The sequence below is a fragment of the Mesorhizobium sp. M1143 genome, from assembly GCF_040318435.1.
Lineage (GTDB): Bacteria > Pseudomonadota > Alphaproteobacteria > Rhizobiales > Rhizobiaceae > Mesorhizobium.
On record NZ_JAMYMJ010000029.1, the window covers coordinates 1 to 56,717 of the forward strand.

53 protein-coding genes and 1 pseudogene (1 of these 54 running past the window's edge) are annotated in these 56,717 nt (G+C 62.4%); 39 read left to right on the forward strand and 15 right to left on the reverse strand.

Going from position 1 to position 56,717, the window contains the following annotated elements:
* The 3 genes from NKH35_RS19405 to NKH35_RS19415 all read left to right on the forward strand — a co-directional run.
* A partial coding sequence (locus tag NKH35_RS19405) for a DMT family transporter (RefSeq protein WP_352915867.1) occupies positions 1–811 on the forward strand: 811 nt, incomplete at its 5' end.
* Positions 812–822: 11 nt separating this feature from the next.
* Positions 823–1,614 (forward strand): ATP12 family chaperone protein, encoded by a 792-nt coding sequence (locus NKH35_RS19410; protein ID WP_352915869.1) that lies wholly within the window; start codon positions 823–825, stop codon positions 1,612–1,614.
* A gap of 181 nt (positions 1,615–1,795) precedes the next feature.
* The gene (locus NKH35_RS19415) at positions 1,796–3,682 is read left to right on the forward strand and encodes an MFS transporter (protein ID WP_023682590.1); all 1,887 of its coding nucleotides are present in this window, start codon (positions 1,796–1,798) and stop codon (positions 3,680–3,682) included.
* Between the two features lie 93 nt (positions 3,683–3,775).
* On the opposite strand, the gene NKH35_RS19420 is transcribed toward NKH35_RS19415, so the two are convergent.
* Positions 3,776–3,973 (reverse strand): DUF2735 domain-containing protein, encoded by a 198-nt coding sequence (locus tag NKH35_RS19420; protein WP_023688422.1) that lies wholly within the window; start codon positions 3,971–3,973, stop codon positions 3,776–3,778.
* 316 nt (positions 3,974–4,289) lie between these two features.
* Between NKH35_RS19420 and NKH35_RS19425 the strand changes: the two genes are divergently transcribed.
* Positions 4,290–5,330, forward strand: a complete 1,041-nt coding sequence (locus NKH35_RS19425; RefSeq protein WP_352915872.1) for a glutamine synthetase beta-grasp domain-containing protein — start codon at positions 4,290–4,292, stop codon at positions 5,328–5,330.
* Between the two features lie 137 nt (positions 5,331–5,467).
* On the opposite strand, the gene glnA is transcribed toward NKH35_RS19425, so the two are convergent.
* Complete coding sequence (gene glnA / locus NKH35_RS19430) at positions 5,468–6,877, reverse strand: type I glutamate--ammonia ligase (RefSeq protein ID WP_023672775.1); 1,410 nt, start codon at positions 6,875–6,877, stop codon at positions 5,468–5,470.
* A 58-nt stretch (positions 6,878–6,935) separates the two neighbouring features.
* On the reverse strand, positions 6,936–7,274 hold the full coding sequence (locus tag NKH35_RS19435) for a P-II family nitrogen regulator (RefSeq protein WP_006205430.1): 339 nt from the start codon (positions 7,272–7,274) through the stop codon (positions 6,936–6,938).
* Between the two features lie 384 nt (positions 7,275–7,658).
* Between NKH35_RS19435 and NKH35_RS19440 the strand changes: the two genes are divergently transcribed.
* Positions 7,659–9,212 carry an NAD(P)H-hydrate dehydratase gene (locus tag NKH35_RS19440; protein ID WP_352651843.1) on the forward strand — a complete coding sequence of 518 codons (1,554 nt, stop codon included), beginning with the start codon at positions 7,659–7,661 and terminating at the stop codon, positions 9,210–9,212.
* Positions 9,209–11,209 (forward strand): hypothetical protein, encoded by a 2,001-nt coding sequence (locus NKH35_RS19445; protein ID WP_023710551.1) that lies wholly within the window; start codon positions 9,209–9,211, stop codon positions 11,207–11,209. Before NKH35_RS19440 ends, NKH35_RS19445 begins: the two co-directional genes overlap by 4 nt.
* Before the next feature lie 25 nt (positions 11,210–11,234).
* Here the strand turns inward: NKH35_RS19445 and NKH35_RS19450 are convergent, their stop codons facing one another.
* Complete coding sequence (locus NKH35_RS19450; RefSeq protein ID WP_352915875.1) at positions 11,235–12,212, reverse strand: M48 family metallopeptidase; 978 nt, start codon at positions 12,210–12,212, stop codon at positions 11,235–11,237.
* Positions 12,213–12,311: 99 nt separating this feature from the next.
* Positions 12,312–13,844: an acyl-CoA carboxylase subunit beta gene (locus NKH35_RS19455; RefSeq protein WP_023743038.1), complete on the reverse strand. Its 1,533-nt coding sequence runs from the start codon at positions 13,842–13,844 to the stop codon at positions 12,312–12,314.
* A 406-nt stretch (positions 13,845–14,250) separates the two neighbouring features.
* On the opposite strand from NKH35_RS19455, the gene NKH35_RS19460 reads away from it, so the two are divergent.
* Positions 14,251–15,687 (forward strand): DEAD/DEAH box helicase, encoded by a 1,437-nt coding sequence (locus NKH35_RS19460; RefSeq protein WP_031246530.1) that lies wholly within the window; start codon positions 14,251–14,253, stop codon positions 15,685–15,687.
* Between the two features lie 93 nt (positions 15,688–15,780).
* Here NKH35_RS19460 and NKH35_RS19465 read toward each other — a convergent pair whose 3' ends face one another.
* Positions 15,781–16,761 (reverse strand): alpha/beta hydrolase, encoded by a 981-nt coding sequence (locus NKH35_RS19465; protein WP_023748684.1) that lies wholly within the window; start codon positions 16,759–16,761, stop codon positions 15,781–15,783.
* A 70-nt stretch (positions 16,762–16,831) separates the two neighbouring features.
* Entirely contained in the window at positions 16,832–17,653 is an 822-nt protein-coding gene (locus tag NKH35_RS19470) for an SDR family oxidoreductase (RefSeq protein WP_023734048.1), read from the reverse strand.
* 214 nt (positions 17,654–17,867) lie between these two features.
* Here NKH35_RS19470 and NKH35_RS19475 point away from each other — a divergent pair, with 214 nt between their 5' ends.
* From NKH35_RS19475 to NKH35_RS19500, 6 genes and pseudogenes are all read left to right on the forward strand, one after another.
* Positions 17,868–18,902, forward strand: a complete 1,035-nt coding sequence (locus NKH35_RS19475; RefSeq protein WP_352546036.1) for a cysteine synthase A — start codon at positions 17,868–17,870, stop codon at positions 18,900–18,902.
* Positions 18,902–19,645, forward strand: a complete 744-nt coding sequence (locus tag NKH35_RS19480; protein ID WP_352915878.1) for an alanyl-tRNA editing protein — start codon at positions 18,902–18,904, stop codon at positions 19,643–19,645. The genes NKH35_RS19475 and NKH35_RS19480 overlap by 1 nt, the downstream gene beginning before the upstream one ends.
* A gap of 95 nt (positions 19,646–19,740) precedes the next feature.
* A complete protein-coding gene (gene sseA, locus NKH35_RS19485; protein ID WP_352915880.1) occupies positions 19,741–20,592 on the forward strand; it encodes a 3-mercaptopyruvate sulfurtransferase in 852 nt (283 codons plus the stop codon).
* A 5-nt stretch (positions 20,593–20,597) separates the two neighbouring features.
* Complete coding sequence (locus NKH35_RS19490; RefSeq protein WP_023682574.1) at positions 20,598–21,161, forward strand: GNAT family N-acetyltransferase; 564 nt, start codon at positions 20,598–20,600, stop codon at positions 21,159–21,161.
* Positions 21,162–21,180: 19 nt separating this feature from the next.
* Positions 21,181–21,285: pseudogene (locus NKH35_RS19495) on the forward strand (OmpA family protein); the annotation flags it as partial.
* Between the two features lie 134 nt (positions 21,286–21,419).
* A complete protein-coding gene (locus NKH35_RS19500) occupies positions 21,420–21,887 on the forward strand; it encodes a DUF1203 domain-containing protein (protein WP_352915882.1) in 468 nt (155 codons plus the stop codon).
* A gap of 383 nt (positions 21,888–22,270) precedes the next feature.
* Here the strand turns inward: NKH35_RS19500 and NKH35_RS19505 are convergent, their stop codons facing one another.
* Together NKH35_RS19505 and ald are read right to left on the reverse strand one after the other, a co-directional pair.
* A complete protein-coding gene (locus tag NKH35_RS19505; protein ID WP_352915884.1) occupies positions 22,271–23,548 on the reverse strand; it encodes an outer membrane protein in 1,278 nt (425 codons plus the stop codon).
* Between the two features lie 229 nt (positions 23,549–23,777).
* Positions 23,778–24,893, reverse strand: a complete 1,116-nt coding sequence (ald, locus tag NKH35_RS19510; protein ID WP_352915885.1) for an alanine dehydrogenase — start codon at positions 24,891–24,893, stop codon at positions 23,778–23,780.
* Between the two features lie 155 nt (positions 24,894–25,048).
* Between ald and NKH35_RS19515 the strand changes: the two genes are divergently transcribed.
* A complete protein-coding gene (locus NKH35_RS19515; protein ID WP_023668897.1) occupies positions 25,049–25,522 on the forward strand; it encodes an Lrp/AsnC family transcriptional regulator in 474 nt (157 codons plus the stop codon).
* Here NKH35_RS19515 and NKH35_RS19520 read toward each other — a convergent pair.
* Positions 25,519–26,184 (reverse strand): 5-formyltetrahydrofolate cyclo-ligase, encoded by a 666-nt coding sequence (locus tag NKH35_RS19520; RefSeq protein WP_352915886.1) that lies wholly within the window; start codon positions 26,182–26,184, stop codon positions 25,519–25,521. The two genes, NKH35_RS19515 and NKH35_RS19520, sit on opposite strands and share 4 nt — an antisense overlap.
* A gap of 181 nt (positions 26,185–26,365) precedes the next feature.
* Here NKH35_RS19520 and NKH35_RS19525 point away from each other — a divergent pair, with 181 nt between their 5' ends.
* On the forward strand, positions 26,366–27,631 hold the full coding sequence (locus tag NKH35_RS19525; RefSeq protein WP_352915889.1) for an NAD(P)/FAD-dependent oxidoreductase: 1,266 nt from the start codon (positions 26,366–26,368) through the stop codon (positions 27,629–27,631).
* Between the two features lie 141 nt (positions 27,632–27,772).
* On the forward strand, positions 27,773–29,752 hold the full coding sequence (locus NKH35_RS19530; RefSeq protein ID WP_352915892.1) for a bifunctional 2',3'-cyclic-nucleotide 2'-phosphodiesterase/3'-nucleotidase: 1,980 nt from the start codon (positions 27,773–27,775) through the stop codon (positions 29,750–29,752).
* A 61-nt stretch (positions 29,753–29,813) separates the two neighbouring features.
* Here the strand turns inward: NKH35_RS19530 and NKH35_RS19535 are convergent, their stop codons facing one another.
* The gene (locus tag NKH35_RS19535; RefSeq protein WP_352543606.1) at positions 29,814–31,064 is read right to left on the reverse strand and encodes a class I SAM-dependent methyltransferase; all 1,251 of its coding nucleotides are present in this window, start codon (positions 31,062–31,064) and stop codon (positions 29,814–29,816) included.
* A 259-nt stretch (positions 31,065–31,323) separates the two neighbouring features.
* On the opposite strand from NKH35_RS19535, the gene NKH35_RS19540 reads away from it, so the two are divergent.
* From NKH35_RS19540 to NKH35_RS19565, 6 genes are all read left to right on the forward strand, one after another.
* Positions 31,324–31,458 carry a hypothetical protein gene (locus tag NKH35_RS19540; RefSeq protein WP_023688440.1) on the forward strand — a complete coding sequence of 45 codons (135 nt, stop codon included), beginning with the start codon at positions 31,324–31,326 and terminating at the stop codon, positions 31,456–31,458.
* 114 nt (positions 31,459–31,572) lie between these two features.
* A complete protein-coding gene (locus NKH35_RS19545) occupies positions 31,573–31,863 on the forward strand; it encodes a Dabb family protein (RefSeq protein WP_023691273.1) in 291 nt (96 codons plus the stop codon).
* Positions 31,864–31,918: 55 nt separating this feature from the next.
* Entirely contained in the window at positions 31,919–32,791 is an 873-nt protein-coding gene (locus NKH35_RS19550) for a VOC family protein (RefSeq protein WP_352915895.1), read from the forward strand.
* Complete coding sequence (kdsA, locus tag NKH35_RS19555; protein ID WP_023706540.1) at positions 32,788–33,666, forward strand: 3-deoxy-8-phosphooctulonate synthase; 879 nt, start codon at positions 32,788–32,790, stop codon at positions 33,664–33,666. The genes NKH35_RS19550 and kdsA overlap by 4 nt, the downstream gene beginning before the upstream one ends.
* Positions 33,667–33,763: 97 nt before the next feature.
* Entirely contained in the window at positions 33,764–33,967 is a 204-nt protein-coding gene (locus NKH35_RS19560; RefSeq protein WP_023668908.1) for a dodecin family protein, read from the forward strand.
* Positions 33,968–34,051: 84 nt separating this feature from the next.
* Positions 34,052–34,417 (forward strand): PRC-barrel domain-containing protein, encoded by a 366-nt coding sequence (locus tag NKH35_RS19565; protein ID WP_023668909.1) that lies wholly within the window; start codon positions 34,052–34,054, stop codon positions 34,415–34,417.
* A gap of 82 nt (positions 34,418–34,499) precedes the next feature.
* Here NKH35_RS19565 and NKH35_RS19570 read toward each other — a convergent pair whose 3' ends face one another.
* Together NKH35_RS19570 and NKH35_RS19575 are read right to left on the reverse strand one after the other, a co-directional pair.
* Positions 34,500–34,622, reverse strand: coding sequence for a hypothetical protein (locus NKH35_RS19570; RefSeq protein WP_023734039.1), 123 nt, complete (start codon positions 34,620–34,622; stop codon positions 34,500–34,502).
* Positions 34,623–34,731: 109 nt separating this feature from the next.
* Positions 34,732–36,312, reverse strand: a complete 1,581-nt coding sequence (locus NKH35_RS19575) for a glycoside hydrolase family 19 protein (protein WP_198029707.1) — start codon at positions 36,310–36,312, stop codon at positions 34,732–34,734.
* A 103-nt stretch (positions 36,313–36,415) separates the two neighbouring features.
* Here NKH35_RS19575 and eno point away from each other — a divergent pair, with 103 nt between their 5' ends.
* The 11 genes from eno (at position 36,416) to NKH35_RS19630 (ending at position 46,820) form a co-directional block, all read left to right on the forward strand.
* A complete protein-coding gene (gene eno / locus NKH35_RS19580) occupies positions 36,416–37,690 on the forward strand; it encodes a phosphopyruvate hydratase (protein WP_023682561.1) in 1,275 nt (424 codons plus the stop codon).
* Positions 37,691–37,828: 138 nt separating this feature from the next.
* A complete protein-coding gene (locus NKH35_RS19585) occupies positions 37,829–38,152 on the forward strand; it encodes an FtsB family cell division protein (protein WP_023682560.1) in 324 nt (107 codons plus the stop codon).
* A 195-nt stretch (positions 38,153–38,347) separates the two neighbouring features.
* The gene (gene pdhA / locus NKH35_RS19590) at positions 38,348–39,394 is read left to right on the forward strand and encodes a pyruvate dehydrogenase (acetyl-transferring) E1 component subunit alpha (RefSeq protein ID WP_023734037.1); all 1,047 of its coding nucleotides are present in this window, start codon (positions 38,348–38,350) and stop codon (positions 39,392–39,394) included.
* Between the two features lie 15 nt (positions 39,395–39,409).
* Positions 39,410–40,831, forward strand: coding sequence for a pyruvate dehydrogenase complex E1 component subunit beta (locus tag NKH35_RS19595; RefSeq protein ID WP_023734036.1), 1,422 nt, complete (start codon positions 39,410–39,412; stop codon positions 40,829–40,831).
* A gap of 18 nt (positions 40,832–40,849) precedes the next feature.
* Positions 40,850–42,271, forward strand: a complete 1,422-nt coding sequence (locus NKH35_RS19600) for a pyruvate dehydrogenase complex dihydrolipoamide acetyltransferase (RefSeq protein WP_023668916.1) — start codon at positions 40,850–40,852, stop codon at positions 42,269–42,271.
* A gap of 14 nt (positions 42,272–42,285) precedes the next feature.
* Positions 42,286–42,705 (forward strand): hypothetical protein, encoded by a 420-nt coding sequence (locus NKH35_RS19605; protein ID WP_023668917.1) that lies wholly within the window; start codon positions 42,286–42,288, stop codon positions 42,703–42,705.
* Positions 42,702–43,343 carry an SGNH/GDSL hydrolase family protein gene (locus tag NKH35_RS19610; RefSeq protein ID WP_023682555.1) on the forward strand — a complete coding sequence of 214 codons (642 nt, stop codon included), beginning with the start codon at positions 42,702–42,704 and terminating at the stop codon, positions 43,341–43,343. The genes NKH35_RS19605 and NKH35_RS19610 overlap by 4 nt, the downstream gene beginning before the upstream one ends.
* A 21-nt stretch (positions 43,344–43,364) precedes the next feature.
* Positions 43,365–44,813 carry a dihydrolipoyl dehydrogenase gene (lpdA, locus tag NKH35_RS19615; RefSeq protein ID WP_352915899.1) on the forward strand — a complete coding sequence of 483 codons (1,449 nt, stop codon included), beginning with the start codon at positions 43,365–43,367 and terminating at the stop codon, positions 44,811–44,813.
* A 102-nt stretch (positions 44,814–44,915) separates the two neighbouring features.
* Entirely contained in the window at positions 44,916–45,173 is a 258-nt protein-coding gene (locus tag NKH35_RS19620; RefSeq protein WP_023668920.1) for a GlsB/YeaQ/YmgE family stress response membrane protein, read from the forward strand.
* A gap of 208 nt (positions 45,174–45,381) precedes the next feature.
* Complete coding sequence (gene lipA, locus NKH35_RS19625; RefSeq protein WP_023688453.1) at positions 45,382–46,347, forward strand: lipoyl synthase; 966 nt, start codon at positions 45,382–45,384, stop codon at positions 46,345–46,347.
* A gap of 11 nt (positions 46,348–46,358) precedes the next feature.
* A complete protein-coding gene (locus NKH35_RS19630; RefSeq protein ID WP_023688454.1) occupies positions 46,359–46,820 on the forward strand; it encodes a type II toxin-antitoxin system RatA family toxin in 462 nt (153 codons plus the stop codon).
* Here NKH35_RS19630 and NKH35_RS19635 read toward each other — a convergent pair.
* Entirely contained in the window at positions 46,796–47,305 is a 510-nt protein-coding gene (locus tag NKH35_RS19635) for a CinA family protein (protein WP_352444341.1), read from the reverse strand. The two genes, NKH35_RS19630 and NKH35_RS19635, sit on opposite strands and share 25 nt — an antisense overlap.
* Positions 47,302–48,525 (reverse strand): bifunctional 2-C-methyl-D-erythritol 4-phosphate cytidylyltransferase/2-C-methyl-D-erythritol 2,4-cyclodiphosphate synthase, encoded by a 1,224-nt coding sequence (locus NKH35_RS19640; protein WP_352915901.1) that lies wholly within the window; start codon positions 48,523–48,525, stop codon positions 47,302–47,304. Before NKH35_RS19640 ends, NKH35_RS19635 begins: the two co-directional genes overlap by 4 nt.
* 139 nt (positions 48,526–48,664) lie before the next feature.
* Between NKH35_RS19640 and dusB the strand changes: the two genes are divergently transcribed.
* The 6 genes from dusB to NKH35_RS19670 form a co-directional block, all read left to right on the forward strand.
* Positions 48,665–49,666, forward strand: a complete 1,002-nt coding sequence (dusB, locus tag NKH35_RS19645) for a tRNA dihydrouridine synthase DusB (RefSeq protein ID WP_352915903.1) — start codon at positions 48,665–48,667, stop codon at positions 49,664–49,666.
* Positions 49,663–50,808, forward strand: a complete 1,146-nt coding sequence (locus NKH35_RS19650) for a two-component system sensor histidine kinase NtrB (protein ID WP_023668926.1) — start codon at positions 49,663–49,665, stop codon at positions 50,806–50,808. Before dusB ends, NKH35_RS19650 begins: the two co-directional genes overlap by 4 nt.
* Positions 50,805–52,262 carry a nitrogen regulation protein NR(I) gene (ntrC, locus tag NKH35_RS19655; protein ID WP_023710528.1) on the forward strand — a complete coding sequence of 486 codons (1,458 nt, stop codon included), beginning with the start codon at positions 50,805–50,807 and terminating at the stop codon, positions 52,260–52,262. The genes NKH35_RS19650 and ntrC overlap by 4 nt, the downstream gene beginning before the upstream one ends.
* 144 nt (positions 52,263–52,406) lie before the next feature.
* Complete coding sequence (locus tag NKH35_RS19660) at positions 52,407–54,695, forward strand: sensor histidine kinase NtrY-like (RefSeq protein WP_023688460.1); 2,289 nt, start codon at positions 52,407–52,409, stop codon at positions 54,693–54,695.
* On the forward strand, positions 54,685–56,046 hold the full coding sequence (gene ntrX / locus NKH35_RS19665; protein ID WP_023668929.1) for a nitrogen assimilation response regulator NtrX: 1,362 nt from the start codon (positions 54,685–54,687) through the stop codon (positions 56,044–56,046). The genes NKH35_RS19660 and ntrX overlap by 11 nt, the downstream gene beginning before the upstream one ends.
* 102 nt (positions 56,047–56,148) lie before the next feature.
* A protein-coding gene (locus tag NKH35_RS19670; protein WP_023734029.1) for a D-amino-acid transaminase crosses the window boundary here: on the forward strand, positions 56,149–56,717 show its 5' portion. It continues 292 nt past the right edge of the window; 569 of the gene's 861 nt are visible here — the first part of the coding sequence; it begins with the start codon at positions 56,149–56,151; its stop codon lies beyond the right edge, outside the window.

A 56,717-nucleotide genomic window follows, 5' to 3' on the forward strand; every position in this document is an offset into this window, starting at 1 on the left:
GATCTCCTATGCCGGCTTCGATCCGGTTTTCGTCTCGATCGCACGTTCGATCATCGGCGGGCTCTGTGTGCTCGGCTGGTGCTGGCTGCGCGGCATCAGGCTGTTTAAGGCCGACGGGTCGCTTGTCGCCGGCATCATCGTCGGCGTGCTGTTCGGCGTCGAGTTCCTGTGCCTCTATATCGGGCTGGAATACACGACCGTTGCCCGCAACACACTGCTGGTCAACACCATGCCGTTCTGGGTCCTGATCGGCGGCCATTTCCTGCTCGGTGAGCGTATCAACGCGCGCAAGCTTGGCGGGCTCGTGCTTGCCTTCTGTGGCCTTGTGGCGGTGTTTTCCGACGGGATTGCCGGCGGCACCGACGTGACCTTGATGGGCGATCTGCTCAGCCTCGGCTCGGGCATCCTGTGGGCGGCGACCAGCATCGTCATCAAGCGTTCGAAACTGGTCGAGACCAGTGCCGAGAAATTGCTGCTTTATCAGCTGGCCGGTGCGGCCATTGTCGGTGTCCTGGTTCTGCCTTTCGCCGGCCCGCCGATCCGCGCGGTCAGTGCCTTGCCGACATTGGCGCTGCTGTTCCAGTCGCTCTATATAGTTGCCTTCACCTATGTGCTGTGGTTCTGGCTGCTCAGGCGCTATCCGGCATCGGGCCTGTCGAGCTTCGCCTTCCTGTCGCCGGTGTTCGGCGTCCTCTGCGGCGCTATCATTCTTGGCGAGGCGCCAACGACCAGGATCTTTGTGGCGCTTGGGCTGATCGCAGTCGGCCTGATCATCGTCAACCGGCCGGCGCGCAAGCAGGTACCTGGATAGAAAGTTCGACCATGCGTGACATCCTCAACGACCTCGAAGCGGGAAAGCATCTGTCCGATCCGGATCCGGTCCGCCGCGCCCAGATCCAGATGAAGACGCACCTGCCGAAGCGCTTCTACAAGGACGTGTCGGTCGTAGCTGTGGAGGACGGTTTTGTCGTCCACCTCGATGGCAAGCCGGTGCGCACGCCGGGCAAGGCGCTGCTGGCGCTGCCGACCGAAAAGGCCGCCGCCCTGGTCGCCAATGAGTTCGCTGCACAGGGCGAGACCATCGACCCGGTCACGATGCCGGTGCTGCGTCTGGTCAACACCGCCATCGACGGCGTCGCCAGCGACCCGCAGGCGGTGCTGGAGGACGTCTTGCGCTTCGCCTCGTCCGATCTGACCTGCTACCGCGCCGACGCGCCGCAGGGGCTGGTCGAGCGGCAGAACCAGCATTGGGATCCGGTGATCGACTGGGCGAGGGCGACATTAGGGGCTCGGTTCAACCTCGCCGAGGGCATCATCCATGTCGAGCAGCCGCGCGAAAGCCTCGCCGTCCTCGGCGCCCATCTTGCCCAGCGTGCCGAGCCGCTGCGGCTGTCTGCAATCCATGTCATGACTTCGCTGACCGGGTCGGCGCTGCTGGCGCTGGCGGTCGATTACGGCGCGCTCGACGGCGACGCGGCCTGGGCCGCCGGCCATGTCGACGAGGACTGGCAGGTCGAGCACTGGGGCCAGGACGCCGAGGCTGTCGCACGCCGCTCGGCCCGCAAACGCGACATGATGGCGGCCGTCGGCCTGCTCGACGCGCTGAAGACCTGATCCTCGGCCTTTTGCCGCACTGCACCTAATACCAAAGTCATAAATCCAAGGTCTGTCTGCCTCCGGCGGTCGCTTTCTGTCATTTTTTACGCCGATGGCTGGTTCGAGTCGCGTTCAGAGGGAACGCCGACGATGACGCCCAGCCTCGAGGACAGACGGGATTTCACGGGAGGACAGTTCAATGGCATTGGCATCGACCGCCGGCGGAGCCAGCCGCGGCATGACACGAGAGGAGAAGAAGGTCATCTTCGCCTCCTCGCTGGGCGCGGTTTTCGAATGGTATGATTTCTATCTCTACGGAGCGTTGGCCGGCGCGATCGGCTTGACCTTCTTCAACTCGTTTCCCGAAAGCACCCGCTACATCTTCACGCTGCTGGTCTTCGCCGCCGGCTTCATCGTGCGCCCGTTCGGCGCGCTGGTGTTCGGCCGCATCGGCGATCTCGTCGGCCGCAAATACACATTCCTTGTCACCATCATGATCATGGGTCTGTCGACTTTCCTTGTCGGCCTGCTTCCGGGCTCAGAGACACTGGGCATTCTGGCGCCGATCCTGTTGATCGCGCTGCGCATGCTGCAGGGCCTGGCGCTTGGCGGTGAGTACGGCGGCGCCGCGACCTATGTCGCGGAACATGCGCCGGATGACCGTCGCGGCTTCTACACGTCATGGATCCAGACGACGGCGACGCTCGGCCTGTTCCTGTCGCTGATTGTCATCCTGCTGGTGCAGAATTCTGTAAGCAAGGACGCCTTCAACGCCTGGGGATGGCGCATTCCTTTCCTGGTCTCGGCCATCCTGCTCGGCATTTCGGTCTGGATCCGGCTGTCGCTTTCGGAATCGCCGACCTTCCTGCGCATGAAGGAAGAGGGCAAGAGTTCCAAGGCGCCGCTGTCGGAAGCCTTCGGCCAGTGGAAAAACGCCAAGATCGCCATCCTGGCGCTGTTCGGCCTCACCGCCGGTCAGGCCGTGGTCTGGTACAATGGTCAGTTCTACGCACTGTTCTTCCTGGCCAATGTGCTCAAGGTCGATGCGCAGTCGGTGAACATCATGATTGCCATTGCGCTGGCACTCGGTACGGGCTTCTTCGTCTTCTTCGGCTGGCTGTCCGACAAGATCGGCCGCAAGCCGATCATCATGGCCGGCCTTGCGCTGGCGGTCGTCACCACCTTCCCGCTGTTCAAGGCGTTGACCTGGGCCGCCAATCCGGCGCTCGCCACCGCACAGCAGAACACGCGCGCCACGGTGACGGCGGCTCCGGGAGACTGCAACTTCCAGTTCAATCCGACCGGCACGCGCGTACCGGTCAGTTCGTGCGATATCGCGACCGATTTCCTTGCCAAGAACTCGGTGCCTTACGACATCGTCTCGACGGCGGCGGCGGGGACCCCGGCGAGTGTCATGATCGGCAGCGAAACCGTGGCGTCTTATGATGCCAAGGCCGCGGGCGACAAGAAGGCTGCCAGCGACGCTGCCTTCAAGAAGGGTATCAATCTCGCGCTTCAGGGGGGCGGTTATCCGCTGAAGCGTGCTGCCGCCAAGGTTGCCGACCAGAAGCTCGACGCCTTTGTCGCGGCCAATCCTGAACTGAAGCTCGACGCGGCAGCCATCCGCGCCGGCGAAAAGACCGCGGTCCCGACCGAACAGGCGATCAAGGACAAGGTGCTGACCAAGGACGAAGCCGCGGGCGCCACCGAGGTGACCGTCTACAGCGTTCCGGCAGCGGGCGCGTTCGCGATGTTTGCCGACCCCGCACAGGTCAACTGGGCCAAGGTCATTGGCATCCTGTTCATCCTGGTCCTCTACGTGACCATGGTCTACGGGCCGATCGCGGCAATCCTGGTCGAGATGTTCCCGACCCGCATCCGCTACAGCGGCATGTCACTGCCCTATCACATCGGCAATGGCTGGTTCGGCGGCCTGCTGCCCGCGATCGTGTTCGCGTTCAGCGCCTACAAGGGCGATATCTATTACGGCCTTTGGTATCCGGTGGTGATCGCGGCGGTGACGCTGATCATCGGCATGATCTTCGTCAGGGATACGCTCGGCACCGACCTGCATACCAAGCAGTAGCCGACGGCTCTGTATCAAACACAAACCCGGCGCGAGCGATCGCGCCGGGTTTTTGATTTGTGGGCCTGTTCGATCTATCAGCGCGGAAGACGCCTAGCTCTTGCGAGGCTGTTCGGCCTCCGCAATGGCGGCCTCATGATACCAGGCCTCGCCATGGGCAAGCGGGTGATCGCGCAGCGAAGCAAGCTCTGCCGCAAACTTGGCCTTTACGCCTAAATTTGAGGCAGTTACACGCGATGCCGCCGGGAATATCAGGATTTTGGCCGACGGACGGGCTGAGGTGATTTCCATGGTCGGTCTCCTTTCTTCTGGAGAGGCTCTTCGATTCATCTTTCCATCAAGGTAGGTCCTGCAATCCTTTTAGGCAAGATGCCTAAAGAAAGATCTGCATTTGCCTGTTATTTAAGCAAATTCTGCCTTTGATTGATCCGGGCGCATTGCTTAGGCGGCTTGCCATCACCGGCGGGATGAAAGGGCATTTTTGCCGCACCCTGACCAACTGAAGTGGCACACGATTTGCATTTTATCGACCGGCAGCTGGGCTGCTGGATGGCTCGGCGCGCCGGCGTCATCCAGGTTCGGTGATCAAGCAACGAGAGGCTCTAGAATGACGAAATACAAGCTCGAGTATATCTGGCTCGATGGTTACACCCCGGTCCCCAATCTTCGCGGCAAGACCCAGGTCAAGGAGTTCGCCGAGTTCCCGACGCTCGAGCAGCTGCCGCTGTGGGGCTTCGACGGTTCTTCCACGCAGCAGGCCGAAGGCCACAGCTCCGACTGCGTGCTGAAGCCGGTCGCCGTGTTCCCGGATCCGGCCCGCACCAATGGCGTGCTGGTGATGTGCGAAGTGATGATGCCAGATGGCGTAACGCCGCATGTGTCCAACAAGCGCGCCACCATCCTCGACGACGAGGGCGCCTGGTTCGGCTTCGAGCAGGAGTATTTCTTCTACAAGGACGGCCGTCCGCTCGGCTTCCCCGAGAGCGGCTATCCGGCGCCGCAGGGCCCGTACTACACCGGCGTCGGCTATTCGAATGTCGGCCCGATCGCGCGCCAGATCGTCGAGGAGCATCTCGACCTTTGCCTCGCAGCAGGCATCAACCATGAAGGCATCAACGCCGAAGTGGCCAAGGGCCAGTGGGAATTCCAGATTTTCGGCAAGGGCTCCAAGAAGGCCGCCGACCAGATGTGGATGGCCCGTTATCTCTTGCAGCGCCTGACCGAAAAATACGAGATCGACATCGAGTATCACTGCAAGCCGCTTGGCGACACCGACTGGAACGGCTCGGGCATGCACGCCAACTTCTCGACCGCCTATATGCGCGAAGTCGGCGGCAAGGCCTATTTCGAAGCGCTGATGGCTCAATTCGACAAGAACCTGATGGACCACATCGCCGTCTACGGCCCGGACAATGACAAGCGCCTGACCGGCAAGCATGAGACCGCGCCGTGGAACCGCTTCAGCTACGGCATCGCCGACCGCGGCGCCTCGATCCGCGTGCCGCATTCCTTCGTCAACAATGACTACAAGGGTTACCTGGAAGACCGCCGTCCGAACTCGCAAGGCGACCCCTACCAGATCGCATCGCAGATCCTGAAGACGATCGCGGAGGTTTCGACCAGCGTGCAGGTTTCGGCGGCGGCGTAAGCATCTATAGCGGCGCAGGCTTCGTAAGCCTGCGCCGTAGCCTGCTGCTACCACGTCTACGGTCTGCTATTGGTCAAACAAAAACCCCGGCGTCTGAACTGACGCCGGGGTTTTTCCTTGTCGCTGAGGCTTATCGTTCAGACCGAATAGTACATGTCGTATTCGACCGGATGCGGGGTCATTTCGAAGCGCATCACTTCGGCCATCTTGAGCTCGATGTAGCTGTCGATCTGGTCGTCGTCGAAGACGCCGCCGGCCTTCAGGAAGCCGCGGTCCTTGTCCAAGCTTTGCAGCGCTTCGCGCAGCGAACCACAGACGGTCGGAATCTTCTTCAGTTCCTTCGGCGGCAGATCGTAAAGATCCTTGTCCATCGGCTGTCCCGGGTGGATCTTGTTCTTGATGCCGTCGAGGCCGGCCATCAGCATGGCGGCGAAAGCGAGGTAGGGGTTCGCGCCCGGATCGGGGAAGCGGACCTCGACGCGCTTGGCTTTCGGCGACGAGCCGAACGGAATGCGGCACGAGGCCGAACGGTTGCGCGCGGAGTAGGCGAGCAGCACCGGGGCTTCATAGCCAGGTACAAGGCGCTTGTAGGAGTTGGTCAGCGGGTTGGTGAACGCGTTGATGGCCTTGGCGTGCTTGATGATGCCGCCGATGTAGAACAGGCACGACTCCGAAAGGCCGGCATATTCATTGCCGGCGAAGGTCGGCTTGCCGTTCTTCCAGATCGACTGGTGGACGTGCATGCCCGAGCCGTTGTCGCCGAAGATCGGCTTCGGCATGAAGGTGGCCGTCTTGCCATAGGCATTGGCGACCTGGTGCACGACATATTTGTAGATCAGCATCTTGTCGGCGTTGCGGACCAGCGTGTCGAACTTGATGCCGAGCTCGTGCTGGGCAGCGGCAACCTCGTGATGGTGCTTTTCGACGCGCACGCCCATTTCGGCGAGCACGGTCAGCATTTCGGAGCGCATGTCCTGCGCGCTGTCGATCGGCGGCACAGGGAAGTAGCCGCCCTTGACGCGCGGGCGGTGGCCGAGATTGCCGGTCTCGTAATCGGTGTCGTCGTTGGACGGCAGTTCGGTCGAGTCCAGCTTGAAGCCGGTGTTGTAGGGATCGGCCTTGTACTTGACGTCGTCGAAGACGAAGAACTCGGCTTCGGGGCCGACATAGATGGTGTCGCCGATGCCTTCGGCCTTCATGTAGGCCTCGGCCTTCTTTGCAGTGCCGCGCGGATCGCGGTTGTAGGATTCGCCGGAGACCGGATCGAGAATGTCGCACAGGATGACCATGGTCGACTGGGCGAAGAACGGATCCATGTGGACGGTGTCCGCATCGGGCATCAGCACCATGTCGGACTCGTTGATCGCCTTCCAGCCGGCGATCGAGGAGCCGTCGAACATGACGCCGTCGGCGAACATGTCTTCCTCGACCTCGATGACATCCATCGTCACGTGCTGCAGCTTGCCCTTCGGATCGGTGAAGCGCAGGTCGACGAATTTCACGTCGTTGTCCTTGATCTGCTTCATGATGTCTTTGGCTGTCGTCATGTCGTTTCTTCCCTGTGTGATGACGTTTCGAGGAGACGTTAATCTGAAATCAGAAAGCTCAGACGGCGTCCATCCCCGTTTCGCCGGTACGGATGCGAACGACCTCCTCGATGTTGGAGACGAAGATCTTGCCGTCGCCGATGCGGCCGGTCTGCGCCGCCTTGCGGATGGCTTCGATGGCGCCTTCGACGGCGTCGTCGCCCAGCACGACTTCGATCTTCACCTTGGGCAGGAAGTCGACGACATATTCGGCGCCGCGATAGAGTTCGGTATGGCCTTTCTGGCGGCCAAAGCCCTTAGCCTCGGTCACGGTAATGCCTTGCAGACCGGCCTCCTGAAGCGCTTCCTTCACTTCGTCTAGCTTGAACGGCTTGATGATCGCTTCGATCTTTTTCATGTAGAAAGTGGCCTCCACTGCCAAAAAAACGGGTTGTGCGCCCCGCTTGCGCCTCCATCAAGCACGAACTGTGCCAATTTCAGCCCACGCGAAGCGGTTTCGCGCAATTCCAATGCCGCGCCGCGCCGGGATGCACATTCGCGTCATCCTCTGCTTCGGCTGCGGCAAAGCTGCCCGAAGCCTACACATTGCCGCTTCGGGCGTCTGCACGATAATTAGGCAGATTGCGCATTTTGCAGGCCTGCGCGGATCCGTGGCACCAGTCTGCGAAAGGATTGGCCGCACGCCAACGCAGCACCTGGCCGTTTGCTTCGAATCCGAAACTGGACAATGCTCGATAGGGACAAAGGGGTCGGCCTTGAACGAAATGCGGATCGGCAATCCATGAGCAATGAAGTCCTGTCGCCGGCCGAGATGGGCGAGACCGACCGGCTGGCGATCGCGGCCGGTCCGCTCGACGGCTATGGCCTGATGCAGCGCGCCGGCGAAGCGGTCGCTGCTGTGGTCCTGGCACGCTATCCCGCAGCAAGCCGCGTGCACGTGCTGTGCGGCCCCGGCAATAATGGTGGCGACGGCTATGTTGTAGCGCGGTTGCTGGCCGAGGCTGGTGTGAATGTGGCGCTCTGGGCCGAAGGCAAGCAGAAGCCCGGGAGTGATGCGGCGCGAGCTTCCGAGGCCTGCAATCTGCCGGTCGAGCACATCGGACACTGCTACCCGGAACCGGGTGAAGTCGTCGTGGACGCGCTCTATGGTGCGGGATTGTCGAAGAAGATATCCCTGCATGCCTCTGCCGTCTCAGGATTGGCCGCGGCGGAGCGCGTGCCTGTGGTGTCAATCGATCTGCCTTCTGGTGTGTCGGGCGAGACCGGCTTGAGCAACGCTTATTTCAAGGCCGACGTGACGGTGACGTTCGTGCGGAAAAAGCCCGGCCATCTGCTGATGCCGGGGCGCAGCCTCTGCGGCGAGATCATCATCGCCGATATCGGCATTCCGGATGCGATCGTCGATGAGTTCAAGATCAAGACGTTCGAGAACACGCCTGACTTCTGGCTATACAGTTTTCCGAAAACGGCGGTCGATACACATAAGTATAAGCGCGGCCACGTCAGCGTCTTTTCCGGCGGGCCGAGCGCGACAGGTGCGGCGCGGCTGTCGGCGATGGCTGCAGCCAGAGCCGGGGCAGGGGCGGTGACCGTGCTCTCGCCTGAAAATGCCATGCAGGTAAACGCCGCGCATCTGACATCGATCATGCTGCGCGAGGCCGGTTCGATGGAGGAAGTGCAGGAATTTTTGTCGGCGAGGCACCCCGAAGTACTTGTGTTCGGACCAGGGCTCGGGCCGAAACCCAAAGTGGGGGATTTCGCGTTGCAATTGATCGCGACGGTCGCTGACCTAAACCGCACGTCGACGAGTTCATTCGGAATTCAGCGCCCTGCCATTGTCTTGGATGCTGACGCCATCACGTCATTGGCGCATCAGCCTCAGGCCCTGTTCGACGCCGCGCTGCTCCCGTTGGGGCCGGTATTGGTGCTGACGCCGCATGAAGGCGAATTCGCCAGACTTTTTCCCGACATCGCGAAGGACAAGAAGCAGTCGAAACTCGCCAAGGCGCGCGCAGCCGCTGAACGAGCCAACGCCATCATGGTCTACAAGGGCGCCGACACCGTCATCGCGGCGCCGGACGGCCGCGCGGTGATCAACGCCAATGGTGCACCATGGCTCGCCACCGCCGGTTCCGGCGACGTGCTGGCGGGCATTGTCGCCGCGCTGCTGGCGCAGGGCATGCAGGCATTCGAGGCCGCCTGCGCAGCGGTCTGGATCCATGCCGAGGCCGGCAGCCGCTTCGGTCCGGGGCTGATCGCGGAGGATCTGCCGCTGGCCCTGGTGCCGGTGCTGCGTGAACTGGTCGATGCACGGCAGAAGGTGGCGATCAGATGAAGCATTTCGCGCTCGCCATTGCAGCCATCATCGCGCTGTTCGCCTCGCATGGCGTGCGCGCTGAGCAGCCGGTGACCATCGTCGACGATCCGGCGGTGCTCGCCGCCCTCGATGCCAAGGGTTTTGGCTTCGCCCGCATTTTCGCCGTCGACGGCCCGGACGATCTGAAGACGCTCTACAGTGAGGCGCCGGCCTATCGTGCTGTTGTCGACATGGTGGCGGCCGATATTGCCACGCTGCGGGCCGAGATAAAGGCCGGCGGGCGCACGCTCTACGAGGTGACCGACGGCAATGTCGGCCGCGTCATGGATATGCGCTGGCTGAAGACCGAGGCCGCGCGCTTCCGCCTGGTCGGCGTCGTCAACCGGCTGGACCGGCGTGACTTCACCGCGCTGCAAGGTGACAAGAGCTGTGGCGAGGTGCGCTTTGTCTATCGCCTGGCCTACAGTTTCCGCAAGAACGGCAAGGTTCTGGCATCGCGGCTGCCATTCAATTTCAACGCCGTCTACAGCGTGGCGCCGGATGCCGATGGCGGCTGCGTCGGCGTTGCCGGGCGCTGGACACCGCAGATCGACGAAAACGTCGATGCCGGCTGGCTGGCCGGCGGGCCGCTGGCACCGGAGGAACTGACTTTCAAACAGCTCGAACTCAACGCGCAAGTGGTGCGCTTTCCCTCGGGACAGGAGACCGAATTCGGCGGGCAGGCGGCCTATCTCATGCGGATCTTCGGTATCGATGGCGCTGCCATCAGCGAGAAGCCGCTGGAGAATACGCCTGACGTTGCGCGGCTCTCGGATGATGCCGCACTGAAGAAAAGGCTCGCCGACTACGTCATCGCCAATGTCGCGGCGGTCGATCTCGGCGTCTACGAAATCCCCGACGAATTCCTGGCGAAGAAAATCATTTCGTGGTCGACCTTCGGCAGCGCGAGACAGGCCAACCATCCGTTCACGCCGCTGTTCCAGCCAGCGGATTTCGCCGGCCTGGACGATGCGGCGCTGAAGCTGGTGCGGACACCGGAGGCGCTGGTCGAGCGGCTGGACAATGGCGCCTGCCAGGGCTGCCACCAGGCAGGCTCGACGGCCGGCTTTCACTTCATCGGCCTCGACGACAAAACGACGTCGCCTCTCAACCGGATCGAGGTCGGCATCTCGCCGCATCTCCATGCCGAGATTGCGCGACGTGAGGCCTGGCTGCGCGCGACGGAAGAAGGCAAGGAGCCGAACCGCTACCGGCCGCTGTCCTTCGCGCCGCCGGCGACATGGACCGATGCCGGCGATGTCGACTACGCCCCGGCCGAGATCGCGATGCCGTGCCTGATGCCGGATGATGCAAAACGCTTCGGCGCGACCTGGCAATGCGGTGGCGGCACCGTCTGCACGCCGCTCGCGACGGCTTCAGGCGTGCATACCGCGTTGGCGCAATGTCTGTTGCCCACGGACAGTCCAAAGATGTTTTCGGGCCATCCCTGCCTGACCGGGTCGATCGCCAGCAACCCGTCTCAGCCGTTCAACGACCGCTACAAGATCACCGGCCAGTTCGCTGCTTTTGCGCCGACCTTTTCGCGGACCGCCTACACCTGCCGGCCACCGAAAATCGGCGTACCGGCAGGCATCGCTTATCGCGCCTGCGACGACAAGGACCGCAGCTTCGCCGCATTCAAGACGGGCAAGCCGATGCCATCGGAAATTTGCGGCATAGTCGGCGGCAAGAAATTCGACACCTGCGTCGCCACCAACAATTTCGACCAGTGCCTCGGCGGCGCGGTCAACCGCGGCAACCGTCCCGCATGTTCGGCCGATCATTTCTGCCGCGAGGATTATATGTGCCAGTCGCTGCCGCCGGACACGCCGGGCGCCGCCAAGGTGAAAGGCATCGGCTACTGCTCGCCGACCTATTTCATCTTCCAGATGCGCATCGACAACCACGCAACGCCTTGGGCGAGCGCGACCAGCGCCCCCAGGGATGCGGGGTTCGGGGCGGCGGAAGAGGAGTGAGCCTGCGAGTTGGGCGACCACCAGTTCAGCGCTGGAGATAGTCTTCCATCCGCGCAGTCCATTTGGTGTCGAATTCCGAAATGTGGCGCTGTGCTACGCTCGAGTTCAGCAGCGTCGAGAGCGCGGTCACGGCGATCGGGTCCAGGTCGGGCGGCTCCGTGTAGCCAAGCGCCGCCAGCCGTTGAGCCCATGATGGATGGGTGGACTTTGCGTCATCCGGGCTTGCCCACGCCTTGCGGGCGCAAACATTGAGGCAAATGGGTTCTCGCAGCTGGCCGGCAGCTTCCAGCATGCGCTCGAGCGGCGGTCGCGGCGGACGCAAAGCACCTCGCAATTCATGCTGCAAAGGGTCATAGACCGTCTCCGCGAAATGCACGTCTGCCGTGGCAAGAAGCAACAGCGCGCGTGCGGCGTGCTCGGCGTCGCCGGAGGATGCCGCGTGTCGATCTGCCTTGATCTCCGCTTCGCGCGAAAGCCGGATTTCTTCCCGCTCGAACGATTGCGACAGCCAGCCGATAGCGGCGTGGAGCAGGCTGCCTGTGATCGTGGTTCCGGGCGGGGCATACTCGAAGACAAATCCGAAACCGTTTTCGAACTCAGCGAGATTGAGGCTGCCATTGGTATCCTTGTTGCGCACATGCGCGTCCTCATGGGCAAGGATCGCGGCAAGCGCTCTTTCATCGGTCACTGCGAGGAGAGGGATGCCAATGGTTAGAAACAGCCGATTGCCGAGAAGGCCGAGAAGCGTGCGCTCCTCGCGCACGCTGGCGTTCAGGTTGCCCTCTAGTATGACAACCGTGCGCGCAGCACGGCGCGGTCCGGCGACGCTCCGCCACAGCGCCCACAGGCCGGGCGCTTCTGCTTCACTGACGCCTTTGATCTTGCTGCGTCGGAAGCCCGCAAACAATGTGCCGAACAGAAATGCCAAGGCCGTGGTGGCGATCGGCATGACGACGAAGCCGCTGGCGATAAACCAGATTGGATGGTTGTCGAGCAGGGACATCCAGACGCAGAAGATGATGAGAGCGGGAACAACGAAAAACAGGACCGTGAACCTGCCAAACCGCCGACCGGCGCTGATGATCAGTCGCGACATTGGATGTTACAACGGGATGTTGTCGTGCTTCTTCCAGGGATTCTGCATGTCCTTGTTGCGCAGCATGCGCAGCGCCCGCGCGATGCGGCGGCGGGTCGAATGCGGCATGATCACCTCGTCGACATAGCCGCGTTCGGCGGCGACGAAGGGCGACAGGAAGCGGTCTTCGTAAGACTTTGTGTGGGCTGCGATCTTTTCGGCGTCGCCGATATCCTTACGGTAGATGATCTCGACCGCGCCTCTCGCCCCCATCACCGCGATCTGCGCCGTCGGCCAGGCATAGTTCATGTCGCCACGCAGGTGCTTTGAGGCCATCACGTCATAGGCGCCGCCATAGGCTTTGCGGGTGATGACCGTGATTTTCGGCACGGTCGCCTCGGCGTAGGCAAACAGGAGTTTCGCGCCATGCTTGATCAGGCCGCCATATTCCTGCGCGGTGCCGGGCAGGAAGCCCGGCACGTCGACGAAGGTGACGATGGGAATGGAAAAACAGTCGCAGAAGCGCACGAAGCGCGCCGCCTTGCGGCTTGCGTCGGAATCGAGCACGCCGGCCAGCACCATCGGCTGGTTGGCGACGAAGCCGACGGTACGGCCCTCGACGCGGCCAAACCCGGTGACGATGTTCTTGGCGAAGTTCTGCTGGATCTCGAAGAAGTCGCCTTCGTCGGCAACTTTGAGGATCAACTCCTTGATATCATAGGGCTTGTTGGCGTTGTCCGGGATCAGCCGGTCGAGCGACAGATCATGGTCGGTGACCGACTGATAGCATTCGACCTCCGGAAGCTCCGACGTGTTGGACGCCGGCAGCAGATCGACCAGCCGGCGCATCTGCAACAGCGCCTCGACGTCATTGTCGTAGGCGCCATCGGCGATCGAGGATTTGGTCGTGTGGACGGACGCGCCGCCAAGGCTCTCGGCCGTCACCGTCTCGTTGGTTACGGTCTTCACCACATCCGGCCCGGTGACGAACATATAAGAGGTGTCGCGCACCATGAAGATGAAGTCGGTCATCGCAGGCGAATAGACGTCGCCGCCGGCGCACGGCCCCATGATCACGGAAATCTGCGGTATGACGCCGGAGGCCAGCACGTTGCGCTGAAAGATCTCGGCATAGCCGCCAAGCGCCGCCACGCCTTCCTGGATGCGGGCGCCTCCGGCATCGTAGAGACCGATGATCGGCGCGCGGTTGCGCAACGCCATCTCTTGCACCTTGATGACCTTTTCGGCATGCGCCTCCGACAGCGAGCCGCCGAAGACGGTAAAGTCCTTGGCGAAGAGATAGACCGGACGGCCATTGACCGTGCCCCAGCCGGTGACGACGCCATCGCCTGCGATCTTGGTCTTCTCCATGCCGAAATCGGTCGAGCGATGCTCGACATACATGTCGAACTCCTCGAACGAGCCTTCGTCGAGAAAGACCTCGATACGTTCGCGCGCCGTCAGCTTGCCCTTCTTGTGCTGGGCGTCGATGCGGGTCTGGCCGCCGCCCATGCGGGCGATCTCGCGGCGGCGCTCGAGTTCCTTCAGCACATCCTTCATCGCTCGGTCTCCAGAAATGGAAGCTGCATTTGTGGTAATGATGCCTGCAGGCGTGTGCAAGCGCCGCTTTCGGCCTCGATTATTGCGCTGCAACATGTGGCCCCTTGTATTCCGGAGCGAACTCAGCCATATGCAGCCCATAGGCGCTTGGGCCGGAGATTCCGGCCTTCTCGACAAATGAGACTGGTTGCGTCTGTTTTCCCTCTTTCCGGTATATCGGCCCCTCTTTCCGATACATCACGAAGTGGCGAAAGAGTCCCGTGGCATGACGCCTGCGGGCACGACAGCGCAGCCGAGTGGACGTTTCCGTCCGCCCGCCTTGTCGTTTCATATCAAATTTTCGACGGCAGGTTGCGCCCTGCCGCCATCGATATTTGCGGCCAAGACCGCGTGAAAGAAGACTATTTTGACCAACGAAAACACCTCAGCCGGTAACGCTATCTCGACCGGCAACACTGCGGAGCTCACCGGTTTCGCAGCCCTTGGAATTACGGGCGCGCTGCTCAAGGCGACGCATGGCGCCGGCTTCACCGAGCCGAAGCCGATCCAGACGCAGGCGATCCCGCCGCAGATGGAAGGCCGTGATATCTTCGGCATCGCCCAGACCGGCTCCGGCAAGACCGCTGCCTTCGCGCTGCCGATCCTGTCGAAGATCATCGCGCTCGGCACCAAGCGCCGAGCCAAGACCACTCGTGCGCTGATCCTGGCGCCGACGCGCGAACTCGCCGTCCAGATCGAGGACACCATCAAGATCCTCGCCAAGGGCGCGCATGTCTCGACCGCTCTCGTGCTTGGCGGCGTCTCGCGCTTCAGCCAGGTGAAGAAGGTCGCTCCCGGCGTCGACATCCTGATCGCCACGCCCGGCCGCCTGACCGACCTGGTGCGCGAGGGCGACTTGATTCTCTCCGACACCAAATGGCTGGTGCTGGACGAGGGCGACCGCATGCTCGATATGGGCTTCATCAACGACGTCAAGCGGATCGCCAAGGCGACCGCGCCCGACCGTCAGACGGTGCTGTTCTCGGCCACCATGCCCAACGAAATCGCCGAGCTGGCGAAGGGCCTGTTGAAGAACCCGATCCGCGTCGAAGTCGCGCCGCAGAGCACCGCTGCTGCCGAAATCGTGCAGGGCGTTGTCTTTGCCCGCACAAAGCAGAAGCGCCAGGTGCTGTCGACGATGCTCGCCGACGAAGCGATGAAGTCCGTCATCATCTTTTCGCGCACCAAACATGGCGCCGACCGGGTGACCAAGGACCTCGAACGCGACGGCTTCAAGGCCGCCGTCATCCACGGCAACAAGTCGCAGAACGCCCGCCAGAAGGCGCTCAACGATTTCCGCGAGGGCTCGGTGCGCATTCTCGTGGCTACCGACATCGCGGCGCGCGGCATCGACGTCCCCGGCATCAGCCATGTGGTGAATTTCGATCTGCCGGATGAGGCCGAAAGCTATGTCCACCGCATCGGCCGTACCGGCCGTAACGGCATGGACGGCATCGCCATCACGCTTTGCGATCCTTCCGAAAACAGCAAGCTGCGTCAGGTCGAGCGCATCATCCGCAGCAAGCTGCCGATCGTTGCCGACCATCTCGGCAGCCCCGATCCGGTGCGCAATCCGGCCGAAAAGAACGAGCGCTTCGAGCCCGCCAATGATCGCAACGACCGCAATGGCCGTCGCGACGGCAGGCGGCCCGGTGGCCAGAACAACGGCTTCGCCAAGAAGCGTTTTGGTGACAAGCCGGCTTTTGCGGGTGCAAGCGAGCGCAAGCCGGAAGGCGCCAAGGCCTTCAAGGGCAACAACAAGCGCCGCTTCGGCGGCAAGCGGCCCGCGGCGCGGGCTGCGTGATCAGACGAACCGGTCAGGCTCGTCGAGCCTGGCTTGATTGCTGACGATTGTATATGAGGACGGCCGGGGCAATGCTTCGGCCGTCCTTTTCGTTTAGGGCTGCGCGGTAATTGCCTTCACCCACACGACGATCCGCTGCGCCAGGAAAGCCGTGGTCGAGGGCGACAGCGCGTCGCCGGCAATGACGTGGTCGTCGGGATCGCCATTGTCGTCGACGGGCACCAGTTCATGCGGTGCGCCCCAGCGGCCGGCGATTTCGCGGGTGCGATCCTGGCGCACCACCTTGTCGGAATCCGAGAAGATGAACAGCGCCGGTATGGTTGCCTTCTCCACAGGCGCTGCGTAGGCAAGGTTGGTCAGCGCCGCCATCGGTAGCACGGCTGCCATTGGATATGTGTGCGTCCAGAGTTTCTCGTGCAGCGCGTTGCGGGTCGGAAAGCTGCGCTCCTTGCCGCCGACGAACTCGGCGATCTGCCTGCCCCAGGGCATGGTCAGCAGCTCGGCGCCTGAAGCCCTGATGCCGAAATTCGGCGAGATGAATGCGATTGCAGCGACGCCGTCCGATGCGCCAGGCTCGGTCGCCGCCCATGCCGCCAGCGAGCCACCGGTCGAGGTGCCGACGACGATGACTTTGTCACCGATGGCCCGGCCGATGGCGAGCGCCTCCTCATAGTCGTTGATCCAGGCATTGACGCTGCCTTGCGCCATAGCAGCGCCGTCCTGACCATGACCGGTGAGGCGGGTGTAGAAAAGGTTGGCGTCGAGTTGGTCGGCGACCTCGTCGGCCAGCGGGCGAACCTCGCCCTTCGATGCCGAAAAGCCATGGATATAGACGATCGCCAATGGCGTCCTGGCGTGAACCATCGGATCGGCCCAGATGATTTCTTTCTCGAGGGCGTCGCGGACGTTGGGCACGGTAGCCTCTTCACGCGCGATATACGCTTGCGGATCGTCGCCGATCACCTTGGGGTCGAAGCTGATTGTTGTGTCGACGGGAACGCGCGGACCAAGCAGGAGGGCCAGGACAAGGATGATGACGACGCCCAGCACCGCAAGCACGATCCGTCGCCCCATCTCAGACACCACAACAATTCTAAAGCCTATGGCGGCCGGTGCAGTCAGGCAACAGCCGGGCTGTGGACAGCTATTCGTTCGGCGGCTTGCGGTCGAAATTCAGCGGCCGCCCTGTCCAGCGGGTCGCCGTGCTGATGAACCACCGGCAGACTGGCCTTGGCAGCAGTGCCAGCAGCTTCAGCCCCCAGCTCAGCCGGTGAGGGAAGGTAACCTCGAAGCCGCCATGCTCGATGCCGCGCAGCATGCGGCGCGAGGCGCGGTTGACCGGCATCAGTCCCGGCATTGGCAGCATGTTTTTTTCGGTCAGCGGGGTGTCGATGAAGCCCGGATTCATCACCTGGATCCGGACATTCATCTTGTCGAAATCGTATTTCAGCGACTCGGCCAAGATGTTGATCGCCGCCTTCGAGCCGCCATAGGCCGCCGTGGTCGGCCAGCCGAAATAGGCTGTGACCGATCCGACAAGCACGATATGGCCGCGCGCACGGACGCGCATGCGCTCCATGAGCGGGACGAGGCCATTGATGATACCGAAATAGTTGACCTCGAAGGTCTGGCGAAAGTCGCGGACCCTGAGGTCTTCGCCGGGCGTGGCGATGTAGTTGCCGGCGTTGAAGACGGCGAGCACGATCGGCCCAAGCTCCTTTTCAATCGCCGCCACCGTGCGTGCCATGCGCGGCTCGTCGGTGACGTCGCAAGGGTAGGCGACGACACGTCCCGGCATCTGCGCCGTCTCGACGATGAGCGCGTCGAGTGGGTCGCCGTCGAGTGCGGTGACCGCGACGACAAAGCCCTTTGCCGCGAGGTCCTTTGCCAGCGCACGGCCGATGCCGCTGCTGCCGCCGGTTATCCAGGCGACGCCGTGCTTCGGGTTGGCCCGGTAAAGTGTCATTCTGCGCCCTGCCGATCTGTCATTAGTGCTCTAGCGGTGAAAAAATCGAATGAAAAGAGCGCTTTTCCGTACTGGTTGAAATGATCGTCATCACGCGTTGTCCGGCCGCGGGAGATTGCAGTGCCCGAAATGCGACTGGACCAGGCGAATTCTTACCTTGAAACGCACGCTTCGGGTTTCTAGGGTCTCGCCGCAGCTACATAAGGAATCCCGGATGCCCCGTTCTGTGATCGAAGCGATCGGCAACACGCCCCTGATCCGCCTCAACAAGGCCTCGGAGCAGACCGGCTGCGAGATCCTGGGCAAGGCCGAGTTCATGAACCCCGGCCAGTCGGTCAAGGATCGCGCAGGCCTGTTCATCATCCGCGACGCCGAACAGCGCGGGCTGTTGAAGCCGGGCGGGGTCATCGTCGAAGGCACGGCAGGCAATACCGGCATTGGCCTGACGCTGGTTGCCAAGGCGCTGGGCTATCGCACGGTGATCGTCATTCCCGACACCCAGAGCCAGGAAAAGAAGGACACGATCAAGCTGCTTGGCGCCGAGCTGATCGAAGTGCCGGCGGTGCCTTACAAGAACCCCAACAACTACGTGAAACTGTCGGGGCGGCTGGCCGAGCAGATGGCGAGGTCGGAGCCGAACGGCGCGATCTGGGCCAACCAGTTCGACAACGTTGCCAATCGCGACGGCCATATCCGCACCACGGCGGAAGAAATCTGGACGCAGACCGGCGGCAAGGTCGACGGTTTCGTCTCGGCGGTGGGTTCGGGCGGAACGCTGGCCGGCGTCGCCTTCGGGCTGAAGGCCAGGAGCAGCAACGTCAAGATCGCGCTCGCCGATCCGCTGGGTGCGGCGCTCTATTCCTTCTACACCAGTGGCGAATTGAAGTCCGACGGCAGCTCGATCACCGAAGGGATAGGGCAGGGGCGCATCACGGCAAATCTCGATGGGTTCACGCCGGACTTCTCGTTCCAGGTGCCGGACGAGGAAGCGCTGCCGATCGTCTTCGAGCTGATCCAGGAAGAAGGCCTGTGCGTCGGCGGTTCGACCGGCATCAACATTGCCGGCGCGATACGGCTGGCGCGCGAGCTTGGGCCCGGCCACACCATCGTGACCATCCTTGCCGACTATGGCACGCGCTACCAGTCGAAGCTGTTCAACCCGGAATTCCTGCGCGAGAAGAACCTGCCGGTGCCGGGCTGGATGGATGAGCGCAGCACAATTTCGGTGCCGTATGAGAAGGTCGCCTGATGGAGCACAGAACAGAAGCGCTGTTTCGCGACGACGCCTATCTCAGAGCGGCTGACGCCACTGTTGTCGCCATCAACGAGCGCGGCGGCATCATTCTCGACCGGACCATCTTCTATGCCACATCGGGCGGCCAGCCTGGCGATACCGGCACATTAGAGCGCGCCGACGGCAGCCGCATCGCCATTGCCGCCACCATCACCGGCGAGACCAAGGACGAGATCATCCATGTACCGGCGCCGGAGCAGCCGGCACCCGAGGTCGGCGAGCGGGTGAAACTCGCCATCGACTGGGAGCGGCGGCATCTCCTGATGCGCATGCACGCAGGTTGCCATTTGCTCACCGTAGTCTGTCCGTTTCCGATTACCGGTGCTGCGGTTTCCGAAGATGACAGCCGCGTCGACTTCGACGCTCCCGATGCCGGCTTCACCAGGGAAGACGTCACCGCCGGGCTGATGGAGCTGGTGCGAGCCGATCATCCGATCTTCATCAGGCTGATCACCGACGAGGAACTGGCAGCCAATCCTGGCCTGGTGAAATCCAAGAATGTCCGGCCGCCCGCCGGCACCGGCAAGATCCGCCTGGTCTGCATCGGCGACAACGCTTCGATCGACAGCCAGCCCTGCGGCGGCACCCATGTCAAAAGCACCGGCGAAGTCGGTGAAATCCATATCGGCAAGATCGAGAAGAAGGGCCGCGAAAACCGGCGTTTTCGCATTCGCTTCGGACCGCCGCCGGTAGCTTGAACGAACCATGATCCCGAAAAGTGGAAGCCGGTTTTCGGGGACGATCATGGTCAACAGGAAGCAATGCCTCGCCAAGGCGGAGCAGGAGAACAACGATGGCCGATGACAGCCCTTTCACCGTCGATGCGGACTGGTTGCAGAGCCGTCTTGGCGAGCCCGGCCTGACGATCGTCGATGCATCCTGGTATCTGCCGGCGCAGAACCGCGATGCGCGCGCCGAGTATGAGGCTGCGCATATTCCGGGTGCGCGATTCTTCGATCATGATGCGGCCTCCGATCCTGATGCCAAGCTGCCGCACACGCTGCCCTCGCCACAGCATTTCGCGCAATATGTAGGCGCCATGGGAATTTCGGCCGATGACACCATTGTCGTCTATGACGGTCCGGGTTTCTTCTCGGCGCCGCGCGCCTGGTGGATGTTCCGCGTCATGGGCGTGTTCCAGGTCTATGTGCTCGACGGCGGCTTCGACCGCTGGAAGGCGGCGGGCCGGCCGGTGACAGCGGAGCCGACCAAGATCGCGCCGAATGTATTTCATGCCGATTTCGATGCCGCTCGCGTCGCCAGCCTTGCCGACATGCGCCGCATCGTCGAGACTGGCGAGAGCCAGATTGCGGACGCCCGAGGCGCGGGCCGCTTCACCGGCGCCGAGCCAGAGCCCCGCGCGGGTGTTCGCTCCGGCCACATGCCCGGCGCGCACAATTTGCCTTATTCGGCGCTGTCACAGGATGGCGCGCTGTTGTCGAAGGACCAGTTGCGCAAGGCCGTTGAGGATGCCGGTATCGATCTGTCGAAACCGGTCGTCACCTCTTGCGGTTCCGGCATCACGGCGGCTGTCGTCACTCTGGCGCTGGAGACGCTCGGCCACACCGACAACCGGCTCTACGACGGCTCATGGACGGAATGGGGCGGGCTGGCAGACACGCCCGTGGTGACGGGCAAGGAATGATGGCGATGGAAAATGGCGCGCTGGACGACATCGAGGTTACGGTCACGTTTCTGGAAATGCATGTGCCGCCGGCCTATTCGCCGCCGTTGCCCTACAACAGGCAGATCGCGCTGCTCAGGACCAAGGACATTCCGCTGCATTTCTACCGCTATCTCATGGATCGGGTCGGACGCAAATGGCACTGGGTCAATGTGCTGAGGCTGGACGATGACGAGCTTGCCGCCGGCATCCACCGCGAGGACCGCGACATCAGGGTGCTTTATCTCGACGGCGCGCCGGCCGGGTTCTTCGACCTCAAGCCGCATTTGCCAGAGGAAGTCGAACTCGCTTATTTCGGCATGATGGAACATGCGACCGGGCAAGGCATCGGCCGTTGGTTCCTCGGTGCGGCGATTGCCGCAGCATGGTCGTATGGGCCGAAACGGGTAACGGTGCAGACCTGCACGCTCGACCATCCGGCTGCCTTGCCGCTCTACCAGAAGCTCGGTTTTGCGCCGGTGGCGCAAAAGAAGGAGACCGTGCACCCGCTGTCGTTCGCCGAGCGCTCGGCCAGCGTCATGCGGCCGTGACTTTCTCCGACTGAAGGCCGAACCGACCGTTCATGGCGAGGAATTCCTGCTCGTGCGGACCCAGGACGAGAACTGGCGCAGGCGCCGGGTGACGCTGCGCCGCTTCGACGATTTCATCCGCTGAGCCGGCGCGGGACCTGCCCAATGCCGAAGCAGTCCGGCCTGAGACTGGCCGGGCTGCTGACAGTTGACAGGAATCGAGTGGGAAGTACCTCGGCGGGGGCATAATTTCCGGTCAACCACACCGGAGATTTAGCCATGACCGTCCAGTTCAAAGCCTTGCCGACAGAAGATGTGAGAGCGCTGCAGCGCGGCGGGGCGGACGCCTATGGCCAAACGCCGGAGCGGAAGGTTTCCGATGGCGACGGCGTGCCGTGCCGGCATTGCCTGAGAAACGTCACCGAAGGCGATTACTATCTGATCCTGGCCTACCGGCCGTTTCCGGCGTTGCAGCCTTACGCCGAGACAGGACCGATCTTCCTGCATGCGCAGGAATGCGAACGCGCAGCCGAGACGGAAGCGCTTCCAGAGATGCTTGACAGCAGCGACTATATCGTGCGCGGCTATGGTGCGGATGACCGCATCGTCTATGGCAGCGGCGGCGTCATTCCGGCTGGCGGCATTGCGGCGCGGGCAGAGACGCTGTTTGAGCGCGCTGACATCGCCTATGTCCACGTCCGCTCGGCGCGCAACAATTGTTATCAGTGCCGCATCGAGCGTTTCTGACAAAAAGATGCCCGCCGGTGGTCTGGCGGGCAGTTGGGAACCGTGTGACGGCACGAGCCGTCAAGTTGGCAGCCCTGTCTGCGCATGCTTTTCGAATGGCGGATGTGAAACGCTTCACACAGCGCCGCGACTATCGCCGGCACACGGTGGCGCCGACTGGCGGCGAACTGTCGTACTGCCGTCGCATTCATACGTTAAAAGGTGAGTGTCGATGGATTGCCGACCGCGGATGAACCGGCGGGGATCTCGATATCGAGGAAGCGGGGCTTTGGCTCCGCTTTTTTGTTGTCCGCCGGCCTGTTCAATGCCGATGTCAGGTTTTGCGCAAAGAAAAAGCCCGCCGGAATTGACCGACGGGCTTCGACCGTTGCCGGAGCGGCTTTTTAGTTGAATTTATACTTCGCGCCGAGGCGAACGGTCTGGAAGGAAGGCTCGTCGGTGAGGAAGCCGCCCGACCCGAAATCCTCTTTCTCATACTGCGAATAGCGGTATTCGAGACCAAGCGTCATGTTGCTGGAAACGGCCGTTTCCAGGCCGCCACCGACCGAGAAGCCGCTCGAGCCCCAGTCGGTGATGTCGCCGCCAGGCGAAGCATGCAGGTCGAAATGCTGCCAGCTGTAGCCACCGAGGACATAGGCCAGCGTCGATTCGTTGACCTTGGCGCCGATGCGGGCCAGGGCATCGAAGCCATAGTCGGCATCGCCTTTGATCGACCCACCCGGAATGTCCAGCTTCGAGCGTATGCCGGAATAGCGGGCGTCGACCAGAACGCCGGCGACCCAGCCGCCGAAATCATGGTCGTAACCGATGCTCGCCTCGCCGAACACGCCTTCGCCGCCGATGCCATCCAATTCGAGGGCGCTGGCAAGCGTCAGGTCATGCACCACGGTGCCGGCACCAAGCGCGCCGCCGACATAGAAGCCGGTCCAGTTGTAGGTCGGAGCAGCAAACGAGGCACCGCCGCCATTCTGGGCGCCGAAGCGGTAGTTGGCCGCGATGTGGAAGGTGTGGCTGGACGGCTCGACATCCAGAGAGGTTCCCGGGCCGCCGATAATGCCGAGGTCAGCTACCGAGTCGTCGCCATAGTTGGCGTAGCGGTACTCGGTCTTAATCGTCCAGTTGCCGCGCAGCACGGTTTCCATGCCAACGCCGACGACATAGCCGCCACGGTTCTCCGTGAAATCGAGACCGTCGGCAAAGCCCGAACCCTCGAGCTTGAAATGGTTCCAGGTGTAGCCGCCGAGCACATAGCCGAGCGTATCGGGGTTCAAGAGATAGCCGGCGCGCAAGCCGACGTCGAAGCCATAAGCGTTCGTCAGGTCGATATCAGCGCCCGGAAGGCTGATCGACGGACCGATATTCCCGATGTTGGCGTCGATAAAGCCGCCGAGCAGGAAGCGTTCAGAGACCATGTAGTCGTAGCCGGCGGTGATTTCGCCAAACACGCCGTTGCCGCCGATGCCATTGAAGTCGAGAAACGGGTCGACGCTGATGCGGTGCACGGTGGCGCCGAAGCCGCCGCCGATGCCGACATAGGCGCCGCTCCAGTTGAAGCCGGCAGGTTCTTCCACCGGCTGCACAACATCGGCGGCATGCGCTACCGATATCAAAGCCATTGCCGAAACGGCGCCGAGAAGAACGGATTTAGCAGAAATGAACATTTTAGCCCCTTAGCATAGAACAAACCCGTCCGTGTTCTAACAGGATGCTCGCTAATATTGGAATGACAAAAATGCCACATCGATAGGCAAAAGCACCGCCAAGCCGGGCCGTTTCGCCGTGATGTTGCCTTAGAGCCCGCAATTTGTGAGCACGCGGCCAATAAAAAACCCGCCGGCGCAACCGGCGGGTGAGGGAGGCAGAACTGCTTGAGTCGATTAAGGCGTCTGGTCAGGCAGCCAGAACCACTTTCGGTTCGACCAGCTCATAGCCGAGTGCTTCGGCGACGGCGCGATTGGTGATCTTGCCCCTGTGGACATTGAGGCCGTTGCGCAAATGGTGGTCGTCGACCAGCGCCTTCAGGCCCTTGTCGGCCAGCTGCAGGCCATAATGCAGCGTCGCGTTGTTGAGCGCGTGCGCCGAGGTCACCGGCACGGCTCCCGGCATGTTGGCGACGCAGTAGTGGATCACGCCGTCGACCTCATAGGTCGGCTCGGCATGGGTAGTGGCGTGCGAGGTCTCGAAACAGCCGCCCTGGTCGATGGCGACGTCCACCAGCACCGAGCCCTTCTTCATGCCCGACAGCATTTCGCGAGTCACCAGCTTGGGTGCAGCAGCACCCGGGATGAGCACGGCGCCGACGACGATGTCGGCCGAGAAGCATTCTTCCTCAAGCGCCTCGACTGTGGAGTAGCGGGTGTGGACGCGGCCGGTAAAGAGGTCGTCCAGCTGGCGCAGGCGCGGGATCGAGCGGTCGATGATGGTGACGTCGGCGCCGAGGCCGACGGCCATGCGGGCGGCATGCAGGCCGACGACGCCGCCGCCGAGCACGGTGACCTTGCCGGGCAGTACGCCGGGCACGCCGCCGAGCAGCACGCCGCGGCCACCATTGGCCTTCTGCAGCGCGGTCGCGCCGGCCTGGATCGACAGGCGGCCGGCAACTTCCGACATCGGCGCCAGGAGCGGCAGGCCGCCGCGGTCGTCGGTTACGGTCTCATAGGCGATTGCGGTGACGCCGGACGCGAGCAGGCCCTTGGTCTGCTCCGGATCCGGGGCCAGGTGCAGATAGGTGTAGAGGATCTGGCCGTCGCGCAACTGCGCCCATTCGTTGGGCTGCGGCTCCTTGACCTTGACGATCATGTCCGACTTGGCGAACACGTCGGCGGCGGTCTTGGCGATGGTGGCGCCGGCGGCGCGATAGGCATTGTCATCGGCGCCGATTCCCGCGCCGGCGCCGCGTTCGACCAGCACTTCATGGCCATGCGCAACATATTCGCGGACAGAGCCCGGCGTCAGGCCGACGCGGTATTCGTGGTTCTTGATTTCCTTGGGGCAACCGACGCGCATAGTCTTCTCCTGATCCGGCCCTTCGGGCTCGTTCCCTGTATCAACCGAGTGAACCACGAATCGTTGCGCAGGTGTTTGCGAATGCGCTTGCGCGGGGTCACGCGTTTCGATAATCGTTGCGCGAAATTGCAGAATTTTCGCAGGAATCACTGTAAATGCCGCTCGACAGGATCGATATCGCCATTCTCGAGGCACTGCAGAAGGATGGCCGCATACCCAATGCGGCGCTCGCCGAAAGGGTCGGCCTGTCGCAGTCGGCCTGTTCGCGCCGGCTCGACAATCTGGAGAAATCCGGCACCATCCGCGGCTATCACGCCCGGCTTTCGAATGCCGCGCTCGGCCACCAGATGACGGCGATCGTGCACATATCGCTGTCGGGACAGTTCGAAAAGACGCTGTCGGATTTCGAGGCGGCGATCAAGCGCTGCCCCAATGTGCTGTCGTGCCACCTGATGTCGGGGGAATACGACTATATCCTGCGCATCGCCGCCAAGGATCTGGTCGACTATGAGCGCATCCACAAGGAGTGGCTGTCGGCGATGCCGCATGTGACCAAGATCAATTCATCCTTTGCCCTGCGCGAGATCGTCGACCGCACGGCGATGGGCATGAAGCCGGAACTGGCCTAGCCCTGAGCAGTCTCGGTCACCAGCCTATCCATTGGGATGTCGTGCGGCTGCGGGTAGATGGTGGCTATGCGCTGCAGTTCGTAGCCGACTCCGATGACCAATGGCTTGAACGGCATGGCAGCCAGCGTGCGGTCGAAGAAGCCACCGCCATAGCCCAGGCGGTAGTTTCGCGGGTCGATGCCGACGATCGGCGAGATGACGATGTCGGGCAGCACCGGCTCGCCTTCGGCCGGGATCGGGATGTTCCAGATGCCTTTTTCCAGCCGGTCGCCGGGCACATAAGCGCGGAAGATCAGCGGCTGGCCTTTCTCGATCACGATGGGCAGCGCCGTGCGGCCGCCGCGCTGGTTGATCGACGCCATCCACGGCCGCAGGTCCGGCTCGCCGCGAAACGGCCAGTAGAGGCTGACCATGCGGCCGGCAATGTCGCCGATTGCCGCGTCGAGACCTTCGGTGATAGCCCGCGACATCGCCAGCCGCGCATCGGCCGAAACCGCCAACCGTGCCGCGATCAGACGCTCGCGCTCGGCCTTGCGCCAACGGCGCACATCGGTCCAGTCGGTCAATGGCGCGCGAAATTCCGGATCGAGTTCGTGCATGAAGCAAGGCGGCGAAGAATATTGCGCCCGCCCTTTGCGATCTTTGTCATCGTCGTTGGCCATGCTTCACTCCCGTGGTTCCAGCCCCTGCAAGGCTATACCCGTCCAGGCTTGCCGACATAGGCATTCGCGACATCCGGCGACGAGTCCTGGGCAGCCTTACGCGCGGCAGTCTAGCGCGCCGCGACATTGTTGCGGTGCACAAAAATCACTAGATAAAGAGAGACAAACAGGGGTGAATGCGATGAGTGAAACCAGCCATCATGTCGTTGTCGTCGGCGCAGGGTTCGGCGGTCTCGAACTCACCCGGGCGCTGGCCGGCGCACCCGTGCGCATCACCATGATCGACAAGCGCAACCATCACCTTTTCCAGCCGCTGCTTTACCAGGTGGCGACCACCTCGCTGGCGACCTCGGAAGTTGCCTGGCCGATCCGTCATCTGCTGCGCAAGCGCGAGGACGTGACGACCCTGCTCGGCAACGTCACCGGCGTCGACCGTCCAGGCAAACGCGTGCTGCTTGGGGACGGCAGTTCTGTTCACTACGACACGCTGGTGCTCGCCACCGGCGCGCGTCATGCTTATTTCGGCCACGACGAATGGGAGCCTTTCGCGCCCGGGCTGAAGACGCTTGAAGATGCAACCACCATTCGCCGGCGCATCCTGCTCGCCTTCGAGCAGGCCGAGCGCGAGACCGATCCGGCCAAGCGCCAGGCACTGCTGACACTGGTCATCGTCGGCGGCGGCCCGACCGGCGTGGAGCTTGCCGGCACCATTGTCGAACTCGCGCATGAAACGCTGCGTGGCGAATTCCGCAACATCGACACGCGTGAGGCGCGTGTGGTGCTGGTCGAGGCCGGAGACAGGATCCTCGCCAATTTCGCGCCAAAGCTGTCCGACTATGCGCGCAAGGCGCTGGAGCGGCGGGGCGTCACGGTCGAGCTTGGCCGCGCCGTCACGCGCCTCGATGCCGAAGGCGTCGTCTTTGGCGATACGCATCTGCCGGCGCGAACCATCCTGTGGGCCGCCGGCGTGGCGGCTTCGCCCGCGGGAGAGTGGCTGGGCGCGCCGGTAGACCGGGCGGGCAGGGTTATGGTCGAGCCCGATCTGACCGTGCCGAACAGTCCGGAGATCTTCGTCATCGGCGACACAGCGCATGTCTTGCGGCCGGACGGCAAGCGGGTGCCAGGCGTGGCGCCCTCGGCCAAGCAGGAGGGCAAGCATGTTGCCGCGACGATCAGGGCGCGGCTGGCCGGCGATAGCGCGCCGCGCCCTTTCCGCTACAAACATGCCGGCGACCTGGCGACGATCGGAAAGTGGGCAGCCGCGATCGATTTCGGCCGGATCAAGCTCACGGGATGGCTTGCCTGGTGGCTGTGGGGCGTGGCGCATATCTACTTCCTGATCGGTTTTCGCAACCGGCTCTCGGTGTCGCTTAGCTGGCTATGGATCTATTTCACCGGCCAGCGCAGCGCGCGGCTGATCACCCAGGGCGATGATAACAAGGGCTGAGGTTCTCAACCGCGGCCAAGGATATTCATCCAGCCGTCACCTTTTGCTGATCGACTGACTTCCCGATGGACATGGCCGGTTTTCGGCGCGAAGCTTCCGCCCGGGGCTGGGATCTTGTCACGTCGCTGGGAAGGAAAACCAATGCCGCATCTCAACTACCCCGTCTCCCGCCGTAGTTTGCTTGCCGGCGCGGCCGCCAGCGGGGCGCTGATCATGATGCATCCGTTTTCCGCCCGCGCGCAGGCCAATCAGGCGCATCTGAGGATCATGGAGACCACCGACATCCATGTGAATGTGCTGCCTTACGACTACTACGCAGACAAAGCCAACGACACGATGGGCCTGTCGCGGACGGCCTCACTGATCGCGGCGGTGCGCAAGGAAGCCACCAATGCGATGCTGATCGACAATGGCGATCTTTTGCAGGGCAATCCGATGGGCGATTACATCGCCTATGAGAAGGGCCTCAAGGACGGCGATCTGCATCCGATCATGAAGGGCATGAACCTGCTGGGCTATGAATGCTCGACGCTCGGTAATCACGAGTTCAATTACGGCCTGTCGTTCCTCGACAAGGTGCTGGCCGGAGCCAATTTCCCCTTCGTCTGCGCCAATCTGATCCGCGGCACCGAGCTTGCCGCCAACCCGCGCGACGACAAGCTCTACCTCAAGCCCTATGTCATCCTCGACAAGAAGATCAAGGACGGGTCGGGCGTCGAGCAGCCGATCAAGATCGGCATCATCGGCTTCGTGCCGCCGCAGATCATGGTCTGGGACCTGAAGAACCTGGAAGGCAATGTCAGGACGCGCGACATCGTCGAGGCGGCCAGGGCATGGGTGCCGCAGATCAAGGAGGAGGGCGCCGACATCGTCATCGCGCTCTCGCATTCCGGCATCGATATCAAGCAGGGCGACGGCATGGAGAACGCCTCCTTCTTCGTCGCCGGCGTCGAAGGCATCGATGCGGTGTTCACCGGCCATCAGCATTTGGTCTTCCCCGGCAAGAAGGATTTTCAGGCGCTCGATGGCGTCGACACCGAGAAAGGCACGCTGCAGGGCAAGCCCGCCGTGATGGGCGGTTTCTGGGGCTCGCATATGGGACTGATCGATCTGCTTCTGGAACGGGACGGATCGAAATGGCGCGTAGCCTCGGCCACATCTGAGGCAAGGCCGATCTACGAGCGCGTCGACAAGGCAAACAAGCCGACGGTGGCGGACGACCAGCGCGTCGTCGATGCGCTGAAGGCGGACCATGAGGCGACACTTGCCTATGTCCGCCGACCGGTCGGCAAGACCTCGGCGCCGCTCTATTCCTATTTCGCGCTGGTCGCCGACGATCCGTCGGTGCAGATCGTCAACCAGGCGCAGAGCTGGTACCTCAAGGACATATTAAAAAGCACGCAGTGGAAGGACGTGCCGCTGCTGTCGGCGGCGGCGCCCTTCAAGGCCGGCGGGCGCAACGGCGCCGACTACTATACCGACGTGCCGGTGGGCGACATCGCCATCAAGAACGTCGCCGACCTCTATCTCTATCCGAACACGGTGCGCGCCGTCGAAATCACCGGCGCGCAAGTGAAGGAATGGCTGGAAATGTCGGCCGGCATTTTCAGGAAGATCGAGCCGGGCAAGGCCGACCAGGCGCTCATCGACACCGAATTCCCGTCCTACAATTTCGATGTGATCGATGGCGTCAGCTACGGAATAGACCTGTCGCAGCTGCCGAAATACGATGCCAAGGGTGGCGTCGCCAATGCCGGCTCGAACCGCATCGTCGGCCTCAGCTTCGACGGCAAGCCTATTGATCCGGCAGCGAAATTCGTCGTCGCCACCAACAATTACCGCGCCGGCGGTGGCGGCAATTTCCCCGACATCAATGCCTCGAAGATCATCTACGAGGCGCCGGACACCAACCGCGACGTGATCGTGCGCTACGTCGTTAGCGAAGGCACGATCAATCCCTCGGCCGACGACAATTGGTCGTTCACGCCGCTGCCCGGCACCAGCGTCGTGTTCGAGACCGGCCCCAAAGCGAAGGATTTTATATCGGGAGTGAAATCGCTCAAGATCGAGCCGGCCGGCGAGGGCGAATCCGGGTTTGCGAAGTATCGCATCCTGCTTTGAGGCAAACGCGCAGGTAACAGGGAAAACGAGCGGGCATACGCCCGCTCAATCACGCTTCGGATCAGGCCTTGTAGACCACCTGGCGCACGTCGATGTAGCTGGCGCGGAAGCCGGCTTCGCAATAGTGGAGATAGAATTCCCAAAGCTTCTTGAAGCGGTCGTCGAAGCCGAGCGGGACGATCTTTTCCCACGACGCCCAGAAGCGGTTGCGCCATTCGGCAAGCGTGCGGGCATAGTCGTCCGGAAAGACGCGCTCGCGCAGATGGGAAAGGCCATGGTCGCTGCCCAGCGTCTTCAGGATCGACGGCGTCGGCAGCATGCCGCCCGGGAAGACATAGCGCTGGATGAAATCCGGCCGCGCCCGATAGGTGTCGTAGGCGGCCTCGTTGATGGTGATGATCTGCAGGCCGGCGGTGCCGCCGGGCCTCAGGCATGCCTTCATCTTGCCGAAAAATACCGGCCAATATTTTTCGCCGACCGCCTCGAACATCTCGATCGAGGCGATGCGGTCGTAAGTGCCCGTTTCGTCTCGGTAATCCTGCAGCTTGATGTCGACCTTGTCAGACAGTCCCGCCTTCTGGATGCGCGCCTTGGCGAAATCGTGCTGTTCGCGGCTGATGGTCAGGCCGGTGACGCGGCAGCCGATCTCGCGCGCGGCAAATTCGGCAAAACCGCCCCAGCCGCAGCCGATCTCGAGCACATGGTCCTTCTTGCCGATACCCGTATCCTTGGCCAGCGCGCGGTATTTGGCGGCCTGAGCGCTTTCCAGGTCGTTGGCGCCGGTCGCATAGAGCGCCGACGAATAGGTCATGCTGGGATCGAGCCATTGCTTGTAGAAGGCGTTGCCGAGATCGTAATGCGCCGAGATGTTGCGCTTCGAGCCTGTGCGGGTGTTTTCGTTGAACCAGTGGCGGATGCGCTGGACCGTGTTGATGAGCCAGCTGGCGCCGCCGGCAATGCGTTCGCCAACGGCCGAGTTGACAACGAACAATTCGAGGAAGCTGGTTACATCAGGGCTTTCCCAGTCGCCGTCCATGTAGGATTCGGCAACGCCGATGGTGCCGCCGGAAAAGGCACGGCCGGGCAGGCGCCAGTTCTTCAACACCAGTTCGGCATCCGGCCCGGGTCCATTGCCGCCGACAAGCACCGCCCGGCCATCCGGCATCCTCACCTTCAGCGAACCGCGCGGCAATTTCATCGCCGCCGACAGCACCATGCGCGCCTTGGCCGGCAGGCCCTTGACCATCTCGGCGAAATTGAGTTCGTCCAGCCTGATGGCGTCGCCGATGCCTTTGTATTCCCTGACAGCCATCTCACACCCCCCCTGGTTTCCGCGGGGGCGGCGCAAGATCTGCCGGCCTCCACATCCTCCACTTTCATTCGCCAGGCGCGAACGCCGTAGCCTGCGTGAATTTTCGCCACAATCTTCCATGGCATTGGCCGAAACTTCAAGAGGCATGCTTCGTGCGGCGCTGGCCCAGCTTGCCGGCCTGAGGCCAGAATCCGCGGGAGAGCGCGGCCCTCGGCGAAATCGCTATGGTTACGAACAGCCACATACGTTAGTTTCAGCCATGCGTTATGTCATCGTCATCGTCGCCATCGCCTTTTTCCTGATCTGGGACGGCCTCTACAATCAGGGCCGCTATCTCGACACGACGGTCAGGGAGATGTCGCGCGTCGTGCGCTACGTCACCGGCAAAGCCTAGCTTTTTGCGCCTCTGCAAAGTCGCCTGCCGGCATTGCCGGGCGCGACATCGTGGCGGTTGACGCGACGGTCCCGCTCACACAAAACATGCCGCAAATCGAACGTGGAGGCAGGCGTGATCCGGCATATCGTTTTCTTCAGCGCGCGGCGCAAGGACGATGTCGAGGCCGTGCGCACAGGCTTGCTCACACTGGGCAAGATCCCGCATTCAAGCCTCTTTGAGGTGACGCTCAACAGCAAGGTCGATCCGCTGTCGGATGCGATCGACGTGGTCGTCTATGCCGAGTTCGAGGATGATGCCGCGCTTGCCGCATACAAGGCGCACCCGCTCTATGCCGAGACGACCAGCCGGGTCAAACCCTTGCGCGAATTGCGCTATTCGGCCGATATCGTGGCGACGGCCTGATCGGGCCGGCAAGAGGCCTTGAACCAATTTCGGGAATGATGCACACCGCGCCGGCATGACCAGCACGACCCATCCGCTTGACCATCTGGTGCTGCCGACGGCGAGCCTCGCCGTGGCGCGGGCGCGGCTGACATCGCTTGGCTTCATCGTCGCGCCAACCGGCATTCATCCCTTCGGCACCGAAAATTGCTGCGTCTTCCTTGCCGACGGCACCTATCTCGAACCGCTGGCGGTTGGGAACGAACAGCTGGCAGCGAGTGCGATCGCCGGCGGCAATGTCTTTGTCGCGCGCGACCGGCTCTATCGCGCCAGGCTGGGCGATGAGGGCTTTTCCGCCGTGGTGCTGGCCACCGACGATGCCGATGCGGACCATGCGCGCTTTATCAAAGCCGGCCTGTCGGCGGGAGACGTACTGAGCTTTTCCCGCGCCTTCACCGACACGGCCGGAAAGAGCGACATGGCCTCGTTCAAACTGGCTTTCGCCGCCGGCGCCGAGACGATGGACGCCTTTCTGTTCGCTTGCGAGCGGATCAACGCCCCTCAAATCGACCGTACGGCGCTGCAGGCTCATGCCAATGGCGTGACCGGCATTGCCGAAATCGTTGCGGTCAGCGATGTGCCTTCCACACAGATCAGCCTGATCTCGACAGTGGTTGGCTCGGAGCAGCAGAGCAGCGCGGTCTTCGCCCTGCCGAATGCGCGTCTGACCGTTCTGGATCCTGCGGCTTTCACCGCGCGCTTCGACATTCCGGCCGGTGCGCCGACAAGAGTTCGCTTCGCCGCGATTGTCTTTTCAGTCCGCAGTGTCGGCGCTGTCGCGAGGCTGCTTGCAGACAACGCCGTCGGGCACGATATAGCGGGCAACGAAATCGTCGTGCAGCCGGCATCCGGACAGGGCGCGGCTTTCATCTTCCGGGAGACCCCATGAGCAAGCCGCAAGGGCCTAATTCGATGGCGCCGAATTCGTCGGTAACCGTCGGCAACGTCGTCTTCGACAACAGCGGGCCCTTGGCGTTGATCGCCGGCCCGTGCCAGTTCGAATCGCGCCAGCACGCTTTCGACATGGCCGGCGCGCTGAAGGAACTGACCGGCAAGCTCGGCATCGGCCTCGTCTACAAGACCAGCTACGACAAGGCCAACCGCACCTCGCTGTCGGCAACGCGCGGCGCCGGCATGGACGCGGCGCTTCCGGTGTTCGACGAGTTGCGCAAGGCGTTTTCGCTTCCCATTCTGACCGATGTCCACACCGAGGAGCAGTGCGCGATCGTAGCGCACCATGTCGATGTGCTGCAGATCCCGGCCTTCCTGTCGCGCCAGACCGACATGCTGGTCGCCGCGGCCAAGACCGGCAAGGTGATCAACGTCAAGAAGGGGCAGTTCCTGGCGCCCTGGGACATGAAGAACGTGGTGGCCAAGATCACCGGCTCCGGCAACCCCAATGTGCTGACCACCGAGCGCGGCGCTTCCTTCGGCTACAACACGCTGGTGTCGGACATGCGGGCTTTGCCCGTGATGGCCGAGATCGGCGCGCCGGTGATTTTCGACGCCACCCATTCGGTGCAGCAGCCGGGCGGGCAGGGCGGTTCCTCCGGTGGCGAGCGCCGCTTTGTCGAGACGCTGGCGCGGGCTGCCGTTGCCGTCGGCGTCGCCGGCGTGTTCATAGAGACCCACCAGGATCCCGACAATTCGACCTCCTCCGACGGGCCCAACATGCTGCCGCTGAAGGACATGCCGGCGCTGCTCGAAAGACTGATGGCATTCGACCGCATCGCCAAGAATGCTGCTGACCTGAACCGAGGCTGATGGTTTCGGCTATGGCGCGCGCGCTGCCCTGCTTGTGGAAGGCATAAGCCGGCTGTAGGCTCGCTGCTGCAAATGAGCGTCTTGGCAGGAGGAAGCCATGTCCGTCGCCCGCGTCACCGAAATCACGTCGTCGTCGAAAAAGAGCTTTCAGGACGCCATCGAGAAGGGGATTGAGCGCGCCTCAAAGACCCTGAAGAACGTCGAAGGCGCCTGGATCCAGGACCAGAAGATCGTCGTCGAGGACGGCAGGATCGCGGCCTATCGCGTCAACATGAAGGTGACGTTCATCCTCGCGGAGTAACCGCCCGCCGCTCGAAAAAACGGGAACTTTCGCCCGCGCCCCTCATTGTCAAAGTATCGATCAACGACATGAGGAGCAGCAGCCATGACCACCCAGACAGGCCACACCGAAGCCATCGCCGCTTCGCGCGTCATCGGCACGTCGGTCTACAACACCGAAGGCACGAGCATCGGCAGCATCGAGGACATCATGCTCGACAAGACGTCGAACGGCATCATGTTCGCGGTGATCGGGTTCGGTGGATTTCTCGGCATTGGCGAGAAGTATCACGCCATTCCGTGGGCGAGCCTCGACTATGACGAGGACAAGGGCGGCTATGTCGTGCCGTTCTCGAAGGAGCAGCTGAAGGCAGCACCCGCCTATTCGATCAATGAACTGGCCGGCGCCGATGGCGAGGCCGCGCGTGATGCTTCCTATGATTACTACAAGGTCACGCCGTATTGGCATTGATCAGCTGCGCTGACGCCTGACGTGAAAAGGCCCCCGAATTCCGAAACGGGGGCCTTTTCAGTGCAACCCGACAGTTTCTAAATTATTCTGCCGCATAAAACGTGGACAGCTGCGTCGCCGCCCTTGGCGGCTGCTGCGTATCGCAGGACGTCAGGAACGCCGCCGCGATCAGGAACAAACTCACGATACCGCTCAACTCGGACATGGCGAAACTCCTCCTGTTTCGCCCCGCGCATCACCATCCTAGTCGACACAGAGATTGTTATCTCTGAATTATGATGACGTGGTGTTGTCGAACGTGATCCGAGGCATGCTCAGCCGAGGAGTCCGGCATTCTTCACCGCCTTGAAAACCTTTTCGTGCCAGGCGATCCGATCCGCTTCGCCATTGGCCTGCGTGGCGGAATTGGCGTTGCCGACGTTGATCGCGCGCGAGATCTTTTTGATCAGGCCGGCATCGGCAAAGGCATTGCAGCCTGACCCTTTCCATTCGGCGCAAGCTGCGAGCAGCGAAGTCTGCGGATCCTCGATCAGTTCAGGATGATTGGCGAGGTCAACCTTGGCGAGCTTGCCCTTGGCCGTGTACGCGTCGCGCCCGGTGGTCTGGAACGTGCCGCCGCCGCGGAAATTGAAGCCGTCCAACGTTCCTTTCACATTGCCCATGCGGCCGCCATAGGCCCAGTCGCCCAGGGCTTGCGGCTTGCGCAGCAGGTTGTCCCCGATCCACTGATCGGTCTTGCCCGCGGCTCGCGACCTCCATGCGTTCCGGATTGCCGCCACGGTCGTGTAGGTCAGGGATTCGCGAATGAGGGTGAAGCCACCGGTTTCCATCGCCGCTTGAGCGAAGAAATGCATCAGCCGATCATAATTGTTGCACACGCCATGATCGCCAAGTGTCTTGAGGCCCTTGTCGGAGGTAAAGGCGCCGATGTAACCGTCATAGATTGTTCGCTTGGAACCGCTTGCCGGTCTCGGCGCGAATTTCTGGAAGACCGCTGCCGGCAAACCCTTGTTCGGATCGCCCGCAACCGCTTCGAGCACGATCTCGACACTCTCGGTCGACAGCACCGGTTCGCCTTCGACGACCACCGAAGCATTGGGAATTCGCTTGCCGTTGCTTTTCGGGAAGCCACCGCCGGCAAAGGTTTTCAGATCGTCAATGAGGGCGATTACGCGTGTCCGGCTCTCCGTGAAATCCATGTCGGAAAGAGGACCGCTCACCTTCTTCGTCGGGTTGATGCATCCGACGCTGGACAGGAAATTGACGCCCGGATGGATCAGGATTTCGGTGCGCTTGTTGGTCTTCAGCAGTTCGAGTCCAGGTTTGGGTGGCGTCTTGGCGCCAGTGTAGCCTATGGTCACATATTTGCCTCCGGCCTGTGTCGCCAGTGGATAGGTGCCGGGCTCGATGCGCCTGCCATTGTCTTCTTTGGAATTGTCGCCAGGGCCGCGAGATTCACACACGAACCCCGATAGACCCGTTACTGCCGTGCCGTTGTGGAAGACTTTATAGGTACCAACTGTCCTGCGTCGGGTGCCCCTCATATGCTCGACTTTGCGGCTAATAAGAAGTTCCCAGCCAGTGCCTGAAATCGCTGCCATTGCCGCCTCCCCAAAGAGTTCAAGTTTGTTGATTTCACTGTGGTCGCCAAATAGTTCGCGTTGTAGATGTGACGCTAACATCTTCGAATTCTCTGCATTGTGAAGTTTGTCACGTTGGCGGTAGCCTCTTTTGAAGCATCTGCTGGAGTTTGCGTGCCGCCTGGTATTTTGTGATAAGGGATTGCCGCAATCAAAGGGGAGGGGCACCCGCCCCATGCGGCGCCAGACATATGACGTCAGGGCGGGCTGTTTGCGTTCAGATGGCGTCGCCCATGCCCCACGGCCTGAGCGCATGGGGCGATCGTCACTATTATTTCATGCCATTCCTGATTGCCTTTTGCGGCACTTTGGCTAAGAGGGGCGCGACGCTTTCAATCGATCAATCGGGGACATCGCAATGACCGCCATCATCGACATTGTCGGGCGTGAAATCCTGGACAGCCGTGGAAATCCGACCGTCGAGGTCGACGTCGTTCTCGAAGACGGCTCAATGGGCCGCGCCGCGGTGCCGTCGGGCGCGTCGACCGGCGCGCATGAGGCCGTCGAACTGCGCGACGGTGGCGCCCGCTATCTCGGCAAGGGCGTGCTCAAGGCGGTCGAGGCCGTCAATGGCGAGCTGTTCGAGGCGATCGGCGGCATGGAAGCCGAAAACCAGATCCACATCGATCAGACCATGATCGAGCTCGACGGCACGCCCAACAAGAGCCGGCTCGGCGCCAACGCCATCCTCGGCGTCTCGCTGGCGGTCGCCAAGGCCGCGGCGGAAGCCGCCGGACTGCCGCTTTACCGCTATGTCGGCGGCACCAAGGCGCATTTGCTGCCGGTGCCCATGATGAACATCATCAATGGCGGCGCGCATGCCGACAATCCGATCGATTTCCAGGAATTCATGATCCTGCCGGTCGGCGCGCCGACTTTGCGCGAAGGCGTGCGCTGGGGCTCGGAAATCTTCCACACGCTGCGCAAGAAGCTCAAGGATGCCGGCCACAACACCAATGTCGGCGACGAAGGCGGCTTCGCGCCCAATCTGAAGAGTGCGCCGGTGGCGCTCGATTTCATCATGGAATCAATCGAGAAGGCCGGCTTCAAGCCGGGCGAAGAGATCGCGCTCGGTCTCGACTGTGCGGCGACCGAATTCTTCAAGGACGGCAATTACGTCTATGAGGGCGAGAAGAAGACCCGCGATCCGAAGGCGCAGGCCAAGTACCTGGCCAAGCTCGCCGCCGACTATCCGATCATCTCGATCGAGGACGGCCTGGCCGAGGACGACTGGGAGGGCTGGAAGTACCTGACCGATTTGATCGGCAACAAGACGCAGCTGGTTGGCGACGACCTCTTCGTCACCAACACGGCGCGGCTGCGCGACGGCATCCGCATGGGTGTCGCCAATTCGATCCTGGTCAAGGTCAACCAGATCGGCTCGCTTACCGAAACGCTCGACGCTGTCGAGACCGCGCACAAGGCAGGCTACACAGCCGTCATGTCGCACCGTTCGGGCGAAACCGAGGATTCGACCATCGCCGACCTCGCCGTCGCCACCAATTGCGGGCAGATCAAGACCGGTTCGCTGTCGCGCTCGGATCGCATGGCCAAGTACAACCAGCTGATCCGCATCGAGGAAGAGCTCGGCAAGCAGGCGCGCTACGCTGGCAAGTCGGTGGTCAAAGCCTAAATTCTGCCGAACTGGCGAAAACGATGGAAGGGCGGGATTTTCCCGCCCTTTTTCGTTGCGGCCGCTGGCTAATGCACCTGTCCGTAACCGTCCATTAAGCACAATCGAGCGACAAATGGCGGTCAAAGGATTGCGACCATGTGGACACGCCAGCACAAGCAGAGAAACACCGGCCGGCTGATCATCCCGTCGCTTTGCGTGGCGTTCCTGGCCTATTTCGGCTTCCATGCCTATCATGGCGAGTTCGGCATCAATTCCAAATATCAGCTCGAAGCGCAGACCATCGAATTGCAGGCCAAGTACGATGCCATCAAGGCGCGCCGGATCGATCTGGAGCGGCGCGTCCAGCTGATGCATGAGGGCACGCTTGAAAAGGATATGCTCGACGAGCAGGCACGCCGGGCGCTCAATCTGTCCCAGCCCGATGAAATCACCATCATGCTGCCGGCCAATTCGAAATAACCTAATTTCGGTTAATCGCTTTTATTTCCAATGATTCTAGGCGTTTAGATGCATGCCAGCCATGCGTTTTTCTGCATGGCGAAACGCGGTCTCGCATGTTAGCTTCCTTCCAATCGGTGGGGAGGAGCTGATCCTCCCCGGAGCAGACATGGTCTGCTTTAGTGTCCGCAAAGAGACGCCAACAGGGAGTGATGCATGGCCACCGCCGCCAAAAAAGCGCCTGCCAAATCCGTTAAATCGACATCCGCCAAACCAACCGGGCTTTCCGCCCCCAAGCCGGCCGACTTCACCAAGGACGAGGAGCTTGCCGCCTACCGGCACATGCTGCTTATCCGCCGCTTCGAGGAAAAGGCCGGCCAGCTCTACGGCATGGGCTTTATCGGCGGCTTCTGCCACCTCTATATCGGCCAGGAAGCGGTCGTCACCGGCATGAAGATGTCGCTGATCAACGGCGACCAGATGATCACCGCCTATCGCGACCATGGCCACATGCTGGCGATGGAACTGTCACCGCGGGGCGTCATGGCAGAGCTGACCGGACGCCGTGGCGGCCTGTCGAGGGGCAAGGGCGGCTCCATGCACATGTTCTCCAAGGAGAAGCATTTTTACGGCGGCCACGGCATTGTCGGCGCGCAGGTCTCGCTCGGCACCGGTCTCGCCTTCGCCAACCGCTACCGCGACAACAACAATGTGTCGCTGACCTATTTCGGCGATGGCGCTGCCAATCAGGGTCAGGTCTATGAAAGCTTCAACATGGCCTCGCTGTGGAAGCTGCCGGTGATCTACATCATCGAGAACAACCGCTACGCCATGGGCACTTCGGTGTCGCGCTCGTCGGCCGAAACCAATTTTTCGCATCGCGGCGCCTCGTTCAAGATTCCCGGCATTCAGGTCGACGGCATGGATGTGCGTGCGGTCAAATCCGCCGGCGATCAGGCGACCGAATGGTGCCGTGCCGGCAACGGTCCGATCATCCTCGAGATGCAGACCTATCGCTATCGCGGTCACTCGATGTCGGATCCCGCGAAATACCGCTCCAAGGAAGAAGTGCAGAAGATGCGCTCGGATCATGATCCGATCGAGCAGGTCAAGGCGCGGCTGACGGCCAAGAAGTGGGCGACCGAGGACGAGCTCAAGAACATCGACAAGGAAGTCCGCGACATCGTCGCCGACGCCGCCGAATTTGCCCAGCACGACGCAGAGCCGGATCCGTCCGAGCTCTGGACCGACATCGTATTGTAACGGGAGGGCAAGGACATGCCGATCGAAATTCTCATGCCCGCTCTCTCGCCGACCATGGAAGAGGGCAATCTTTCCAAGTGGTTGAAGAACGAGGGCGACAAGGTCGTCGCCGGTGATGTCATCGCCGAGATCGAAACCGACAAGGCGACGATGGAAGTCGAGGCCGTCGATGAAGGCACGATCGGCAAGATCGTGGTTCCCGCCGGCACCGAAGGCGTCAAGGTCAATGCGGTGATCGCCGTGTTGCTGCAGGACGGCGAAAGTGCAGGCGATGTCGAAAAGAGCGGCCAGCCTGCCTCAACCCAGGATGCCGTTTCCGCTGGCGGTCAGCGGACCGATGCAGCCGAGGAAGGCTCAAAGGCGGCTCCCCAGGATGCCGGCGAGGCTCCGAAGGCAGTTCCCGCCGCTCCGGCGGCCAAACCTGCGGCCGATCCCGATATTCCCGCCGGCACCGAGATGGTCTCGACCACGGTGCGCGAGGCCTTGCGCGATGCCATGGCCGAGGAAATGCGCCGCGACGGCGATGTCTTCGTCATGGGCGAGGAGGTCGCGGAATACCAGGGCGCCTACAAGATCACGCAAGGCCTGCTGCAGGAATTCGGGCCGCGCCGCGTGGTCGACACGCCGATCACCGAGCATGGCTTTGCCGGCGTCGGCGTCGGTGCGGCGATGGCCGGCCTGAAGCCGATCGTCGAATTCATGACCTTTAATTTCGCCATGCAAGCGATCGACCAGATCATCAACTCCGCCGCCAAGACCCTCTATATGTCGGGCGGCCAGATGGGCGCGCCGATCGTGTTCCGTGGCCCGAACGGGGCTGCCGCCCGCGTCGGCGCCCAGCATTCGCAGTGCTATGCCGCCTGGTACAGCCATATTCCCGGCCTGAAAGTGGTGATGCCGTACACGGCTGCCGATGCCAAGGGCCTGCTCAAGGCGGCGATCCGCGATCCGAACCCGGTCATCTTCCTCGAGAACGAAATCCTCTACGGCCAGTCCTTCGACGTGCCGAAGCTCGACGATTTCGTGCTGCCGATCGGCAAGGCGCGCATTCACAAGCAGGGCAAGGACGTCACCATCGTCTCGTTCGGTATCGGCATGACCTATGCCATCAAGGCGGAAGCCGAACTGCGCGGCATGGGCATCGATGCCGAGATCATCGATCTCCGGACCATCCGCCCGCTCGACCTCGACACCGTCATTGCCTCCGTAAAGAAGACCAACCGCCTGATCGTGGTGGAAGAAGGTTTCCCGCAAAGCTCGGTCGGCGACCACATCGCCAATCAGGTGTCGCAGCGCGCCTTCGATTTCCTCGACGCGCCGGTCATCACCATCGCCGGCAAGGACGTGCCGATGCCCTATGCGGCGAACCTCGAAAAGCTGGCCTTGCCCAATGTCGGCGAGGTCATCGAGGCGGTCAAAGCCGTCACGTATCGCTGAGCCGGTCGGGAGGACATCATGCCAATCAACATCACCATGCCGGCGCTGTCGCCCACGATGGAAGAGGGCAATCTTTCCAAGTGGCTGGTCAAGGAAGGCGACAAGGTTTCGCCGGGCGACGTGATCGCCGAGATCGAGACCGACAAGGCGACGATGGAAGTCGAGGCCGTCGATGAGGGCACGGTCGCCAAGCTGGTCGTTCCGGCCGGCACCGAAGGCGTGAAGGTCAATGCGCTGATCGCCATTCTCGCCGGCGAAGGCGAGGATGCAGGTGCAGCGGCAAAGGGCGGCGGCGATGCCGCGCCCGCGAAGGCCGATGCCAAGCAGGATAAGGCGTCAATCTCCCCACCCGTGGGGGAGATGTCGACGAAGTCGACAGAGGGGGGCGCTGCCCCGCCGACCTCTCAGTCTGTCGCGCCCCCCTCTGGCCTGCCGGCCATCTCCCCCACAAGGGGGGAGATCAGCCAATCGTCAGGCGAGCGCACCTTCGCCTCGCCGCTGGCGCGTCGCATCGCCAAAGACGCAGGCGTCGATGTGTCCGCCGTGACCGGCACCGGCCCGCATGGCCGTGTCGTCAAGGCCGACGTCGAGGCGGCGATTGCCGGCGGTGGCGCCAAGGCTGCACCGGCCGCGAAAGCCGCACCTGCCGGCGCTCCGGCACCTGCGGCTCCGGCTGCGGCACCCAAAGCGATGTCGGACGAACAGGTGCTGAAGCTGTTTGCCGAAGGGTCCTATGAGCTCGTCCCGCACGACAATATGCGCAAGACCATTGCGCGCCGCCTGGTCGAGGCCAAGACAACCATCCCGCATTTCTACCTGACGCTCGACTGCGAGCTCGATGCGCTGCTGGCGCTGCGCACACAGATCAATGCGGCTGCTCCGACGAAGAAGACCGACAAGGGCGAGGCTCCCGTCTACAAACTCTCGGTCAACGACATGGTGATCAAGGCGATGGCGATGGCGCTGATGGCGGTGCCGGATGCCAATGCATCGTGGACCGAAAGCGCCATGGTCAAGCACAAGCACGCCGATGTCGGCGTTGCCGTGTCAATCCCCGGCGGCCTGATCACGCCGATCATCCGCCACGCCGACGAAAAGACGCTGTCCACTATCTCCAACGAGATGAAGGATCTGGCGAGCCGTGCCCGCAGCCGCAAGCTGAAGCCTGAGGAATATCAAGGCGGCACGACGGCTGTCTCCAATCTCGGCATGTTCGGCATCAAGGACTTTGCCGCCGTCATCAACCCGCCGCATGCGACGATCCTGGCGGTGGGTGCGGGCGAGCAGCGGCCGGTGGTCAAGAATGGCGAGATCAAAATCGCCAATATCATGTCGGTGACGCTGTCGACCGATCACCGCGCCGTCGACGGTGCGCTCGGCGCCGAACTTCTGGTCGCCTTCAAGCGCATGATCGAAAATCCGATGGGCATGCTGGTCTAGGAAGGAAAAAGGCTGTGCGGAAATTCGTCACCAGCCTTTTCGCCCTGATCCTTTCCGGCCTGGCCGGCGGGCTGGTGGCGCTGTGGCTGGCAATCGTCACCAATGCGAATTCCGAATACATCCTGGTCTTCATGGTTTCGGCGCTGGTCACCATCGTTGCGACCGTGGCGTTTTTCATCGCGCAGTTCGTGCCAAACCCGCAAAGGGCGATAAACCTGACGGGGCTTGTTGGGGTTTCGTTGTTCGTGCTGGCCGGAATCGGGCTGATTGCCTGGACCTTCTCGCAGCCGCCTGGCAAAGCCCAGTGGTCGGGCGATCTCCCCGTTGTCGCCGGTCTGTTTTTGCCAAGCATCGCCACGGTTATCGTGCAGTGGCTGTTCGTGGGATGGCGCGTGCGGCGCGGGCTTAGGGCGGAGGCGGGTGCGGGTGCATGAAGACGATCCTCTGCTACGGCGATTCCCTGACCTGGGGCTATGACGCGGCGAGCCTCGGGCGTCATGCGCTGGAAGATCGCTGGCCGAGCGTGCTCAAGGCGGCGTTGGGCGACGACGATATCGAAGTCATTGCCGAAGGTCTGAACGGCCGCACCACGGCTTTCGACGATCACCTGGCTGGTGCCGACCGCAATGGCGCCAAGGTGCTGCCGACGATCCTGACCAGCCATGCGCCGCTCGACCTGATCATCATCATGCTCGGCGCCAACGACATGAAGCCCTGGATCCACGGCAATCCGGTCGCGGCCAAGCAGGGCGTGCAGCGGCTGATCGACATCGTGCGCGGCCACGATTATCCGTTCGACTGGGCCGCGCCGCAAATCCTGATCGTCGCGCCACCAGCGGTCAGCCGCACGGACAATGCCGAATTCAAGGAAATGTTTGCCGGCGGCGACGAGGCCTCGAAGCGGCTGGCGCCGCAATATTCCGCGCTCGCCGACGAGGCCGGCTGCGGCTTTTTCGATGCCGGCACGGTGGCCGAGACCACACCGATCGACGGGGTCCATCTCGATGCCGAAAACACGCGCAATATAGGTGACGCATTGGCGCCATTGGTGCGTGTGATGCTGGAACTCTAGAGAAAATCAGGGAGAAACCCCGTGGCTGAATCCTACGACGTCATAATCATCGGCTCAGGCCCCGGCGGCTATGTCACGGCGGTGCGCTCCGCCCAGCTCGGCTTCAAGACTGCCATCGTCGAGCGCGAGCATCTCGGCGGCATCTGCCTCAACTGGGGCTGCATCCCGACCAAGGCGCTGCTGCGCTCGGCCGAGATCATGCACTATTCCGATCATCTGAAGGACTACGGCCTGAAGCTCGAAGGCGGCAAGGTCAGCGCCGACACGGCCGCTGTCGTCGACCGCTCGCGCAAAGTGTCGTTGAGGCTCAATGGCGGCGTCGCCTTCCTGATGAAGAAGAACAAGGTCGACGTTATCTGGGGCGAGGCCAAGCTCTCCAAGCCGGGTGAAATCGTCGTCTCCAAGACGGCCAAGAAACCGATGGAGCCGCAGCCGCCGGTGCCCAAGGGCGTCAAGGGCGAGGGCACCTATACCGCCAAGCACATCATTCTGGCCACCGGCGCCCGGCCGCGCGCGCTGCCCGGCATCGAGCCGGACGGCAAACTGATCTGGACCTATTTCGAGGCGATGGTGCCGAAGGAGATGCCGAAATCGCTGCTGGTCATGGGTTCGGGCGCCATCGGCATCGAGTTCGCCTCCTTCTATCGCACCATGGGCCCCGAGGTGACGGTGGTCGAGCTTTTGCCGGCGGTGATGCCGGTCGAGGATGCCGAGGTCTCGAAATTCGCGCAGAAGCAGTTCGAGAAGCAGGGCATGAAAATCATCCTCGAGGCCAAGGTGACCAAGGTCGAGAAGGGTGCCAACTCGATCACTGCCCACGTCGAGATGAAAGACGGCAAGGTCGAGAAGATCACCGCCGACCGCATGATCTCGGCCGTCGGCGTGCAGGGCAACATCGAGAATCTCGGCCTCGAGACGCTCGGCGTGAAGACCGATCGCGGCTGCGTCGTCATTGACGGCTATGGCAAGACCAACGTTCCCGGCATCTACGCTATCGGCGATGTCGCCGGACCGCCTATGCTTGCCCACAAGGCCGAGCATGAAGGCGTGGTATGTATCGAAAAGATCGCCAATTTCCCCGGCGTGCATGCGACAGACAAGCTGAAGATCCCGGGCTGCACCTATTGCAACCCCCAGGTCGCATCGGTCGGGCTCACCGAAGCCAAGGCCAAGGCCGAAGGCAAGGACATTCGTGTCGGCCGCTTCCAGTTCGGCGCCAACGGCAAGGCGATCGCGCTTGGCGAGGACCAGGGCTTCATCAAGACCATCTTCGACAAGAAGACCGGCCAGCTGCTCGGCGCGCATATGGTCGGCGCCGAGGTGACGGAGCTGATCCAGGGCTTTGTCGTGGCGATGAACCTGGAGACCACCGAGGAAGAACTGATGCACACCATCTTCCCGCATCCGACGCTGTCGGAGATGATGAAGGAAACCGTGCTCGATGCCTATGGCCGTGCGCTCAACGCGTGATAAATTGCTGCCGCGAGACTCAGACGCATGCGCCGGAGGAACCTTACGGCAAGACAGTTCGTTTCCGGATGCATTTTCACCTGACACTGGAGGAGTTGGCATATGGACGTGAATGGCGTGGGCTGGATTGCGGCCATCATCATCGGCGGTTTGGCCGGGTGGCTGGCCGAGATGGTCATGAAGAGCAATACCGGCGTCTTAATGAACATCATTATGGGCATTGTCGGCGCGGTGGTGCTGAACGCAATTCTCAGGGCGCTCAACATCGAACCCTTCGGTGTCGGCTGGCTCGCCTACCTGATCACCGGCTTCATCGGCGCCTGCCTGCTGATCTTTGCCGGGCGGCTCATTCGCCGATAAAACGGCTCGCCGTTTTATCTCGTTCTTCTGACGCAATTCCGGACGGAAAACCGTGTCACACTTTTCCTGGAATTGCTCTGGATCCCCGCTATGCGAAAAAGGCTGTGGCGGCATGCGCCGCCGCAGCCTTTTTCTTTGCACCGAAAAGTCCTAGATGACGCCAGAAGGGCGAATGCCGACGGGCAGACGCCAACAAGTCAGGTTTGAGATGGTCACTGTTCTCGACACGATCGCCAACGCGCCGCGCCTGCGGCACCCCGAGAAGGCACACAAGCCTGATCAGGACGTGCTGCGCAAACCCGACTGGATCCGCGTCAAGGCGCCGATGTCGAAGGGCTATGCCGAAACCCGCGAGATCGTGAAGTCGCACAAGCTGGTCACGGTGTGCGAAGAGGCCGGCTGCCCCAATATCGGCGAGTGCTGGGAAAAGAAGCACGCCACCTTCATGATCATGGGCGAGATCTGCACGCGCGCCTGCGCCTTCTGCAATGTCGCCACCGGCATTCCCACCGCGCTCGATGCCGATGAGCCGGCGCGTGTCGCGCATGCCGTCAAGCAGATGGGGCTGACCCATGTCGTCATCACCTCGGTCGACCGCGACGATCTCGCCGATGGCGGCGCGCAGCATTTCGCCGAGGTTATCCGGGCGATCCGAGCAGCGACGCCCTTGACGACGATCGAAATCCTGACGCCCGATTTCCTGCGCAAGGAGGGCGCGCTGGAGATCGTCGTGGCGGCCAAGCCCGATGTCTTCAACCACAATCTCGAAACCGTGCCGTCGAACTACCTGACGGTGCGGCCGGGTGCTCGCTATTTCCACTCGATCCGGCTGTTGCAGCGGGTCAAGGAGCTCGACCCGTCGATCTTCACGAAGTCCGGCATCATGGTCGGCCTCGGCGAAGAGCGGAACGAGATCCTGCAACTGATGGATGACCTGCGCTCGGCCAATGTCGACTTCATGACCATTGGCCAGTATCTGCAGCCGTCGAAGAAACACCACCCGGTGATCCGCTTCGTCACGCCGGAGGAGTTCAACTCCTTCGCGACGATCGGCAAGACCAAGGGTTTCCTGCTGGTGGCGTCGAGCCCGCTGACGCGCTCCTCGCATCATGCCGGTGACGATTTCGCCAGGCTGCGGGCGGCGCGTGAGGCGCAGCTCAAAAAAGCCAGTTAAATCCTGCTTCAATGCCGAAATTCGAAGCCACACGCCGCGTTGCCCACACGCCGGAGCAGATGTTTGCGCTGGTCGCCGATATCGAGACCTATCCTGAATTTCTGCCGCTGTGCGAGGCGCTGACGGTGCGCTCGCGCAAGGAGCGTGACGGCCGCACCATTCTCGTTGCCGATATGAGCATCGGCTACAAGGCGATCCGCGAGACCTTTACGACGCAAGTGCTGCTGAAGCCGGACGAAAACACAATCGATGTCAAATACATCGATGGACCGTTCAAATATCTCAGCAATATCTGGCGCTTCGAGCCGGCCGACGGCGGCGGCTGCAACGTCCGCTTCTTCATCGACTACGAGTTCAAGAGCCGCATCCTCGGCGTGGTGATGGGCACCATGTTCGATCGTGCCTTCCGCATGTTTTCCGAAGCCTTCGAAAAACGTGCGGACGTCATCTACGGAACGACGCCCATCTCATGAGTGTCGCCGAGCGCGCGCAGCGCGATCTCCAGCGCATGCTTGACCGTCTCGCGGCGGATGAAGTCGCGGCCATTGTCGGCAAACATATTGAGCTCGGCAGCCACCGGCCCACCTCTTAGGGCAACTCCGAACCAGACGAGGCCGACCGGTTTTTCCGGCGAACCGCCGCCTGGGCCGGCAATGCCTGTGACGGCAAGCGCCAGCCCGGCGCGCGAGCGCGCCAGAGCGCCCTCCGCCATCTCCAGAACCGTTTCGCGCGAGACGGCGCCATGCGCCTCGAGTGTGGCGGGCGAGACGCCGAGCATCTCCATCTTTGCTTCATCGGAATAGGTGATGAGGCCGCGATCGACGACAGCGGACGAGCCGGCAATGTCGGTCAGTGCCGAGATGATCATGCCGCCGGTGCAGCTCTCGGCCGTCGCCAGCATGATGCCGCGCTGCTGGCAGACCTGGAGCAGGGCGTTGGCAAGATCGCTGTTGTTCATGCGGGAACCTCCCCGGGGAAGACGACACTGGCTGTGGCGATGGCGGCGATGCCTTCCTCGCGGCCGACAAAGCCGAGTTTTTCGTTGGTAGTCGCCTTGATGGAGATGCGATCGCTGGAAATACCCAGCATCGCCGACAACGCGTTGGTCATGGCCTCGCGATGCGGGCCGACGCGCGGAGCCTCGCAGATCAGCGTGATGTCGGCATTGGCGATGCGGCCGCCGCGTTCGCGCACCAACCTGGCCGCATGCTCGACGAAGATCTTCGACGCCGCGCCCTTCCATTGCGGATCGGAAGGCGGGAAATGCGTGCCGATGTCGCCGGCGCCGCAAGTGGCGAGCAGCGCATCGGTCAGCGCGTGCAGGCCGACATCGGCATCCGAATGTCCCGAAAGCTTCTTGCCGTGCGGAATGGCGACGCCGCACAGAGTGACATGGTCGCCTGCCTCGAAGGCGTGCACGTCATAGCCATTGCCGGTGCGAATGTCTGGAAAACGCTCGCCAGTAAGCCGCTGATCCGCCATCGCGATATCCCTTGCCCAGGTCAGTTTGACGTTGTCCGGCGACCCCTGAACGATTTTCACCGGAATATGCGCCCATTCGGCGATCGCGGCATCGTCGGTGAAATCCGTCTTGCCGAGATGATGGGCTTTTTCGTGCGCGGCGAGCAACGGCCAGAACGGAAAGCCTTGCGGCGTCTGCGCGGCATGAAGGCCGGCCCTTGGCACCGTCTCCTCGATCATGCCGGTGGCCGACTCGCGCTTCAGCGTATCGGCGACGGGCAAAGCGGGCAGCGCGCCCTGGCGCTCGCCAATGGCCGCAATGGTGCGGTCGATCAGGGCCGCGTCGACAAACGGCCGCACCGCGTCATGGACAAGGACACGGCCGGGCGTACGGTCCCTCAGCGCCAGCAGGCCGAGCCGGACCGAGGCCTGGCGCGACTCGCCACCGACCACGGCGGTAACCCGCTCGGCATACACGCCGGCTGCCTTGTCGAAAAGCGCGCGGTCATCGGCATGGATGGCGACGACGACGGGGCCAATTTTGGGATGCGCCAGGAACGTCTCCAGCGTGCGCGCGATAACGGCACGGCCGCCGATGCGTTGATATTGCTTCGGCCCGTCGGCCTGTCCGGCACGCGCGCCGCGGCCGGCTGCAACGATGACCACGCCGACCTTGTCGGTCGTCGCCTCGGCCGGTTTTTCGCTTGCGTCTGTCATGCCGAGAGGCTTAGTCGCGGCTTATGGCGAAGGCCAGCATTTTCCCAAATGCGCCGCAATGTGACGTCATTGCGCGTTGCACAATGCCTTTCTTATGGCTAGAGAATGTGCAGCAATCCGATATGCTTGGTTTTTGTGCATGCCTGAAGTGACAAAATTGGCTTCGCCGCTCGAAATTGGCGGCGTGACGATCCGCAACCGCGTCTTCCTCGCGCCCATGTCGGGAATAACGGACGAGCCGTTCCGGCAGCGCGCCTACGCGCATGGCGCGGGCCTGGTCGTGTCGGAAATGGTGGCGAGCGGCGAGCTTGCCAAGGGCAGGGCCGGCTGCGACCTGCGCATCCGTCATTCCGGGCTGCCCGTCCATATGGTCCAGCTTGCCGGCCGCGAGGCCGAGCACATGGCCGAGGGCGCGCGCATCGCTGCCGGCGAGGGCGCCGACATCATCGACATCAATATGGGCTGCCCGGCCAAGAAGGTGACCGGCGGCTATGCCGGCTCGGCGCTGATGCGCGATCTCGACCACGCGCTGTCGCTGATCGAAGCGGTGATCGGCGCGGTCCAGGTGCCGGTCACGGTCAAGATGCGGCTCGGCTGGGACGACAATGCGCTCAATGCACCCGTCTTGGCGCGCCGCGCCGAAGAGGCCGGTGTTAAAATGGTGACCGTGCATGGGCGCACGCGCTGCCAGTTTTATCAAGGCAAGGCCGATTGGGGCGCCATCGCCCGCATCAAGGACGTCGTCTCGATCCCGGTCGTCGCCAATGGCGATGTGGGCTCGCCCGCGGAGGCCGCCGAAATCCTTGAACAGTCGGGCGCCGACGCGGTGATGATCGGCCGCGCGCATTATGGCGCGCCATGGACGGCGGGCCACATCGCGGCAACGGCTGCGGGCGAAAGCCCGCAAGCCATGGCGGACTACATCGTTTCCCACTACGAAGACATGCTGACGCTTTACGGCGTCGAAAGCGGCTTGCGCCAGGCGCGCAAGCATCTCGGCTGGTATCTCGACCGCCACTCTGCTGGCGTTTCCGATGAGCGGCGGAAAGCCATCCTCACCTCTTTCGAACCCGCCCGCGTCATTGCCTTGCTGCATGAGGTGTTTTCCGGCGAAGCCACGCCCTTGCGGAGCGCCGCATGAACGCCACCGTCACACCGAGCTCCGACATGGCGGATGCCGCCAGTATCGTGCTGAACACCATCCGCCGTCCGGTCATCATGGTCGATCCGGACGGGTTCATCACCTACGCCAATGCCGATGCGGAAGACTTCTTCCGTTCAAGTGCCAACATGCTTGCCCGCAACACACTGTCCAAGCTGATCCCGTTCGGCAGCCCGTTGCTGCAGCTGGTCGATCAGGTGCGCGAGCGCCGTGCGCCGGTCAACGAATACCGTGTCGACGTGTCGTCGCCGCGTCTCGGCATCGAGAAGGTCGTCGATCTCTATGTCGCGCCGGTGCCGGAATTCCCAGGCTCGATCGTGGTGATGTTCCAGGAACGCTCGATGGCCGACAAGATCGACCGGCAGATGACACACAGGGGTGCCGCGCGTTCGGTCACCGGCCTTGCCGCCATGCTGGCGCATGAGATCAAGAACCCGCTGTCCGGCATTCGTGGCGCCGCACAGCTGCTCGAACTCTCGGCGTCCGACGAGGATCGCGCGCTGACCCGCCTCATCACTGACGAGACTGATCGCATAGTCTCCCTGGTCGACCGCATGGAGGTGTTTTCCGACGAGCGGCCGATTGACCGCTATCCCGTCAATATCCATGTCGTGCTGGACCATGTGAAGGCAATCGCGAAGAACGGTTTTGCCAAGAGAATCAGAATAATGGAGGACTATGATCCATCATTGCCTCCGGTTTTCGCCAACCGCGACCAACTGATCCAGGTGTTCCTCAACCTGGTCAAGAACGCCGCCGAGGCCATCGGCGGCGACCCACAGGGGGAGATCGTGCTGTCGACCGCGTTCAGGCCGGGCATCCGCGTGTCCGTTCCCGGAACCCAGGACCGCGTGTCGCTGCCGCTTGAATTCTGCGTGCGCGACAATGGTTCGGGCGTTTCGGAAGACATTCTGCCGATCCTGTTCGATCCGTTCATCACCACCAAGCCGAACGGGTCGGGGCTCGGCCTGGCGCTCGTGGCGAAAATCGTCGGCGAGCATGGCGGCATCATCGAATGCGATTCGACGCCGCGCGGCACCACCTTCCGAATCCTGATGCCGGCCTGGAAAGAAACACCCATCGACACTGCCGATGATGAAGGCGAAGGAGACCGCAAATGACGGTTCGCGGCAATATTCTCGTCGCCGACGACGATGCGGCCATCCGCACCGTGCTCAATCAGGCGCTGTCGCGCGTCGGCCATGAGGTGCGCGTGACCTCCAACGCCTCGACGCTGTGGCGCTGGGTGGCGGCGGGCGAGGGCGATCTGGTGATCACCGACGTTGTCATGCCGGACGAGAACGCCTTCGACATGCTGCCGCGCATCAAGAAGGCGCGGCCCGAGCTGCCGGTCATCGTGATGAGCGCGCAAAACACTTTCATGACGGCGATTCGTGCTTCCGAAACAGGTGCTTACGAGTATCTGCCGAAGCCGTTCGACCTGACCGAACTGCTCAACATCGTCAACCGGGCGCTGTCAGAGCCGCGCCGACCGAAGATCGATACGCGACCGGAAGAACAGCCTGACGCGATGCCGCTGGTCGGCCGGTCGGCCGCCATGCAGGACATCTACCGCATGCTGGCGCGCATGATGCAGACCGACCTGACGGTGATGATCTCGGGCGAGTCCGGCACCGGCAAGGAATTGGTGGCGCGCGCGTTGCACGAATATGGCCGTCGCCGCGGCGGTCCGTTCGTCGCCATCAACATGGCGGCGATCCCGCGCGATTTGATCGAATCGGAGCTGTTCGGCCACGAGAAGGGCGCCTTCACCGGCGCACAGAACCGCTCGACCGGCCGCTTCGAGCAGGCCGAGGGCGGCACGCTGTTCCTCGACGAGATCGGCGACATGCCGATGGAGGCGCAGACGCGGCTGCTGCGCGTGCTGCAGCAGGGCGAATACACAACGGTCGGCGGGCGCACCCCGATCAAGACCGATGTGCGCATCGTCGCCGCCACCAACAAGGATCTGCGCACGCTGATCAACCAGGGGCTTTTCCGCGAGGATCTGTTCTATCGCCTGAATGTCGTGCCGCTTCGGCTGCCGGGTTTGCGTGAGAGATCGGAAGACATTCCCGATCTGGTGCGGCATTTCTTCAAGATCGGCGCCAGCGAAGGCTTGCAGACCAAGCGCATTTCGACCGGCGGCATCGAATTGATGAAGCGCTATCCGTGGCCGGGAAACGTGCGCGAGTTGGAAAACCTGGTGCGCCGGCTTGCGGCGCTCTATTCGCAGGACGAAATATCAGCCGAGATCATTGAAGCCGAGCTGAAGACAGGCGAAAGACCGGTCGTTCCCGGCGGCGGCAATTTGATCCCGGACGATCTATCCATCGGCCAGGCGGTGGAGCACTTCCTGCAGCGCTATTTTGCCTCTTTCGCCGGTGAGTTGCCGCCGGCAGGTCTCTATCAGCGCATCTTGTCCGAGGTCGAATATCCGCTGGTGCTCGCTTCCATGACGGCAACGCGCGGCAACCAGATCAAGGCGGCCGAATTGCTCGGCTTGAATCGCAACACGCTGCGCAAGAAGATTCGCGAGCTGGGCGTCAACGTCTACAAATCGTCGAGATCATGAGCGCCTGGCGCCCGAAGTGACGCGAGGTCGTCCCCTTTTCAGGGGATCGGCGGCCGAAAGATTTCCGTCACGGCCACACTTGTTGCATAATCGCCACAATGCGTTGCATACATCCGACGCAATCACTGGCTCTTAGACGGCGACATGGCTTCGCAAGCTCTGACATCAAACGAACCGCTTTTCAGCAGACCCGGCCAGAGGGATGGACGGCGGCTGCTTGCGTTGCCCGGCGTTGTGGCAATTGCCGGCGCGCTGGTTACGGCGGCAATCTCGTTTGCGATTCTTGTCGGCGCCACGCCGATCACGCCAGACGCAAACACAACGCTGACGCTGATTGCGGCCAATGCCTTATTTGTGCTGGCGCTGATTGCCCTCGTCGGCCGCGAGGTGCATCGCATCACCATGGCGCGCCGGCACGGCAAGGCGGCGTCGCGGCTGCATGTGCGCATCGTGACGATGTTTGCGCTGGTCGCGGCCATCCCCGCCATCATGGTGGCCATCATCGCCTCGATCACGCTCGATATCGGCCTCGACCGCTGGTTCGAAATCCGCACCAAGGCAATCGTCAATTCTTCGCTGTCGATCGCGGACGCCTATGTGCAGGAAAACGCTCGTAATCTTCAGGGCACGACGCTGTCGATGGCCTACGATCTCGATGCGTCGCGCACGCTTTACGGCCTCGATCGAACCGGCTTTCTCGACCTGATGAACAAGGAAGCCGTCGGCAGAAGCCTGGTGCATGCGGCGCTGGTCAGGGAAGACGGCTCCTTTGTCGTGAGTGCCCAGACGGATGCGGACTTCGCCATGCCGGCACCGCCTGAGGGTGCGGTGGCAAGTGCGGCCGACGGCAAGCCGGTGCTGATCGAGCCGAAGACGCGCAACATCATGGGCGCCATCATCAAGCTGCGGGAGATCGAAGGCCTCTACCTCTACACCAATCGCCTGGTCGACCCCGAAGTGATCAAGGCGAGGGCGATCGTCCAGTCCAACACCGCCGAATATCGCGGCCTGGAAGACAACAGGCGGACGTCGCAGGTGGCGTTCGCGCTGCCCTATCTGTCACTGACGCTGATCATCATCCTGTCGGCCATCTGGACCGGCATAGCGGTGGCCGACCGTCTGGTGCGGCCCATCCGTCAGCTCATCGGCGCGGCTGACGAGGTTGCGACCGGCAATCTCGATGTCGCCGTGCCGGTACGGCCTTCCGACGGCGATGTCGCCTCGCTTGGCGATACGTTCAACAAGATGCTGCTGGAGCTTAAATCGCAGCGCAACGAGATCCTGTCGGCCAAGGATTTGATCGACGAACGGCGTCGTTTCTCGGAAGCGGTGCTGGCCGGCGTCACCGCCGGCGTCATCGGCGTCGATCCCTACGGCATCGTCTCCATCGTCAACAAATCGGCCGAAACGATGCTGGCCATATCGGCCACGGCGGCGCTGGGGCAGAACCTGTCCGCCGTGCTGCCGCATGTCGGCCGTGTCTTCGAGATCGGCCGCAAATCCGGCAAGCCGGTCTATCGCGAGCAGGTCACCTTCTATCGCACCGGCGCCGAGCGTACCTTCAACGTGCAGATCACCATCGAGGCCGGCGACGATGGCGAGGAGGAGAAATCCTACGTCGTGACGGTCGACGACATCACCGATCTGGTCCAGGCACAGCGCTCGTCTGCCTGGGCGGATGTGGCGCGGCGTATCGCACATGAAATCAAGAACCCGCTGACGCCGATCCAGCTCTCGGCCGAGCGCATCAAGCGACGCTTCGGCAAGGTCATCACCGAGGACCGCGAGATTTTCGACCAGTGCACCGACACGATCATCCGGCAGGTCGAGGATATCGGCCGCATGGTCGACGAGTTCTCGGCTTTCGCCCGCATGCCCAAGCCCGAGATGAAAGCCATCGATCTGCGTGAATCGCTGCGCGAGGCGTCGTTCCTGGTCGAAGTCAGCCGCGCCGACATTGCTTTCGAACGCGTGTTCGGCAACGAACCGCTCAAGGGCACGTTCGATAGCCGATTGATGGCGCAGGCTTTCGGCAACGTCATCAAGAACGCGGCCGAGGCGATTGACGGGCTGGAACAAAAGGACGGTTCGCACGGCATAATCCGGATTCAAGCTGCCCGGCAGAATGGCGCGATCAGAATCGACGTCATCGACAATGGCAAAGGCTTGCCGCGCGAGAACCGCCAAAGGCTGCTCGAGCCGTACATGACGACGCGCGAGAAGGGCACCGGGCTCGGTCTCGCCATCGTCAAGAAGATCGTGGAGGACCATGGCGGGCGGCTTGAATTGCACGATGCGCCCGCGGATTTCCACGGTGGACGCGGCGCGATGATCTCGATCATCCTGCCGCCAGCTGCCGCAACCGCGCCGCCACGCGGTCAAGGCGAAACGGAACACGAACGAGAAACTGAAAAGGTCGGTAATGGCGTCTGATATTCTCATCGTCGATGACGAGGAAGACATCCGTGAACTCGTCGCGGGCATATTGAGCGACGAAGGGCATGAAACCCGCACGGCATTCGATGCCGACAGCGCGCTCGCGGCAATCGCCGACCGGGCGCCGCGGCTGATTTTCCTCGACATCTGGTTGCAGGGCTCGCGCCTCGACGGGCTGGCGCTGCTCGACGAGATCAAGACGATGCATCCGAGCCTGCCGGTGGTGATGATCTCCGGCCACGGCAATATCGAGACAGCGGTGTCGGCCATCCGCCGCGGCGCCTATGATTTCATCGAGAAGCCGTTCAAGGCCGACAGGCTGATCCTGATCGCCGAGCGGGCGCTCGAAACCTCGAAATTGCGGCGCGAGGTGTCCGACCTCAAGCAGCGCAGCGGCGAAACCTTCGACCTGATCGGCATGTCGTCGGCGATGAGCCAGCTGCGCCAGACCATCGAGCGCGTGGCGCCGACCAACAGCCGCGTCATGATCATCGGTCCGTCCGGCTCGGGCAAGGAGCTCGCCGCGCGCGCCATCCACACGCTGTCGACGCGCAAGGGCGCGCCGTTCGTGACGCTGAGCGCGGCCAACATCACGCCCGAGCGCATGGAGATCGAGCTGTTCGGCACCGAATCGAACGGCACCGAGCGCAAGGTCGGCGCGCTTGAAGAGGCGCACCGCGGCATTCTCTACATCGACGAAGTGGCCGACATGCCGCGCGAGACGCAGAACAAGATTTTGCGCGTGCTGGTCGAACAGCAGTTCGAGCGGGTCGGCGGCACCAAGCGGGTCAAGGTCGACGTCCGCATCATCTCCTCGACCTCGCAGAACCTGGAGGCGATGATCGCCGACGGCCGTTTTCGCGAAGACCTCTATCACCGCCTGGCGGTGGTTCCGGTCATGGTGCCGGGACTGGCCGAGCGACGCGAGGACATTCCCTACCTCGTCGACAATTTCATGAAGCAGATCGCGCGCCAGGCCGGTATCAAGCCGCGCCGCATCGGCGACGATGCGCTTGCCGTGCTGCAGGCGCACAACTGGCCGGGCAATGTCCGCCAGCTGCGCAACAATGTCGAACGGCTGATGATCCTGGCGCGTGGCGACGATATCGATGCGCCGATCACCGCCGACCTGTTGCCGTCGGAGATCGGCGATGTCATGCCGCGCACGCCGAACCAGTCCGACCAGCACATCATGGCGCTGCCGCTGCGCGAGGCGCGCGAACAGTTCGAGAAGGACTATCTGATCGCCCAGATCAACCGTTTCGGCGGCAACATCTCGAAGACGGCCGAATTCATTGGCATGGAGCGCTCGGCGCTGCACCGGAAACTGAAGTCGCTGGGGGTCTGACCCCCGTTGTTGTTGGTCCAGCGGGCTGTGGCCCATTCAATTGCCGGTTACGGCAGCGGCGGAATCGCATAGAAAAACCGGGACTTTTCTGAGGGATCACCCATGCCGCGCATTGCCTATGTGAACGGGCGCTATGTCGCCCACGCCGACGCTGCCGTGCATATCGAGGATCGCGGCTATCAATTCGCCGACGGCGTCTACGAGGTCTGCGAGGTGGCGCAGGGCTTTATCGTCGACATGCCGCGCCATCTTGCCCGGCTGAGCCGCTCCCTTAGCGAATTGTCGATCGACTGGCCGGTCACCAAGGGTGTGCTGCCGCTTCTTCTGCGCGAAATCGTCCGGCGCAACCACGTCGTCAACGGCCTGGTCTATGTCCAGGTTACGCGCGGTGTTGCCAGCCGCGACTTCGTTTTCCCCGCCGATACACCGTCATCGCTGGTGATTACGGCCAGAAAGGCCGACCCGGCGGCGGCCGCCAAGCGAGCCGAGGCGGGCATCAAGGTCATCACCGTGCCGGAAAACCGTTGGGACCGGGTCGACATCAAGAGCACCGGCCTGCTGCCCAACGTACTGGCCAAGCAGAAGGCCAAGGAGGCCGGCGCCCAGGAGGCCTGGTTCGTCGACACCGATGGCAACGTCAAGGAGGGCGGCTCGTCCAACGCCTGGATCGT

Bases quoted from the DNA above. Each gene is read 5' to 3' on its own strand.
- NKH35_RS19410 (WP_352915869.1), top strand. From the start codon at position 823: ATGCGTGACATCCTCAACGACCTCGAAGCGGGAAAGCATCTGTCCGAT.
- NKH35_RS19415 (WP_023682590.1), top strand. From the start codon at position 1,796: ATGGCATTGGCATCGACCGCCGGCGGAGCCAGCCGCGGCATGACACGA.
- NKH35_RS19420 (WP_023688422.1), bottom strand. From the start codon at position 3,973: ATGGAAATCACCTCAGCCCGTCCGTCGGCCAAAATCCTGATATTCCCG.
- NKH35_RS19425 (WP_352915872.1), top strand. From the start codon at position 4,290: ATGACGAAATACAAGCTCGAGTATATCTGGCTCGATGGTTACACCCCG.
- glnA (WP_023672775.1), bottom strand. From the start codon at position 6,877: ATGACGACAGCCAAAGACATCATGAAGCAGATCAAGGACAACGACGTG.
- NKH35_RS19435 (WP_006205430.1), bottom strand. From the start codon at position 7,274: ATGAAAAAGATCGAAGCGATCATCAAGCCGTTCAAGCTAGACGAAGTG.
- NKH35_RS19440 (WP_352651843.1), top strand. From the start codon at position 7,659: ATGAGCAATGAAGTCCTGTCGCCGGCCGAGATGGGCGAGACCGACCGG.
- NKH35_RS19445 (WP_023710551.1), top strand. From the start codon at position 9,209: ATGAAGCATTTCGCGCTCGCCATTGCAGCCATCATCGCGCTGTTCGCC.
- NKH35_RS19450 (WP_352915875.1), bottom strand. From the start codon at position 12,212: ATGTCCCTGCTCGACAACCATCCAATCTGGTTTATCGCCAGCGGCTTC.
- NKH35_RS19455 (WP_023743038.1), bottom strand. From the start codon at position 13,844: ATGAAGGATGTGCTGAAGGAACTCGAGCGCCGCCGCGAGATCGCCCGC.
- NKH35_RS19465 (WP_023748684.1), bottom strand. From the start codon at position 16,761: ATGGGGCGACGGATCGTGCTTGCGGTGCTGGGCGTCGTCATCATCCTT.
- NKH35_RS19470 (WP_023734048.1), bottom strand. From the start codon at position 17,653: ATGACACTTTACCGGGCCAACCCGAAGCACGGCGTCGCCTGGATAACC.
- NKH35_RS19475 (WP_352546036.1), top strand. From the start codon at position 17,868: ATGCCCCGTTCTGTGATCGAAGCGATCGGCAACACGCCCCTGATCCGC.
- NKH35_RS19480 (WP_352915878.1), top strand. From the start codon at position 18,902: ATGGAGCACAGAACAGAAGCGCTGTTTCGCGACGACGCCTATCTCAGA.
- sseA (WP_352915880.1), top strand. From the start codon at position 19,741: ATGGCCGATGACAGCCCTTTCACCGTCGATGCGGACTGGTTGCAGAGC.
- NKH35_RS19490 (WP_023682574.1), top strand. From the start codon at position 20,598: ATGGAAAATGGCGCGCTGGACGACATCGAGGTTACGGTCACGTTTCTG.
- NKH35_RS19500 (WP_352915882.1), top strand. From the start codon at position 21,420: ATGACCGTCCAGTTCAAAGCCTTGCCGACAGAAGATGTGAGAGCGCTG.
- NKH35_RS19505 (WP_352915884.1), bottom strand. From the start codon at position 23,548: ATGTTCATTTCTGCTAAATCCGTTCTTCTCGGCGCCGTTTCGGCAATG.
- ald (WP_352915885.1), bottom strand. From the start codon at position 24,893: ATGCGCGTCGGTTGCCCCAAGGAAATCAAGAACCACGAATACCGCGTC.
- NKH35_RS19515 (WP_023668897.1), top strand. From the start codon at position 25,049: ATGCCGCTCGACAGGATCGATATCGCCATTCTCGAGGCACTGCAGAAG.
- NKH35_RS19520 (WP_352915886.1), bottom strand. From the start codon at position 26,184: ATGGCCAACGACGATGACAAAGATCGCAAAGGGCGGGCGCAATATTCT.
- NKH35_RS19525 (WP_352915889.1), top strand. From the start codon at position 26,366: ATGAGTGAAACCAGCCATCATGTCGTTGTCGTCGGCGCAGGGTTCGGC.
- NKH35_RS19530 (WP_352915892.1), top strand. From the start codon at position 27,773: ATGCCGCATCTCAACTACCCCGTCTCCCGCCGTAGTTTGCTTGCCGGC.
- NKH35_RS19535 (WP_352543606.1), bottom strand. From the start codon at position 31,064: ATGGCTGTCAGGGAATACAAAGGCATCGGCGACGCCATCAGGCTGGAC.
- NKH35_RS19540 (WP_023688440.1), top strand. From the start codon at position 31,324: ATGCGTTATGTCATCGTCATCGTCGCCATCGCCTTTTTCCTGATCTGG.
- NKH35_RS19550 (WP_352915895.1), top strand. From the start codon at position 31,919: ATGACCAGCACGACCCATCCGCTTGACCATCTGGTGCTGCCGACGGCG.
- kdsA (WP_023706540.1), top strand. From the start codon at position 32,788: ATGAGCAAGCCGCAAGGGCCTAATTCGATGGCGCCGAATTCGTCGGTA.
- NKH35_RS19560 (WP_023668908.1), top strand. From the start codon at position 33,764: ATGTCCGTCGCCCGCGTCACCGAAATCACGTCGTCGTCGAAAAAGAGC.
- NKH35_RS19565 (WP_023668909.1), top strand. From the start codon at position 34,052: ATGACCACCCAGACAGGCCACACCGAAGCCATCGCCGCTTCGCGCGTC.
- NKH35_RS19570 (WP_023734039.1), bottom strand. From the start codon at position 34,622: ATGTCCGAGTTGAGCGGTATCGTGAGTTTGTTCCTGATCGCGGCGGCG.
- NKH35_RS19575 (WP_198029707.1), bottom strand. From the start codon at position 36,312: ATGCGCTCAGGCCGTGGGGCATGGGCGACGCCATCTGAACGCAAACAG.
- eno (WP_023682561.1), top strand. From the start codon at position 36,416: ATGACCGCCATCATCGACATTGTCGGGCGTGAAATCCTGGACAGCCGT.
- NKH35_RS19585 (WP_023682560.1), top strand. From the start codon at position 37,829: ATGTGGACACGCCAGCACAAGCAGAGAAACACCGGCCGGCTGATCATC.
- pdhA (WP_023734037.1), top strand. From the start codon at position 38,348: ATGGCCACCGCCGCCAAAAAAGCGCCTGCCAAATCCGTTAAATCGACA.
- NKH35_RS19595 (WP_023734036.1), top strand. From the start codon at position 39,410: ATGCCGATCGAAATTCTCATGCCCGCTCTCTCGCCGACCATGGAAGAG.
- NKH35_RS19600 (WP_023668916.1), top strand. From the start codon at position 40,850: ATGCCAATCAACATCACCATGCCGGCGCTGTCGCCCACGATGGAAGAG.
- NKH35_RS19610 (WP_023682555.1), top strand. From the start codon at position 42,702: ATGAAGACGATCCTCTGCTACGGCGATTCCCTGACCTGGGGCTATGAC.
- NKH35_RS19620 (WP_023668920.1), top strand. From the start codon at position 44,916: ATGGACGTGAATGGCGTGGGCTGGATTGCGGCCATCATCATCGGCGGT.
- lipA (WP_023688453.1), top strand. From the start codon at position 45,382: ATGGTCACTGTTCTCGACACGATCGCCAACGCGCCGCGCCTGCGGCAC.
- NKH35_RS19630 (WP_023688454.1), top strand. From the start codon at position 46,359: ATGCCGAAATTCGAAGCCACACGCCGCGTTGCCCACACGCCGGAGCAG.
- NKH35_RS19635 (WP_352444341.1), bottom strand. From the start codon at position 47,305: ATGAACAACAGCGATCTTGCCAACGCCCTGCTCCAGGTCTGCCAGCAG.
- NKH35_RS19640 (WP_352915901.1), bottom strand. From the start codon at position 48,525: ATGACAGACGCAAGCGAAAAACCGGCCGAGGCGACGACCGACAAGGTC.
- dusB (WP_352915903.1), top strand. From the start codon at position 48,665: ATGCCTGAAGTGACAAAATTGGCTTCGCCGCTCGAAATTGGCGGCGTG.
- NKH35_RS19650 (WP_023668926.1), top strand. From the start codon at position 49,663: ATGAACGCCACCGTCACACCGAGCTCCGACATGGCGGATGCCGCCAGT.
- ntrC (WP_023710528.1), top strand. From the start codon at position 50,805: ATGACGGTTCGCGGCAATATTCTCGTCGCCGACGACGATGCGGCCATC.
- NKH35_RS19660 (WP_023688460.1), top strand. From the start codon at position 52,407: ATGGCTTCGCAAGCTCTGACATCAAACGAACCGCTTTTCAGCAGACCC.
- ntrX (WP_023668929.1), top strand. From the start codon at position 54,685: ATGGCGTCTGATATTCTCATCGTCGATGACGAGGAAGACATCCGTGAA.